At 41.4% G+C, this 57,671-nt stretch carries 47 protein-coding genes and 1 other RNA gene (1 of these 48 running past the window's edge); 26 read left to right on the top strand and 22 right to left on the bottom strand.

The window, feature by feature from the left end; all coding sequences use genetic code 11:
- On the top strand, positions 1-282 hold a 282-nt coding region (locus LV85_RS15460; RefSeq protein ID WP_146260487.1), incomplete at its 5' end, for a transposase.
- Between the two features lie 136 nt (positions 283-418).
- Here LV85_RS15460 and LV85_RS15465 read toward each other — a convergent pair.
- The 4 genes from LV85_RS15465 to LV85_RS15480 form a co-directional block, all read right to left on the bottom strand.
- The gene (locus tag LV85_RS15465) at positions 419-1,882 is read right to left on the bottom strand and encodes a RagB/SusD family nutrient uptake outer membrane protein (RefSeq protein WP_111321047.1); all 1,464 of its coding nucleotides are present in this window, start codon (positions 1,880-1,882) and stop codon (positions 419-421) included.
- A 17-nt stretch (positions 1,883-1,899) separates the two neighbouring features.
- A complete protein-coding gene (locus LV85_RS15470; protein WP_111321049.1) occupies positions 1,900-4,962 on the bottom strand; it encodes a SusC/RagA family TonB-linked outer membrane protein in 3,063 nt (1,020 codons plus the stop codon).
- A 243-nt stretch (positions 4,963-5,205) separates the two neighbouring features.
- Positions 5,206-6,054 (bottom strand): SDR family oxidoreductase, encoded by an 849-nt coding sequence (locus LV85_RS15475; RefSeq protein WP_111321051.1) that lies wholly within the window; start codon positions 6,052-6,054, stop codon positions 5,206-5,208.
- 33 nt (positions 6,055-6,087) lie between these two features.
- Positions 6,088-6,336, bottom strand: coding sequence for a DUF7218 family protein (locus LV85_RS15480; protein WP_111321053.1), 249 nt, complete (start codon positions 6,334-6,336; stop codon positions 6,088-6,090).
- Positions 6,337-6,543: 207 nt separating this feature from the next.
- Between LV85_RS15480 and mscL the strand changes: the two genes are divergently transcribed.
- A complete protein-coding gene (gene mscL, locus LV85_RS15485) occupies positions 6,544-7,005 on the top strand; it encodes a large conductance mechanosensitive channel protein MscL (RefSeq protein ID WP_111321055.1) in 462 nt (153 codons plus the stop codon).
- A 75-nt stretch (positions 7,006-7,080) separates the two neighbouring features.
- Here mscL and LV85_RS15490 read toward each other — a convergent pair whose 3' ends face one another.
- From LV85_RS15490 to lpxK, 4 genes are all read right to left on the bottom strand, one after another.
- Positions 7,081-8,325, bottom strand: a complete 1,245-nt coding sequence (locus LV85_RS15490; RefSeq protein WP_111321057.1) for an ABC transporter permease — start codon at positions 8,323-8,325, stop codon at positions 7,081-7,083.
- 107 nt (positions 8,326-8,432) lie between these two features.
- Complete coding sequence (gene miaE, locus LV85_RS15495; protein ID WP_211318420.1) at positions 8,433-9,044, bottom strand: tRNA-(ms[2]io[6]A)-hydroxylase; 612 nt, start codon at positions 9,042-9,044, stop codon at positions 8,433-8,435.
- Between the two features lie 2 nt (positions 9,045-9,046).
- On the bottom strand, positions 9,047-10,996 hold the full coding sequence (locus tag LV85_RS15500) for a putative porin (RefSeq protein ID WP_111321059.1): 1,950 nt from the start codon (positions 10,994-10,996) through the stop codon (positions 9,047-9,049).
- Positions 10,997-12,052, bottom strand: coding sequence for a tetraacyldisaccharide 4'-kinase (gene lpxK, locus LV85_RS15505; protein ID WP_111321061.1), 1,056 nt, complete (start codon positions 12,050-12,052; stop codon positions 10,997-10,999).
- 39 nt (positions 12,053-12,091) lie between these two features.
- On the opposite strand from lpxK, the gene LV85_RS15510 reads away from it, so the two are divergent.
- The 3 genes from LV85_RS15510 to LV85_RS15520 all read left to right on the top strand — a co-directional run bounded on the left by LV85_RS15510 (position 12,092) and on the right by LV85_RS15520 (position 14,503).
- Positions 12,092-13,192, top strand: a complete 1,101-nt coding sequence (locus LV85_RS15510; RefSeq protein ID WP_111321063.1) for a Nif3-like dinuclear metal center hexameric protein — start codon at positions 12,092-12,094, stop codon at positions 13,190-13,192.
- A 3-nt stretch (positions 13,193-13,195) separates the two neighbouring features.
- The gene (locus tag LV85_RS15515; RefSeq protein WP_111321065.1) at positions 13,196-13,981 is read left to right on the top strand and encodes a zinc ribbon domain-containing protein; all 786 of its coding nucleotides are present in this window, start codon (positions 13,196-13,198) and stop codon (positions 13,979-13,981) included.
- 105 nt (positions 13,982-14,086) lie between these two features.
- The gene (locus tag LV85_RS15520; RefSeq protein ID WP_111321067.1) at positions 14,087-14,503 is read left to right on the top strand and encodes a hypothetical protein; all 417 of its coding nucleotides are present in this window, start codon (positions 14,087-14,089) and stop codon (positions 14,501-14,503) included.
- On the opposite strand, the gene LV85_RS15525 is transcribed toward LV85_RS15520, so the two are convergent.
- Positions 14,487-15,110 carry a histidine phosphatase family protein gene (locus tag LV85_RS15525; protein WP_111321069.1) on the bottom strand — a complete coding sequence of 208 codons (624 nt, stop codon included), beginning with the start codon at positions 15,108-15,110 and terminating at the stop codon, positions 14,487-14,489. The two genes, LV85_RS15520 and LV85_RS15525, sit on opposite strands and share 17 nt — an antisense overlap.
- 52 nt (positions 15,111-15,162) lie before the next feature.
- Between LV85_RS15525 and LV85_RS15530 the strand changes: the two genes are divergently transcribed.
- The 3 genes from LV85_RS15530 to menD are packed head-to-tail and all read left to right on the top strand — an operon-like array spanning position 15,163 to position 18,484.
- Positions 15,163-15,585, top strand: a complete 423-nt coding sequence (locus tag LV85_RS15530) for a hotdog fold thioesterase (RefSeq protein ID WP_111321071.1) — start codon at positions 15,163-15,165, stop codon at positions 15,583-15,585.
- Positions 15,585-16,802 (top strand): chorismate-binding protein, encoded by a 1,218-nt coding sequence (locus tag LV85_RS15535; protein WP_111321073.1) that lies wholly within the window; start codon positions 15,585-15,587, stop codon positions 16,800-16,802. Before LV85_RS15530 ends, LV85_RS15535 begins: the two co-directional genes overlap by 1 nt.
- Entirely contained in the window at positions 16,799-18,484 is a 1,686-nt protein-coding gene (gene menD, locus LV85_RS15540) for a 2-succinyl-5-enolpyruvyl-6-hydroxy-3-cyclohexene-1-carboxylic-acid synthase (protein ID WP_111321075.1), read from the top strand. Before LV85_RS15535 ends, menD begins: the two co-directional genes overlap by 4 nt.
- Here the strand turns inward: menD and LV85_RS15545 are convergent.
- From LV85_RS15545 to LV85_RS15555, 3 genes are all read right to left on the bottom strand, one after another.
- Positions 18,462-19,313, bottom strand: a complete 852-nt coding sequence (locus tag LV85_RS15545; protein WP_158531192.1) for a helix-turn-helix domain-containing protein — start codon at positions 19,311-19,313, stop codon at positions 18,462-18,464. The genes menD and LV85_RS15545 overlap by 23 nt on opposite strands.
- Positions 19,314-19,496: 183 nt before the next feature.
- Positions 19,497-20,303 (bottom strand): helix-turn-helix domain-containing protein, encoded by an 807-nt coding sequence (locus tag LV85_RS15550; protein WP_158531193.1) that lies wholly within the window; start codon positions 20,301-20,303, stop codon positions 19,497-19,499.
- A 114-nt stretch (positions 20,304-20,417) separates the two neighbouring features.
- The gene (locus tag LV85_RS15555) at positions 20,418-21,296 is read right to left on the bottom strand and encodes a LysR family transcriptional regulator (RefSeq protein ID WP_111321081.1); all 879 of its coding nucleotides are present in this window, start codon (positions 21,294-21,296) and stop codon (positions 20,418-20,420) included.
- A 98-nt stretch (positions 21,297-21,394) separates the two neighbouring features.
- On the opposite strand from LV85_RS15555, the gene hutH reads away from it, so the two are divergent.
- From hutH to LV85_RS15570, 3 genes are all read left to right on the top strand, one after another.
- A complete protein-coding gene (gene hutH, locus LV85_RS15560) occupies positions 21,395-22,960 on the top strand; it encodes a histidine ammonia-lyase (protein WP_111321083.1) in 1,566 nt (521 codons plus the stop codon).
- Positions 22,961-23,077: 117 nt separating this feature from the next.
- A complete protein-coding gene (gene hutI, locus LV85_RS15565; protein ID WP_111321085.1) occupies positions 23,078-24,322 on the top strand; it encodes an imidazolonepropionase in 1,245 nt (414 codons plus the stop codon).
- Between the two features lie 75 nt (positions 24,323-24,397).
- Complete coding sequence (locus LV85_RS15570) at positions 24,398-26,398, top strand: urocanate hydratase (RefSeq protein ID WP_211318421.1); 2,001 nt, start codon at positions 24,398-24,400, stop codon at positions 26,396-26,398.
- A gap of 48 nt (positions 26,399-26,446) precedes the next feature.
- On the opposite strand, the gene LV85_RS15575 is transcribed toward LV85_RS15570, so the two are convergent.
- Complete coding sequence (locus tag LV85_RS15575) at positions 26,447-27,070, bottom strand: Uma2 family endonuclease (protein WP_111321089.1); 624 nt, start codon at positions 27,068-27,070, stop codon at positions 26,447-26,449.
- A gap of 126 nt (positions 27,071-27,196) precedes the next feature.
- On the opposite strand from LV85_RS15575, the gene hutG reads away from it, so the two are divergent.
- Both hutG and LV85_RS15585 read left to right on the top strand, forming a co-directional pair.
- On the top strand, positions 27,197-28,153 hold the full coding sequence (hutG, locus tag LV85_RS15580; protein WP_111321091.1) for a formimidoylglutamase: 957 nt from the start codon (positions 27,197-27,199) through the stop codon (positions 28,151-28,153).
- 62 nt (positions 28,154-28,215) lie between these two features.
- Positions 28,216-29,406, top strand: a complete 1,191-nt coding sequence (locus tag LV85_RS15585) for a 6-bladed beta-propeller (protein WP_111321093.1) — start codon at positions 28,216-28,218, stop codon at positions 29,404-29,406.
- A 72-nt stretch (positions 29,407-29,478) separates the two neighbouring features.
- On the opposite strand, the gene araD1 is transcribed toward LV85_RS15585, so the two are convergent.
- Together araD1 and LV85_RS15595 are read right to left on the bottom strand one after the other, a co-directional pair.
- Complete coding sequence (gene araD1, locus LV85_RS15590; protein ID WP_211318422.1) at positions 29,479-30,495, bottom strand: AraD1 family protein; 1,017 nt, start codon at positions 30,493-30,495, stop codon at positions 29,479-29,481.
- A 19-nt stretch (positions 30,496-30,514) separates the two neighbouring features.
- Complete coding sequence (locus LV85_RS15595; RefSeq protein WP_111321095.1) at positions 30,515-33,472, bottom strand: FAD-binding and (Fe-S)-binding domain-containing protein; 2,958 nt, start codon at positions 33,470-33,472, stop codon at positions 30,515-30,517.
- A gap of 277 nt (positions 33,473-33,749) precedes the next feature.
- Here LV85_RS15595 and LV85_RS15600 point away from each other — a divergent pair, with 277 nt between their 5' ends.
- From LV85_RS15600 to LV85_RS15610, 3 genes are all read left to right on the top strand, one after another.
- Positions 33,750-34,922 carry an alpha/beta hydrolase gene (locus tag LV85_RS15600; protein ID WP_111321097.1) on the top strand — a complete coding sequence of 391 codons (1,173 nt, stop codon included), beginning with the start codon at positions 33,750-33,752 and terminating at the stop codon, positions 34,920-34,922.
- An 84-nt stretch (positions 34,923-35,006) separates the two neighbouring features.
- Positions 35,007-35,777, top strand: coding sequence for a YdcF family protein (locus LV85_RS15605; protein WP_111321099.1), 771 nt, complete (start codon positions 35,007-35,009; stop codon positions 35,775-35,777).
- A gap of 137 nt (positions 35,778-35,914) precedes the next feature.
- Entirely contained in the window at positions 35,915-37,036 is a 1,122-nt protein-coding gene (locus tag LV85_RS15610; protein WP_111321101.1) for an AAA family ATPase, read from the top strand.
- A gap of 29 nt (positions 37,037-37,065) precedes the next feature.
- Here LV85_RS15610 and LV85_RS15615 read toward each other — a convergent pair whose 3' ends face one another.
- From LV85_RS15615 to LV85_RS15630, 4 genes are all read right to left on the bottom strand, one after another.
- Positions 37,066-38,367: a type II toxin-antitoxin system HipA family toxin gene (locus LV85_RS15615; RefSeq protein ID WP_111321103.1), complete on the bottom strand. Its 1,302-nt coding sequence runs from the start codon at positions 38,365-38,367 to the stop codon at positions 37,066-37,068.
- Positions 38,361-38,696 carry a helix-turn-helix domain-containing protein gene (locus tag LV85_RS15620; RefSeq protein WP_111321105.1) on the bottom strand — a complete coding sequence of 112 codons (336 nt, stop codon included), beginning with the start codon at positions 38,694-38,696 and terminating at the stop codon, positions 38,361-38,363. The genes LV85_RS15615 and LV85_RS15620 overlap by 7 nt, the downstream gene beginning before the upstream one ends.
- A 141-nt stretch (positions 38,697-38,837) precedes the next feature.
- Complete coding sequence (locus LV85_RS15625) at positions 38,838-42,713, bottom strand: DEAD/DEAH box helicase (protein ID WP_111321108.1); 3,876 nt, start codon at positions 42,711-42,713, stop codon at positions 38,838-38,840.
- Positions 42,714-43,535 carry an SDR family oxidoreductase gene (locus LV85_RS15630; protein ID WP_111321110.1) on the bottom strand — a complete coding sequence of 274 codons (822 nt, stop codon included), beginning with the start codon at positions 43,533-43,535 and terminating at the stop codon, positions 42,714-42,716. It lies immediately after the preceding gene.
- Positions 43,536-43,782: 247 nt separating this feature from the next.
- On the opposite strand from LV85_RS15630, the gene rlmD reads away from it, so the two are divergent.
- Together rlmD and LV85_RS15640 are read left to right on the top strand one after the other, a co-directional pair.
- On the top strand, positions 43,783-45,189 hold the full coding sequence (gene rlmD, locus LV85_RS15635) for a 23S rRNA (uracil(1939)-C(5))-methyltransferase RlmD (protein ID WP_111321112.1): 1,407 nt from the start codon (positions 43,783-43,785) through the stop codon (positions 45,187-45,189).
- Complete coding sequence (locus LV85_RS15640; protein ID WP_111321114.1) at positions 45,186-45,563, top strand: hypothetical protein; 378 nt, start codon at positions 45,186-45,188, stop codon at positions 45,561-45,563. The genes rlmD and LV85_RS15640 overlap by 4 nt, the downstream gene beginning before the upstream one ends.
- Positions 45,564-45,666: 103 nt before the next feature.
- Here the strand turns inward: LV85_RS15640 and LV85_RS15645 are convergent, their stop codons facing one another.
- Positions 45,667-46,959 (bottom strand): aminopeptidase P family protein, encoded by a 1,293-nt coding sequence (locus LV85_RS15645; RefSeq protein ID WP_111321116.1) that lies wholly within the window; start codon positions 46,957-46,959, stop codon positions 45,667-45,669.
- A gap of 355 nt (positions 46,960-47,314) precedes the next feature.
- On the opposite strand from LV85_RS15645, the gene LV85_RS15650 reads away from it, so the two are divergent.
- The 4 genes from LV85_RS15650 (at position 47,315) to LV85_RS15665 (ending at position 51,850) form a co-directional block, all read left to right on the top strand.
- Positions 47,315-48,544 carry a M16 family metallopeptidase gene (locus tag LV85_RS15650; RefSeq protein ID WP_111321118.1) on the top strand — a complete coding sequence of 410 codons (1,230 nt, stop codon included), beginning with the start codon at positions 47,315-47,317 and terminating at the stop codon, positions 48,542-48,544.
- Positions 48,545-48,546: 2 nt separating this feature from the next.
- The gene (locus LV85_RS15655; protein WP_111321120.1) at positions 48,547-49,191 is read left to right on the top strand and encodes an O-methyltransferase; all 645 of its coding nucleotides are present in this window, start codon (positions 48,547-48,549) and stop codon (positions 49,189-49,191) included.
- A gap of 67 nt (positions 49,192-49,258) precedes the next feature.
- Positions 49,259-50,839, top strand: coding sequence for a LysM peptidoglycan-binding domain-containing protein (locus tag LV85_RS15660; RefSeq protein WP_111321122.1), 1,581 nt, complete (start codon positions 49,259-49,261; stop codon positions 50,837-50,839).
- 24 nt (positions 50,840-50,863) lie between these two features.
- Complete coding sequence (locus LV85_RS15665; protein WP_111321124.1) at positions 50,864-51,850, top strand: DUF3078 domain-containing protein; 987 nt, start codon at positions 50,864-50,866, stop codon at positions 51,848-51,850.
- Here LV85_RS15665 and LV85_RS15670 read toward each other — a convergent pair.
- Positions 51,847-52,347 (bottom strand): hypothetical protein, encoded by a 501-nt coding sequence (locus tag LV85_RS15670; protein ID WP_111321126.1) that lies wholly within the window; start codon positions 52,345-52,347, stop codon positions 51,847-51,849. The genes LV85_RS15665 and LV85_RS15670 overlap by 4 nt on opposite strands.
- Before the next feature lie 101 nt (positions 52,348-52,448).
- Positions 52,449-53,594 (bottom strand): DNA polymerase III subunit gamma/tau, encoded by a 1,146-nt coding sequence (locus LV85_RS15675; RefSeq protein ID WP_111321128.1) that lies wholly within the window; start codon positions 53,592-53,594, stop codon positions 52,449-52,451.
- 394 nt (positions 53,595-53,988) lie between these two features.
- On the opposite strand from LV85_RS15675, the gene ssrA reads away from it, so the two are divergent.
- From ssrA to LV85_RS15695, 4 genes are all read left to right on the top strand, one after another.
- Positions 53,989-54,392: a transfer-messenger RNA gene (ssrA, locus tag LV85_RS15680) on the top strand.
- Between the two features lie 310 nt (positions 54,393-54,702).
- Entirely contained in the window at positions 54,703-55,539 is an 837-nt protein-coding gene (locus LV85_RS15685) for a LytR/AlgR family response regulator transcription factor (protein ID WP_111321130.1), read from the top strand.
- Between the two features lie 171 nt (positions 55,540-55,710).
- The gene (locus LV85_RS15690; protein ID WP_111321132.1) at positions 55,711-57,309 is read left to right on the top strand and encodes a cellulase family glycosylhydrolase; all 1,599 of its coding nucleotides are present in this window, start codon (positions 55,711-55,713) and stop codon (positions 57,307-57,309) included.
- Between the two features lie 220 nt (positions 57,310-57,529).
- Positions 57,530-57,671, top strand: the start of a protein-coding gene (locus LV85_RS15695) for a glycoside hydrolase family protein (RefSeq protein ID WP_111321134.1). The gene runs 908 nt beyond the window's last position; the window shows 142 of its 1,050 coding nt (coding positions 1-142); it begins with the start codon at positions 57,530-57,532; the stop codon falls past the right edge of the window.

Below are 57,671 nucleotides of genomic sequence, written 5' to 3' on the forward strand. Positions count from 1 at the left end.
TGGAACAGTAACTGGGAACGACTTAGCGCCTATTTTGCTTATACCAAAAGCATCCGCAAGATGATCTATACCACTAATGCAGTCGAAGGGTATCACAGGCAGGTTAGAAAGGTCACCAAAACCAAAGGCGCATTTACCAGTGATATGGCATTGTTGAAACTCGTCTATCTGGCGACAAGAAGGATCGAGAAAAAATGGAGTTCCCCTTTACACAATTGGGGCTTGACTGTCCAACAATTAGCCATTAAGTTTGAAGGAAGGCTAAAGTTGGATATAAATTAATAAATTAGTTCCCTTCCCTTGGGGTACCCCAAGGGAAGGGAAGGACAGAGTTTAGCTAACACTCCCATTCATAAAACATAACAACAAAAATGGGGCATAGTAATTTGTCCCATTATTGTTAGTAACTCAAGTAATTTTAATATCCAGGATTCTGATCACTTTGGTCCATGGCCTCATTGAAATTCAATTCTTCCAAAGGAATCGGCCATAGGTAATGCTTCTCGGAAATAGATATCCCTTTATTTTTCATCACAAATTCCTCAGCTCTTCCGGTCCTTTTCAGATCCAACCAGCGCTTGCCTTCAAACTGTGTTTCGTAGGCTTTTTCCTGAAGTATAAGATCAAGGAATTCGTCTAAAGTCAAGTCAGCCATTTGAAAATCCATTTCTGATTCTACCATAGGATCTAAGCCAAAGGCTCTTCGATGAACCTGATTGACTGCTTCCAGATTGCCCTCAGTCACCCCATCTACCCTTGCCGAAGCTTCTGCAAAAATTAAGAGCAATTCTGAATAACGATAAACAGGAATATCATTTCCTGCGCCCGAATTATCCACTGCTTGAGGCTCTGCATATTTCCCATTTACGATCGTGGAATCCCCTAAGCCAAAGTCCACAAATTGCCATAAATCCTTTCTTATGTCTCCGTCCTCCCATTCTTTATAAAATGGATTACTTGCGTCTCCGTAATGAGCATAGGCTCCACCATAATTATAAAGCCCAGTGCTAGGATGATTGAGAATCCAAGGTAGTCCACTCCCCTGGCCTGATTGTCTGGCAAATTTGAAGGAGAAAATCTCCTCGCTGGAAGTGATCAAAGTAGCTCCGAATATTTTTTCACGTATATCCACCACAGTGTCTATTTCAACTAATTGAAATACCGCTGCATCCAGTACTTCTTGAGCTTTCATTTTAGCCATTTCGTAATCTTCTAACTGCAGATAAACATCAGCCAAAAGTGTCTTAGCGGCCCATTGAGTAGGTCTTCCTGGCTCAGCTGCAGCCGTAGGAAGGTGCATTTCAGCATCTGTAAGATCAGCCAAAATTAAATCGTACACTTCTTCAGGGCTGCTTTTTGGTACATCTTTCTCATCAATGTTTTGATCAGTACGAAGTGGAACTCCAGCCCAATTTCTCACCAAGTCGAAGTAAGTAAGCGCTCTTAGGAATTTGGCTTCTGCTGTGAATTGATTTACTTCATCTTCTGTCAATTCTTCACTTAGCGGAGCTTTCTGAATGACAATATTTGCATTACGAATTCCTTGATAGAAACTGTTCCATCGAGCCGCCGCCGCATTGATATTGGTAGGATTAAACCCATCGAAATCATTGTATTGGGCGCGGCTTCCGCGTCCATATCCCCAGTCTGTATGTGCGCTGAGTACTGCAATCTGCTCCGATCTTACCATTCGCAATGGAAAATAAATCGCATTAGTCGCTGCATCGAAATCAGATACGCTTTGATAGAAGTTCTCCGATACGATTGTCTTGGGTTCTTCTTCTAGCAAATCGTTGCAGGAACTTGCAAAACCTCCTAAAGCTAGCAACCCAATTAGGAGTGATTTTGAGTTCAATATTCTATGTTTTATTAATGTTTTCATGGCTTTTGAGTTGATGTTTAAAAAGTAGCGTTGAGACCAATAGTGTAAGATTTGGGAATCGGATAACTGAAGTGATCTATTCCCAATCTATTATCACTGCCTTTACTATTCACCTCAGGATCCCACCAAGAGTAATCCGTGAAAGTCAATAAGTTCTGTCCACTTGCGTAGATCCGTAGGCTTTGGAGGAATTTCCCACTTGAGTTTTTCAGGGGGAAATTATAAGCCAAAAGCACGTTTTTCAACCGTAAATACGAGCCATCTTCTACAAATCTATCCGATACACGAGCGGAGGAATTTCTACTGATTTTTGGAAACTTAGCATCTGTATTTTGAGGAGACCAGTGATCCAGAAGTACTTCCTCCGGCATGTTCAATCCCTGCCCGTAATCCATTGTACTGGAAATTGCACTGACATTTATAATATCATTTCCATGACTACCCTGAAAGAAAAGATCAAGTTGAAAGCCTTTGAAGCTCATATTGGAATTGAATCCATAGAAAAAGTCAGGGTTTGGATTACCTATGTAGGTTTTGTCCTCCTCGGAGATTTCTCCATCATTATTTCTATCCACGTATTTAATAGCGCCTGTTTCTGTGTACCCATCTTCCTGATATCCCCAAAACTGCCCCAAAGGCTTTCCTTCTTCCATAATTGAGAAGTTATCCGAAACGGTAATCACATTTATGAAATTGGTCAAAATGGGCTGCCCATCATTTAGGCTGAGAACTTTGTTGCGATTGAAGGAGATATTTCCATCCAGACTCCAGCGGAATTCATTTGAGAATAGTTGAGCAAAAAGACTTAGCTCCACCCCCTTATTTTCTATAGAACCCACATTAGCTATCGTAGTGGTGTATCCAAAAGAACTTGGAAGCCGAACAGTGCTTAACAAATCATCGGTAGTCTTTGCATAATAATCAGCACCTACTACGATGCGATCTTGCCATAGACCTAGATCCAATCCTAAATCAAACTGCTCAGTAGTTTCCCATTTCAAATCTCCAGGAAGGGTAGATCCAGGAGCAAGGAAATTGTACAACTCATCTCCAAATATGGTGTAACCAGGAAATAGCCTATTTAGTGTGGCGTAAGGACTAATTGCCTGCGAGCCCGTTAACCCCCAGCTAGTACGGATTTTCAAGGTTGAGATTGCTTCTTGAGTCTTCATAAACTCCTCTTCTGATACCTTCCAAGCGATGGCTCCAGAAGGAAAATATCCCCACTTATTTCCTTCGCTATATCTTGATGATCCATCAGCACGGAAGGAGGCCGTAAATAGATATTTGCTATCAAACCCATAATTCACCCTTCCCAAATAGGAAAGCAGTACTGAATTCGAAAATCCTGAAGTTGGAATACCCGGCGTCTCTGCAGCTCCCAGATTATCAGTTTCATATAAGTCACTTAAGAATCCTGCTCCGCTTCCCGCCAAATACTTGGTGGTGAAATCTTGGTAAGTAAAGCCTGCCAACACATTCAAATCATGTTTCTCATTGAAAGTATCTGCATAAGTAATTGTATTCTCATTTAGTCGACTTACATACTGGCTTGTGCTCACACTTGCATTTCCATTGCTATTGATGAAATCCCGACTTCTGTAACTATCTGTTCTATCGTCCCGATTCTCTATACCACCAGATATTTTGATCGTAATCTCCGGAACAGGATTATAGCTTATCGCCGCATTGGCAAGAATCACATTTGCAGTAATTACTGTCGATTGCTCATTGATGAAGTAAAGAGGATTCACCAGATCTGGAGAAACGAAAGGGAAATCATCTGCAAGATTATTGATGGTACCATCTGCTGTATATGGATCTGAAAGTGGTGAAGCAACTAATGCGGCTCCAATCATACTTGCTCCTCTTGCTCCGCCTTCACTATCTCTTCTCGCTGTCACTAGCTTACTTAATGTGCTATTGAAATCCACCTTGAATTTATCACTGATCTTGTGATTGACATTGGATCGAATCGAATAACGGTCATAATCAGATCCTTTGATGATACCTTCTTGTTGGTACATACTTCCTCCTACCAAAAACTGTGTATTATCCCCTCCACCTGAAATGCTTAGAGAAGTGTTTTTGATGGGAGCTTGCTGAAAAATCACATCCTGCCAATCCGTTCCATCTCCAAAACCACTTACTTCCGCATCTGTGAAATAGGGCTCAAGTCCATCATTTATAGCCTGAATGTTCATCAATTCTGCATACTGACTTCCATTCATGAGATCAAGCTTTTTTCGTAGGGTCTGCATACTGTACGCTGCATCGAACTCAACTACAGTTCCTGCTCCACTTCCATTTTTGGTTGTGATCAGAACCACGCCGTTTGCACCTCTGGAACCATATATAGCGGTAGCAGAAGCATCCTTTAATATTTCTATACTTGCTATATCTGAGTTATTCAGGTTGGTAGGATTTCCTGAGTATGGAAAACCATCAATCACATACAATGGATCATTGTCCCCTTGGATTGAATTTGCACCGCGGATTCTCACAGAAACACCGCCTCCCGGCGCACCATTATTCTGAATTACTTGCACACCTGGCGCTCGTCCATTCAATGATTGAATCACATTGGATGTGGGAAAAGCATTCAATTCATCCGAATTTACCTGAGCAACTGAGCCTGTAAGATCTGCTCTTCTAGCGGTACCGTAACCTATTACTACTACTTCATCCAGTTCTTGCTCATCGGTGACCAGCTCCACATCTATTGTGGTCTGATTTCCGAGTTGTACTTCTTTTGTTTGGAAGCCCAGAAATGAAAATACCAGCACGACATCTTGTTTGTCTGCTGGTATATCGATCGTGTATTTTCCCGAATCATCGGAAATAGTTCCGGTGGTGGATCCTTTGATCTGCACAGTTGCACCTGGCAAAGGATTTCCATTACCATCTTTTATTGTTCCAGAAACGGCGGATCGCTCCTGCTCTGAAGACGGTGTAGGAATAGTATCTCTGACTGGAACAATATCCTGGAGATAGTTTGGCGGATTATTTTCAGCTAAAGTTTCAAAGGGAAATCCCAAAGAAAAGGTAGCTAGAAAAATAATGGATGAAATCTTTTTCATAGTTGGTTGGTCAAATCGAAACAATGGTGGCAAATTGTTTCATTTGATAAAACCAACTATTATTCCAGTGGGACAAGCATCTGGTAATACCCCTCCAATTGATTGAGAAAGGCGTTTTAGCTAGCGGGTTGAGATTTACTTTTGCCGGATCGAAATTGAACATGGTCACTTATCCTCATCATTCTGAGGAGTATTGACCTCAAAATGTACTTGGGAATTATACTTCTCAAACCTTCAACTAAATTACCCTCCTACTATTTCTCCCCCATTGACGTGGATAAATTGCCCTGTGATATAGGAACTATCATCGCTCGCCAAGAATACGTAGGCAGGTGCGACTTCACTTGGTTGACCAGCTCTTCCTAATGCGGTGTCCTGACCAAATTTGGTGACGTCGTCAAACGTCGCAGGAATCAATGGAGTCCAAATCGGGCCCGGAGCTACACCATTTACGCGGATTTTATCCTTAGCAAGCATTAAAGCCAGTGAGCGGGTAAAGCCCACAATGGCACCTTTGGTACTGGCGTAGTCCACCAAATGCTCACTTCCCCTATAAGTCGTTACCGAGCTAGTATTGATTATCGTATCCCCCGCTTTAAAATGTGGAATCGCCATTTTGGCAAGGTGGAAGAATGAGAAAATATTTGTCTCGAAAGTTGTCTGAAGTTGCTTTGCTGTAATTGAAGTCAACTCGTTTTTCGGGAACTGCACTGCCGCATTATTCACCAATATATTTATTCCTCCAAGTTCCTTCACGCACTGGTTTAGCGCCTTCTTACAAAAGCTCTCAGACTTAAGATCCCCTTCGATCAAAAGGCATTTCCTTCCTTCCTTTTCTACCAATTCCTTGGTGTCCTTCGCATCCTTCACCTCGCTGAGATAAATGATCGCCACATCCGCTCCTTCTCTGGCGAAGTGGACGGCCACACTTTTCCCAATTCCACTGTCTCCGCCAGAGATTAGGGCGACTTTGTTTTTCAATTTTCCGCTGCCTTTATATCCCTTTCTTATCACTTCAGGTTCAGGCTTCATTTTACTTTGTTGTCCCGGTAGAGATTGCTTTTGATCTTTAAATTCACTTGGCTTTTTCATGTTAGTAGTGTTTTAGTTGGTTTGGGATTTTGATTAGGAATTTCTTAATGCATGAATCAATTCCTTCTTAGTCATTTTGCTTCTACCCTCGATGCCTACTTCTTTGGCTTTATCGTAGAGTTCCTGCTTCGATCTGTCTTCGTAGTCCTTAGCTTTGCCACCTTTTTTACCCGAATTGGGAGTATTTGCAATTCGGGCAGCCTTGGTTTTACTCATACCTTCATTTCGTAAGGCCTCATATTTCTCATCGTTTTTGATGCTTGGCCCATGGTCCTTTGTCATGATTTCTAGGGTTTATGGTTATACAATGATGTTTTTAAAGATTTTGAAAACTGTTTTTATCAATTCTCCTTGATTATCTATTCAAGTTTTCCCCTTATTTTAAATCATAAAAAATGCCGAAATATATGAGCCTCATTGAGGAGACTCATCTGGTTTGGCAATGCAATTGACTACAGTTCACTTTAAGTCTTTCAAAAAAAGTCAGATATGAAAATTAAATTGATTCAGGAATTCAAGGAATTTGCCGTGAAAGGAAATATGATTGACATCGCGATAGGTGTGATCATAGGCGCAGCATTCAACAAAGTGGTAGACGTGCTAGTTAAAGAGGTTTTTCTACCTCCACTATCATTCCTTACCAACGGAATTAACTGGGAAAATAAGAAGATCATATTGCGAGAGGCAGTGACAGTAGAGGGGGTTTCGCATCCAGAAGAAATAGCAATTGGTTACGGTAAACTATTAGAAGCCAGTGTTGACTTTCTGATAATAGGATTCACTGTATTTCTAGTGGTAAAACTGATGAACTCCATACGGAAGAAAGCGGAGGACCCAAAAAATGAGACAGTGACCACACCCAAGAATATTGAATTACTTAGTAAAATAACTGAGCTAATGGAAAAGCAAGTAGCGCTGTTGGAGTCGAAAAACGATAAAGATTCTAACTAAAACAATCTACCTCAAAACCAAAAGAGGCCTCAAATTCATGATTTGAGGCCTCTTTTGATTGTTGCTAAACTGATATCACTCGTATCTCAAGGATTCTATAGGATCCAATCTTGAAGCTTTGAAAGCAGGAAAATATCCTGACATCAAGCCTACCACAATACAAATCACAAAGGCTATCAGCATCCACAACCAAGGAATTAAGAATCCTCCTACGCCAATTACCAGCGCAATAATATTTCCAATTGAAATCCCCAGAAGTACTCCCATGGCTCCTCCCAATATACATATCATGATTGCTTCAAGAAGGAATTGCTGTCTGATTCTAAGTGGAGTAGCTCCTAATGCCTTTCTAATCCCAATCTCTCGAGTTCGCTCAGTCACGGATACTAGCATGATATTCATCAATCCAATGGAAGCACCTAGTAAGGTGATAAAACCTATTCCGAATCCACCCATTCTAAGATATCCCGCTACCTCTTCCAAACTCTCGGCTACGGACTCACTTTTGGTCAAATCAAATGAATCTTCTTGGGCTACTCGGTCTTGGCGAATTTCTCTCATCATCCCTATTGCTTGGCCCATTTCATAATCTATCCGCTCAGGACCAGAGGCTACTCCCGTTACGTTATAATTGAAATTCCCTCTTCTATCTAGACGACTGGCATTTTCTATTGGAAGCAAAATCTGCCGATCAGCTCCCGAATCTTGCCCTACGCCGCCTTGTTCTTCAAGAATACCAACAATGGTGTAAGGACGACCTAAAACGGTAATTTTTTGATTCAAAGGATCTTCATTTGACTCAAATAGTGTTGTCCCTAATTCTTTACCGATGATACAGACATTATACCCGTTCTGAATCTCCATGCTACTGAAATTCCTCCCTGACTCCAACTTCATGGCTTTGATGTTCAAATAGTTATCATCACCACCTCGCACGCGTACGTTTGGGTTAGTCGTTTTAGAACCTCTTTTAATCTCAGCGGCTCCAGTTACAGAAACAAACACTGTTGATATACCAACACTATTGTATTTCTCTTTGAAACTCATCACTTCTCGAAAAGTAAGCTTAGGATAAGTTTTCTCGGTTTTACCATCTTGAATGGCTCGGCCTCCACTAAACCCCTTATTTCGGATATCAAATGAATTGGCCCCCAAACCGGAAAAACTATCTGCAATCTGGGCCTTGATACCGTCAATGGCAGTCAACATTCCTACCAAGGAGGAAATACCAATAGCAATGATGGCACCCGTCAAGACAGTCCTTAATAAATTCACTTTTATGGAGCGTACAGCTTCCCGTACATTTTCGATCAAATTCATATTATGTTCATATTAGAACTACTTTATAGCGTAAATACGCCTAGATATGTCAAGTATAAATAAATACGCTGTAAATGACTATTTCGACTAGATAATTTAAGATCTGCTTAATGCATTCTGTCACCTCGAACTTCAAGGCTCTCCATCACTTCAGCTTCAAATTCCAACCATTCCTGCCATCTTTCATTCACTTTTTTTGGATCTTGATATTTTCTCGCCAGCTCAATGAAAGTGACGTAATGCCCTGCCTCAGAAACCATCAGTTCATAGTAGAAATTTTTCAGTTCTGGATCCTCTAGATGAGTAGAAAGCAACTTGAACCGCTCACAACTCCTGGCTTCTATCAATGCATTCATCAGCAGTTGCTCAGTGAGTTGTTGCATTCTACTACCTCCTTTTTTCACAAAACTGATAAGCTGAATAACGTATTCATCCTTTCTAGGAAAGCCAAATTTCAACTCCCTTTTTCGGATTTGCTCCAGCACTCGCTCAAAATGCCCCCATTCCTCTGCTACGATCGGCGTAAGTGTATCTACCAAATCATCCAAGTCATTGAATCGCAGAATCAAAGAGATGCAAGAGGAAGCTGCCTTTTGCTCACAGTACGCATGATCTGTCAGCACATCGGCTAGTTGCATTTCTGCAATCCCAACCCATCTTGGATCTGTCGGCAACTTCAAATGCAGCATCTTCTGTCTGGTACTTTCCTCCCAACTCATCATCAATCGAATAAAAACCAAGTGATCCCAAGATCGATAAATGACTTGTAACCTGTGTAATCAGGTGTGACAAAATATCCTTCTTCCTTCATCAAACCACTATTTAGATGATTGTATTTCAGCAATACACGCGTTCGATTAATCCGAAAATCAAGGAACACATCGACTACTGGATAGGCATAGACATTGAAGGTGTTTTGAAGGTAAAATTGCTGGGTAGAAGGAACGTACGCTTCTGCAAAATAATCCGAGTGGTAGCGAATATCTACCCCCATTTGTACATAGACATTTTCGTTGAACATCGGACTATCAAAGTAAAATTTGGTGTTTCCGTAGAACTTTGGAATCCTAAAATTATTACTTGATTCTCCTGAGATTTGAGTAAAAATAACCTCCGTATCCCATTGAAATTTTTGACCAATGCGAACATTAGCTTTCAACCCAGGGATCAACATAAAGGCCTCGCCACTAGACTGTTCAGCAATCCTCTTTTCATTGAAATACACATAGTTATTGACGCGATTGATCGTCAAGGAAGGCCTTAATTTGATTTTTTTGAAATCTAACTTAAAAACCCCGCGAAGCTGATCCACGCCAACATTATCAAAATCATTATCCCATTGGTAGTGATTCCCATAGTACATCTGCTGCATCGCCGTCGGCTTGTAAACAGCCTTGGTATAATCCACCTCTAACCATGGAGAAATAAATAAGCCATGAAGCCTGAATGCTCCTGGAATCAGGTATTCACCATCAGCTGAAATCGACCATTTCTCTGAAATCTTCCCAATCAATTCTCCCCCTAGGTAAACCTCATTGAAATTGTTTTTTTCTCCTTCTGGATAAAAGGTACTTTTCATCCTTCCTGCCCGAAACTTTGCGTGAGCATTATAATAGAAGCCTTTGAAACTACCTTTGAAACCCAGTTCATTTCCCCACTCTTTGAAATCACTGAAATTTCGTGTGGTGTCCAATTGATCATTAAAGCGATTGCTTGGATAGAAAAGTGAATCCGAAGTGGTCAAATCAGCTTCGAAGGTTAGGTCCTTATTCTTTTGATCAAAAATATGGTAAATCTGAAGTTCATCCCGAATGCTATACTCATGGTAGAATCGATATTCCTGCCTCAAATCACGAGCCTGGGTATGACTAAGCCATACTTTTGCATCTTCGTAGGTAAAATATACCGAAGTACTATCCACGTCTGGAGGAATAATACCTCCAATTTCATTCACCTTGTGGAGCATTCTAGAAAAATTGCCTAGAAACCAATACTTACCATTTTCAGAGCGATAGTTGGTGTGTAAGGAATAGGAATTTTGCACCACCATATTATCATCCCTAGCTACTGGATTCAGCGTTTTACGCGCACGAATAGTATGGAAATCAAAGCCCACATTCCATCTTGGATTGATGTTTCGGGCAAAGGCAATGTCCAGCATATTTCGCTGCCCTCCACCGAAAAAGGCAGACATTTCTGTAAAAGGCGATTTGGTATCAAAATACTTGTTGTTTTCTGGCGCGTGGTAATAAAGATCATATGCTGAGAACCCAGATCTGGTCCCTATTACATCTGGGATTTCATAGAAAATTGGTTTGGTACCACTACCAATATCTCCCAAATCCTGGTACTTCCAGTTGCTCTTTGCGACAGGATCATAATTGTGAAAGTTATTCAACGCTGTATCCTGAGGATAAAGAATCAAGTTATTTCTCTTGATATCTTTTTCATAGAAGTACAAACTCGTTTTTGGTCCGTAAACCATCCGAGTACTATCATCCAGCAAGGACTTTCTTCCTACTGTCCCCTCTTCCTCTGTTGGATCAACTAATTCTCTATTTTGCTGCTGATTTGAGTTTTGACGGGTAGGCGGGACAGTACGCTGCGCAAAAGCAAGCTGAACACTTGCTATGCTGATGAAAAATATGAAACAGAGTAACCGTTTATTCACTTAGATATTGTCCTGTTTTAAGACCTTTTGTTGGATTAGTTCTGCCAAAGCTAACTCATCCTCTGGTGAAAAGCTTATTACTATAGGCAGCACAAAAATCGGAATTTCTTCCAGAAATCCTGTGGGAGCATTGGATTTTACTTTCACAGCATCTTTTTCGGTCGTTAGCACAACGGGATTTTTGGCAGCATGTTGCTTAACCACTGCCCTAACTTTATCAAAATCCACTGCTGCGTAATCATGATGATCTGGATAGCTCAGTACTTCGAGCAACTCATATTTTCCACGTACGTAGTTCACCAGCGGCTGATCATTTGCCAAGCCCGTCAACAGTATGATTTTAGGTGAAAAGGCCTTTGAATCAGTTAATGCAATAGGTTTTTCATAGGAAATCCTTGAGAACAACACAGGAGTACTGCTGCTGCTATAGGCCTCTACTTGTCTAATTATGCTAGTTTTTTCTGCGCTAGTCAGCTCTTCAGGGCATTTGGTGACAACGATCAGATCAGCTCTTTTGGCGCCAGTTCTGCTTTCTCTAAGTCTACCCATAGGCACAAGAAAATCAGTGTAAAACGGCCTCTGATAGGTAGTCAAAAGAATTTTCAAATCACCAGTTACATAACGATGTTGGAAGGCATCGTCCAAAATTATCAGCTCGGGAGCAGTTGACTTGGCAGCAATCTTGGCAAGAGCAGCTACTCTATCCTCTCCGACAAACACCGATATCTTATCGCCAAATTTCTTATAAATCTGAAAGGGCTCATCTCCTATTTCCGCGGGTGAAGTGCCAGGATTTGCCTCTAGAAATCCTTTGGTTTTCCTCCCATAGCCTCTGCTCAAAGTCGCCACAGTTTGCGCTGCCAAAAGCTTACGAATCAAGAATTCCACCATTGGTGTTTTGCCTGTACCACCCATACTCAAGTTCCCTACTACGATACTTGGGATCGGAGATGGTTCACTTTTCAGCCAACCCAAATCGAAAAACCAATTCCGAAGTCTAGTGACCAAATCGTATATTAAAGCAAAAGGATAAAGTAAAAAAGCGTACCAGCGCATTCCAGAATTACTATTTTTGATCAAATAAACAGAAAAAATATGGGATACAAGATTAGCGATGTGATTTCCTACCTAGAACAAATCGCGCCTCCATCCTATCAGGAGTCATACGACAACGCCACTTTGATCACTGGAGATAGAACTGCCGAAGTAAGGGGAATCGTCTGCTCGCTGGACTGCATAGAATCTACGGTTGAAGAAGCTATTGAACTGGGTGCCAATATGATTGTGGCTCATCACCCGATTGTTTTCAAAGGATTGAAAAGCCTCACCGGCAAGAATTATGTGGAGCGAACAATCATCAAAGCCATCAAAAATGACATCGCTATCTATGCCATTCACACCAATCTCGACCATGTGCCTCATGGAGTAAATCGAAGGATCTCTGATCGTTTGGGTCTGTTAGACTGCAAAATTTTACAGCCAAAAAGACAATTACTCAGCAAATTGGTATTCTATGTGCCAGAACCAGAGAAGGACAAGGTACTCCAGGCAGTATATGCTGCAGGAGCTGGCAAAATTGGTGAATATGCAGATTGCTCTTTTCAAGTAAAAGGCATGGGCACCTTTACACCTTCTGCAAAAGCAAATCCGACAATCGGAGAATCGGGAAAAGCTCAAGAAGAGCAAGAGATACGAGTGGAGGTTCTAGTATCCAACCATGTCCTACCAAAAGTTCTGCAAGAAATGAGAGCAGCTCATTCCTACGAAGAAGTAGCTTATTATGTGCAGAGTCTTGAAAATGAAAACCAAGAAGTAGGAGCTGGAATGATAGGAATGCTAGCCCAAGAAATGGAAGGAGAGGGATTTCTAGATTATCTCAAAGCCAAAATGAACTTGCAGGTAATTAAACATACTCAAGTACTATCTCGAAAAATCAAAAAAGTAGCCGTATGTGGCGGCGCAGGAATATTCTTACTCGGAGACGCTAAGCGAGCCGGAGCAGACGTATTTGTGACCGCTGACGTCAAATACCATGAGTTTTTCGATGCTGACGGAAGCCTAATTCTCTGTGACATCGGACACTATGAGAGCGAAATTTTCACAAAAGAATTACTCTGGGAGTTATTGTCACAAAATTTTCCTAATATTGCACTCTATTTGACAAAAGTAGTTACAAATCCCACATCCTACCGATAGTACATGGAAAGTACAGTAGCACAGAAACTCGAAGCTATTCACAACCTTCAACTTTTAGATTCAAAACTAGACGCCATCATCAAGGTTCGCGGAGCTCTTCCAGAAGAGGTTCAGGACTTAGAAGATGAAATTGCTGGATATGAGACCCGTTTGGAGAAATTTCAAAGTGAAATAGATTCTTTCGACAACGAAATAAAGGCGCTTAAAGAAAGCATCAAGGACTCTGAAAAACTGATCAAAAAGTACCAGGAGCAGCAGATGAATGTTCGCAATAACCGCGAATATGATGCTATCACCAAGGAACTTGAACTTCAGGATTTAGAGATTCAAGTTGCCAAGAAAAAGATCACTGAAGCTGGTTATAGAATTGACACCAAAAAGGTGGACTTGGAAGAGCTTAGCGCAGTGAGAAAAGATCGCCAAAAAGATTTGGATCAGAAAAACAGCGAATTGACTTCGATAGTATCTGAAAGCGAATCTGAAGAAGCGAAACTGAACAATGATCGTGTAAAATCTATCAAAAAAGTTGACGCTAGACTTTTAAAATCATACACCAAAATCAGAGCTAATGCCAAGAATGGTCTAGCAGTGGTATTGGTTAAAAGAGGTGCTTGCGGTGGATGTTTCAACACAGTACCACCACAAAGACAGGCTGACATTCGTGAGAAGAAAAAACTAATCGTGTGTGAGCATTGCGGAAGAATCCTTGCAGGTGTAGTAGATGAAGTCATCGAAGAGCCAGCACCAAAAAAGAAAAGAGCAACAAAAGCAAAACCAAAAGCGAAGTAAGCTTTTCGTTTCTATAATACTGAAGCCCTGAGATTTATTTCTCAGGGCTTTATTTTTTAGGTAATAATTTGCTTGCTACCTATTAAAATCTCTATATTGAGAGCTATGAAAAGTATTGGAATTCTTACGCTCACCCTATTTCTCTCTCTCTCAGTATTTGCTAAAGAGACTGAATCCAAAACTTTTTTGGTCTTATTTAAATCAAAGGAATTAAAATCTCTGAACACTTCATTAAAGGATATTCAGTCGCAATTTTCTTCTGCTTTCAAAACCAAGAGTTATTCTGGAAATTCAGAACTTGCCATGATTATTAGCATTCCAGAATGCGAATTTGACGCATGCTTTCTAGGACAGTTCCTCGTTTCATTGGATCAAGGTGAGGATGTGAAGCTTCAGGAAATTGCCTTCAGGCTTATTGACATGACAGCCAATAAAGAGTCCTTGGAAAATTACTTATCCGCTTTTGAGGACAGCCAGCAAAAAAAGAAAAATGACAAGCGAAATTCTATTGCAGCGCCTTAAGGTGCTCCGTGTCATTTCTTCTCTCTAATTCAAAAGTCCCATCTTCCTTCTCATTGAGTAAATACAGGCAAAGATTTTTGTGCTCAAACATATCCATGTGACACAAATCCTGCTTCATAATCAAACTCAAAAAGATACGCATCGCACGCCCGTGCATGCACACCAAAATAGTCTCTCCAGGTCCAGCAATAATCTCATCAATTCCACGCTGCATACGCTTAGCAACGATATTTGGACTTTCACCACCTGCAATACAATAGTCTAGATTACCCTGCTTCCACTGCTCTAGCATGTGCTGGTAATACTTACTTTCTTCGGGCGACATAGGAAGACCTTCATAATCACCCCAAGAAATCTCATTCAGATCTGTGGTGGAAACCGCAGGGATACCCAAGTCCAAAAATGATTGAATAGACTGCTTAGTGCGCTGTAGCCCTGTGTAATATGCCTGATCAAAGGGAATGCTTTTGTAAGCCTCAAAAAATGCCGCAGCCTGCTTTCTTCCATTCTCATTGATCGGAGCGTCTATTCCGCTTCCTTGAACTACGCCTTTGAGGTTAAAATCTGTTTGTCCGTGCCTTACTAGGTAAATTTTTTTTCGATTCAAGATTCTCTATTTTTGTCTGCACCGCAAAGAAAACTCATTTACTTCACTTTTCATGGTATTCTCTCATAAGCCTTCACTGGATCAGCTTAATCAAACTAGTAAAAACACCTTGACCGATCATTTGGGGATTATCTTTACAGAAATTGGAAATGATCATATCAGTGCTACCATGCCAGTGGATGAGCGAACAATTCAGCCCATGGGCTTGTTGCACGGAGGAGCGAATGTAGTGCTAGCGGAGACGCTAGGATCTGTAGCAGCTTCCCTGACCATAGATCTGCGCAAACAAATTTGTGTAGGACTTGAAATCAATGCCAATCACCTAAAAGGTGTTAAATCAGGTCTTGTGACTGGCACGGCGTCTTCTATCCACCTAGGGAAAAGCACACAAGTCTGGGAAATAAAAATCAAAAATGAACAGGGGCAACTCTGCTGCATCAGCAGAATCACAATGGCTATTTTAGATAAAAAATAATGCAAACCAAGGTAGCAACGAATCTTACCAAGACAGAAATTCTTCAACTCCTACTTCAGTTGGGATTGACCTCTGCTGGATCCTTCGCCATCTGGCGAAAACCAAACTCTAATACTGTAGAAATAGTCTTAAACGAAACGGCCAACCCAGTTAAGGTTGATTTGTCGATTGAAAATCTAGAACCTGGTTTTATCGTGCATCCTTTCGCAGATCAGGTGGATAAAAAAGCCTATTTCATTAAGGCTAGCAAATACTTTTCTTTTGAGCTTGACAAACCTCTTGCGAGTGATGAACTTCCAGAATGGGCTAAGATTCAATTGAGCAATCAGCAAAGACTTTCTCCACAGGAGATCCGAGAATTGCTGCTGAATCAAACACTAAGCAGTAAAACTCAATCCTCCAAGCTGAGTGAAGACAGATCGCATTTTATCCAATTAGTCAAAGAGGGAGTAAAAGCTGTTCAACAAAATCACGTAGAAAAAGTAGTTCCAGCTCGCACGAAGACTATTTCCATTCCTTCTAATTTCAACTTGAGTTGTACCCTCTTGTCCTTGATGGATGCTTATCCCAATTCTTTTATCAACTTTTTCCATTTGCCACAAGTAGGAACTTGGATCGGGGCTTCCCCAGAAATTTTGATCGAAACAAAAGGTGATATTTTCACCACTATGTCTCTTGCTGGCACGCAAAAAGCTACAGGGGATAACCCACTCAAGTCAGTAGCTTGGACTCAGAAAGAAATAGAAGAGCAAGCTTTAGTTAGCCGGTATATTGTTTCCTGCTTCAAAAAAATACGTCTTCGCGAGTATGAGGAACACGGTCCGAAAACAGTGATTGCTGGAAATCTCTTGCATCTACGTTCTGATTTCCGAATCAATATGCAGGAAACAGGATTTCCTGAACTTGGATCTATTATGCTTGGTCTCCTCCACCCCACATCTGCGGTTTGTGGAATGCCAAGACTTGAGGCACATAACTTCCTGCAAGAATTTGAAGGCTTTGACCGCTCATTTTTCTCAGGATTTCTAGGGCCTGTGAATATTCAGGGAAGCACCTCCATCTATGTCAATTTGAGAACAGCAAGTCTTCAGGACAAGGAAGCAACACTTTACGCTGGAGCAGGCGTGACGGAGGACTCTGATCCAGACAAGGAATGGGAAGAAACTGAGCTCAAGTGTGAAATCATCGGTAAGTTCATCCAAAACCCAAGCGCTTGATACTTCAATCAGTTGTTGATTTAGTGGCGATTTGCGCCAAAAAGGGCATACAAAATGCCATACTCTCTCCTGGCTCTCGCTGTGCACCTCTGACGCTGGCCTTTGTCAGGCATACCCAAGTTCATACTCGCACTATCTCTGACGAGCGTTCAGCCGCTTTCATAGCTCTAGGCATGGCTCAGCAATTGGAAGAGCCTGTAGCTTTGGTTTGCACCTCAGGTTCGGCGGCTTTGAATTACTATCCTGCAGTTGCTGAGGCATTTTTCCAGCAAATACCCTTGTTGATTTTGACTGCAGATCGTCCAGCAGAGTGGATTGATCAATACGACGGACAGACGATTTTCCAGCCAGATGTGTATGGAAAACACGTAAAAGGGAGCTTTGAACTGCCTGATACGGGAAACAATCCGGATCAGCTTTGGCATTCTTCTCGGATCGTGAATGAAGCAATTAATCTTGCCAAGCAATTTCCAGCAGGGCCGGTTCATATCAACATTCCACTTCGCGAACCTTTCTATCCAGGGAAAGATGAAAAAATAGAGTTTCCAGAAAAACCAAGAGTTTTCAATCAGGAGCACACTTATGTTCAGCTTTCTGAGGACAGCTTAAAAAGGCTCAGTCTGCGACTTCAATCTTTCAGCAAGATTCTGATTATTGCAGGTCAGCAAAAACCAGACAAAGAGATTCAATCAATTGTAGACCAGCTTTCGAAGGAGAAAAAAGTCGTAATTATCACTGACACGATTAGCAATCTACAGTCCGATCAGACCATTTCACTGCACGATCACTGGCTAGGAAATCCAGAGCTCAGTCAAGAATTAGAACCTGAACTGATTATTTCTTTTGGTAAATCGATTATATCAAAATCCTTGAAACTTTTCCTACGTAAGACTCAAGCCTCACACTGGCATGTGCAAGAAGATGGGAAAGCAAAGGACACCTTTCAGAGACTTTCTAGAACGATACCAAGTCACCCAGTTTTCTTTTTGAACTGGCTAGCTACCGAGCTCAAAGCTCAAAACCAAGACTATCAGAATAGCTGGAAAGCACTGGAACAAAATACAAAGTCAGCACTTTCAGAACTGTTGGAAAAGACTGAATTTGGTGAATATCCAGCCTTAGCATTTTGTCTAAGCAAAACTCCTCCACTTTCCAAAATTCACGTAGCTAATAGCATGGCCGTTCGTTATTTGAATTTATTGGGAAAAAGAAAACAAGAAATAATCTGTAACCGTGGCACAAGCGGAATCGATGGATCCAATTCCACCGCTGTAGGATGCACTTTTACAACCAAGGAAGTGGTTACTCTGATTACAGGAGATATGGCTTTCTTCTACGATCGCAATGCTTTTTGGCATAATTACGCTATTCCTAATCTTCGGATAATCTTGCTAAACAACCATGCAGGAGGAATATTCAGACTAATTGATGGACCAAAAAATCAACCCGAGCTAGAGGAATATTTCGAGACTAAGCAAAAACTCACAGCCCAGCATTTGGCAACTGAGTATGGATTTTTCTATTCTAAAGTCATCAATCAGCATGAGTTGGAATTGGCTTTGGAAGATTTTTACTCCCCTAGTCTTCATCCCAAAATCTTGGAAATCGAAACTTCAAGTCCAGATAATGCTGAGATTTTGAAGTCGGTGAAAGAAAAAATTAAGCTGTCACTTGAGAACTGAAAGTGGAATCGGGAGAAGAAGTTCTCTCGATTTTAGTTATGCCCCAAAATAAAAAACCGAGTTGGCTAAGCTTAAATAAGGTGAATGGAACCGAGACAAAATAAGCTCCTATCACAGACATGATTAGAACTCCAGACAAAACCCCCAATACTCCAATGATCTGAGTGTAATTTGACCAAACATTTTTATAGGATAGAAAACCTATGCCTATAAGCACGAAAAAGGAGCCAAAAACAATTGATCTAATAATATAAAAACCCAATATCACTAAATTGAGCTCGGTACCTAAAGCAAGCTCGACTGAACCGAAAATTGCATTAATGATCAACATCACCCAAAGTGTTCTTCGCAAGATTCTATTTGGGAAAATATGAGTCATTTTGATCATCCCAGCCAAAAACAATGTCGATAAAAGAGCTACCCCGGCTTTAACCCACCAAAAAGTTGAGACATTAACTTCATCTACTTTCATTGGGTTTACATCCAGACCACTTTCAAAAAATAGTAAAATCAAATTGATAACTCCTGCGGCTAAAGCGAGGTAAAGCAATATCAAATTTGGAACAGCTTTCTTTACAATGGAATTAACTTCCGAAGACTTTTCTTCCTCAATTTTTTCTTGATGCTCTGCTTTACCTGCCTCTACCCAGTCTATTTCCAAAGCCTCAAATATAGCTTTAACGGTGTGATTTCTTGGAGACACCTCCCCTGCTTCTAGGCGCTGTATGGTACGCACATTTAGATTGCACATTTCTACTAATTGCTCCTGAGTAAGTCCTTTTAATTTCCTCAATTCGGAGATCTTTTTACCAAGTTCTGGTTGCTTCATTTTAATAATCGTTTGATTAACCATGGCAATATCTTGGATTGAAATTAGACTTAGGACGAAATAGGCTCAGTTTTTACACGTCATTTGCCCGACAAATGAATCGCCTCTAAAGTTATAAAACCTAAGCCATTTCTGTAGTGGATATTTTATGCCTAAAAAGACCCTTAGGCATAAAAGAAAAAATCAAGACTGCAATTCAGCAGTAAAAGTGGAATCGGGAGAAGATCTTCTCCCGATTTTATTTATACCCCATACTAAAAATATGATCAAGCCTAATTCAAACATCGTCAGTGGAACAAGGCCTATCCCGGCTCCAATTACTGAAAACATGAGTATCCCAGATACTACTCCCAGTGCACCAATCACCTGAGTAATATTTGACCATAGATTTTTATAGGTTAAGAGTCCCAGCCCCATCAAACCATAAAACAGTCCAAATGAACTCACTTTCACATAATAGTAATCTTCAATAGCGAATCTGGAAGTCCCCAAAGCGATCAAATCAATGCTGTACCAAAGTGCATTTGCAGCTAGCATTGCATAGAGTGCTAATCGAAATGTTCTATTCGGAAAGATGTAACTCAGTTTGATTAGTCCTATTAAGAATAGGGAAAAGGTAAGAAATACCCCCATTTTAATAGAAATAAAACTAGCGGTATTGACTTCCATTCCAGCTAGCCACTCTACTTCCATACTGATTTCGAAATACGAAAGCATGAAATAAATCAAGCCGCTCGTCAATCCAGCATATAGCCAAAATGGTTTTTCGTTTCCTCTCTTGATAGAAACATCATTCTCCGATTGATTCCACTCAATCCCCAAAGCTTCAAATAATGCTTTAACCGTATAACTTCTCGGAGTCACCTCCCCCGCTTCGATGCGCTGAATGGTCCGCACATTCAGGTTGCATAGTTCGACCAACTCTTCCTGAGTCAATCCTTTTGCCTTTCTCATTTCAGAGATTCGCTTGCCTAGTTCTGGTTGTTTCATTTCAAATAGTTTTTGATTTACCATGGCAATTTCTCGTATTGGATTGTGACTTAAGGCGAAATAGGCTCGGTTTTGACCCGACATTTGCCCGACATTTGGCTTTAGAGCTCTAATTTAACCATTTGCTGATATCAAAGGCAAAACTTCCTTCAAAGCCGGATTTCGGTTTTCGCCTTTCCAAATGGCTGAAAGCTCCGTGAACTGAGAAATATTGGGGATCTCCATAAATCGCACATTCAACTCATATCCGTGCTTTAACGAAGTCGGAACAATCGCTACTCCCATCCCATTCTCCACCAATTTGAAGATCGTCAAGGCATGAACGGACTTGTGCCTGATTTTAGGAGAAAAGCCTGCATCTCTACAAATCCCGATGATCTGTTCGTAATAGAGATTGCTGTAATCAGAGGAAAAAAGGACAAAAGATTCGTTCTTAAACTGGTTAACGGACTTAAAATCTCTTTCCTGAAGCGGATGATTTCTGGGTACTACTAAGGAGAAACTATCCCGTAAAACAACCTTCATTTCGAGATCACTTGGCACGGAAGCCAAGCGAACAAAACCCAAATCCAACTTGTCCTTTTCGATCATCTCCACTTGAACAGAATTACTCAACTCCTCCAAACTGGTGCTGATTAAAGGCTGATCCGCATTCAACTTGGCAAGTAAATCCGGTAAGACCTGATTGGATGCCGAACCCAAGAAACCTATCCTAAGCTCCCCGATTTTGCCTGATGCGATTAATTTCAACTGGCTCCTGGTAAGATCCAAGTGATTCAAAACGAAGTCAACTTCATTCTTGAAAAAGGCTCCAGCCGCAGTCAGTTCCACATGCTTTTGATCACGCTCAAAAAGTTTAACCTCCAGCATTTCCTCCAATTGTTTGATTTGCCTACTCAACCCCGGCTGGGAAATAAACAGGCGTTCTGCTGCTTTTCGGAAGTTCAACTCCTCTGCCACAGCTTTGAAATAACTCAAATGTCTTAATTCCATGATGCCTCAAAGGTATCAGTTATTGACAATATTGATATCAAAACTTATCAATAATGATAGGTATATTTGTAAGGATCCTGAATCTAAACCCGATAAAGATGAACACATTCCAATACGGCCAAGACCAACTAACAGTAGGAACGGCATTGCAACTAGCTAGAAAAGAGATCAAAGGAGAATTGAGCTCTGAAACTCGTGATAAAGTTCAAGCATCTGCGCTTGCTGTGGCAAACATTGCCAAAGGTGAAAAAGCTGTCTATGGAATTAACACGGGTTTCGGCCCACTTTGCACCAGCAAAATCTCTGCGGCTGACACCCAAACCCTACAGGAAAATCTCCTAAAAAGTCATGCAGTTGGCCTGGGAGAACCTATTCCTGTCGAAATTTCCAAACTGATGCTCGTCTTAAAACTTCAAGCATTGGCTCAGGGATTTTCGGGAATTAAGCTAGAAACATTGGAGCGAATGCTATGGATGCTAGAGAATGACGTTATTCCTGTCGTTCCTATTCAAGGTTCTGTGGGAGCTTCAGGTGATTTAGCTCCACTTTCACATTTGTTCCTTCCCTTATTGGGATTGGGAAAAGTGCATTTTGCTGGAGAAATCACCACGTCTAGAAAAGCACTGAAACATTTCAATTTAGAGGCTCTTCATTTAGGCCCTAAAGAAGGTTTAGCGCTGATCAATGGCACTCAGTTTATGGCAGCTTACGGAGTGATGGTTGTAGATCGCTTGCATAATTTGCTTGTCCACGCAGACATCACTGGAGCGATGATGATCGAAGGATTGATGGGCTCGATCAAACCATTTTCTCCCGAATTGCATCAATTGAGGCCATTTGCAGGGAATAAACACGTAGCTCAGACTATTCTTAACCTGCTTCATGAATCCGAAATCGTCAATTCTCATTTGAATTGTGCACGAGTTCAGGACCCCTATTCTTTACGCTGTATGCCACAGGTTCACGGCGCTTCGCGAAATGCCTGGTTGCACCTGAAGGATGCCATCGAAACAGAAATAAATTCGGTAACTGATAATCCAGTTGTGTTCAGTGAAGATCACACTATTTCTGGAGGCAGCTTCCACGGACAGCCTATTGCTTTGCCATTGGATTATGCTTGTCTTGCAGCTTCGGAATTGGGAAATATTTCAGATCGAAGAATCTATCTTTCCCTAGAGGGTGATACTCCAGGAGTGCCAAAATTACTATTGAAGGAAACTGGCTTGAACTCCGGATTGATGATTCCCCAATACACGACAGCGGCTCTTGCCTCTGAGAATAAGGGGCTTTGCTTCCCTGCTTCTGCTGATAGCATTCCAACATCCCTTGGTCAGGAAGATCATGTGAGTATGGGTTCGATCGGAGCAAGAAAGGCCTTGCAAGTCATTGGGAATGTGGAGAAAATCCTCGGAATTGAGCTATTTTATGCGGCACAAGCGATGGATTTCCATTCTCCTTTGAAATCCGGAAAGGTAATGACTGCCATTCATGCCCATGTAAGAAAGAGCATCACGCCTGTAATCAATGATCGAGTGATGACTGAGGATATGGAAGCAGCGATTGAGATGATTCAAAGTGGTGAATTGATAGAGATCGCAAATCAAGTAGCAAAGGAGGAAAACTTACCTTTTGAAACTGAGTGGAGCAAATTATTCGCTTGTTAAAAAAATTAAGGTCAAAAATAACCACCAACCTCAATTAAAATAATCAGTGTTTTCATCTGCGCCCTTATCAGCGTCAATCTGCGAGAATAACGAAAAACTGTTTGAAACATAAACCTCATGAAAAAACTAATCGGACCAATCACTCAACTGCTTACACTCGACAAGCTTTCCTTAAAAGGAGCTTTGCAGGATGAGCAATTAGAAATTCTTGAGAATGCAGGAATTCTAATTGAAGGAGATAAGATTCTTGAAGTTGGGGATTACGCTGAATTGCTGGCAAAAGCAGAATCCTTGAATATCGAAATAATTGAGCTAAAAGGAGATTTTGTAGCAATTCCAGGATGGATAGATTGTCACACGCATATTTGTTTTGGAGGAAGCCGAGCACAGGATTTTGCGATGCGAAATGCTGGAAAATCCTATTTGGAAATAGCCGGAGCAGGAGGAGGAATTTGGGACACAGTTACTCAAACGCGTAATCTCAATGAGACAAAACTTGCAGAAAGAACTCTTTCAAATGCAAATCGCCATTTAAGCGATGGTGTGACCACAATTGAAGTAAAAAGTGGCTACGGTCTTAATGTAGTCGAAGAACTCAAAATGCTCCGTGCGATCAAAGCCGCAAATACTCAGACTAAAGCTGATCTGATCCCTACCTGCCTTGCGGCTCATATGAAACCTAGAGATTTCGAAGGTTCCAAGGAAGAGTATCTACAGGAAATCAGCGAAAATCTTTTTCCAATTCTTAAGTCAGAAAATCTAGCCAATCGAGTCGATTCCTTTATTGAACAAAGCGCTTTTTCTCCAGATGAGATTGAAAGCTATTATCAAAAAGCAAGCGAGTTAGACTTCGACTTGACTGTGCATGCCGATCAATTCACAACTGGAGGATCCGCAGTAGCAGTGAAATTTTCCGCCAAATCAGCAGATCACCTAGAAGTTTCTTCTGACACTGAAATAGCCCTTCTAGCCAATTCTGACACGGTAGCCGTTGCACTTCCTGGAGCTTCGATTGGCTTAGGTTGTGCTTTTACGCCTGCTAGAAAAATCCTTGATCAAGGAGGTTCTCTGGCAATTGGAAGCGATTGGAATCCGGGTTCTGCTCCTATGGGAGACTTAGTCGCTCAAGCTTCAATTTTGGCAACCTTCGAAAAACTCAGTACAGCTGAGGTGTTATCCGCATTGACTTTCCGAGCCGCGGCAGCTCTAGGATTAGCAGATCGAGGGAAGTTGAAAGCAGGATTATTAGCTGATTTCAACCTTTATTCTATAGCTGATTTTAGAGAGATCCTTTATCATCAAGGGAAATTGAAACCTGAGCAGGTCTGGAAGCAGGGGGAATTAGTAAGTGGTAAATGGTAAGTAGTAAATGAAACATCAGGAAAACAAGAGGTTCCAATTGATTTCGTAATTCGTAACTCCCAAATCGTAAATCCCATGACTTTTCAAGACCAAATCCAACAGGGTATCCCTTCTCAACTTCCTTCCAAAAGAACTAGAAGTACAACATTGAGCCATGCTCCAAAGCGCAAGGATATATTAAGTACTGAGGAGAAAAAACTGGCTCTTATGAATGCTCTACGTTATTTCCCCAAGGAATGGCATGCGGAGTTAGCAGTTGAATTTTTAGCCGAACTGAAGGAATTTGGCAGAATCTACATGTACCGATTTATGCCGGATCATGCTATGTACGCAAGAGGCATTGAGGAATATCCTTCAAAATGTCAGCAGGCAGCAGCTATCATGTTGATGATTCAAAACAACCTGGATCCTGCAGTTGCTCAGCATCCCGAAGAGTTGATCACTTATGGTGGAAACGGCGCAGTTTTTCAGAACTGGGCACAATACCTTTTGGTGATGAAGTATTTGTCTGAAATGACAGAAAATCAAACGCTTCACATTTATTCTGGTCATCCGATGGGGCTTTTTCCATCTTCCCCAGAAGCACCACATGTGGTCGTCACCAACGGCATGATGATTCCAAATTATTCCAAACCAGATGACTGGGAGAAGTTCAACGCACTTGGAGTGACGCAATATGGACAGATGACCGCTGGGTCGTTTATGTATATCGGCCCACAAGGTATTGTTCATGGCACGACTATCACGGTGATGAATGCCTTTCGCATGAAATTGAAGGCCGGAGAAAAACCAGCAGGGAAGATATTTTTGACTGCAGGCCTAGGTGGAATGAGCGGTGCCCAACCAAAAGCTGGGAATATTGCTGGTTGCATTACGATCTGTGCAGAAGTAAATCCAGCTGCAGCTAGAAAAAGACATGAGCAAGGATGGGTGGATGAATTGATCGAAAACTTGGATGAATTAGTCTTCCGCACTCAACTTGCAAAAAGAAATAAAGAAATAGTCTCAATCGCCTACATCGGAAATATCGTGGATGTTTGGGAGCGTTTTGACAGAGAAAATATTTTCATAGAATTAGGCTCAGACCAAACTTCACTTCACAATCCTTGGGCTGGTGGCTATTATCCAGTTGGGATTTCTTTTGAAGAATCCAATCAGCTGATGGCTGAGAATCCAGAAGAATTTAAAGCAAAAGTGCAGGAAACTCTTCGTCGTCATGCGGCATCCATCAATAAGCATGTGGCGAAAGGCACTTACTTTTTCGATTATGGAAATGCCTTTTTGCTAGAAGCATCACGAGCTGGAGCTGAGGTAATGGCGGAGAACGGAATTGATTTTAAATATCCTTCTTATGTTCAGGATATTCTTGGGCCGATGTGCTTTGACTATGGTTTCGGACCATTCCGCTGGGTTTGTACTTCTGGAAAAGCTGAGGATTTGAGAAAATCAGATCAAATAGCTGCGCGTGTTTTGAAAGAAATCATGCAGGATTCCCCTGTTTCCATCCAACAGCAAATGCAGGATAATATCACTTGGATCGAAGAGGCAGAAAAGAACAAACTGGTAGTCGGCTCTCAAGCACGCATTCTCTATGCAGATGCCGAGGGTCGCGCGAAGATTGCTCAGGCATTCAACGATGCTATTTCTAATGGAGAAATCTCTGCTCCTATCGTCCTTGGTCGAGATCATCATGACGTTAGCGGCACGGATTCACCTTTCCGAGAGACGAGCAATATTTACGATGGTAGCAAGTTCACTGCTGACATGGCCATCCACAATGTGATTGGCGATAGTTTCCGAGGAGCAACCTGGGTTTCCATACACAATGGTGGTGGTGTAGGCTGGGGAGAAGTGATGAATGGGGGTTTTGGAATGCTACTTGACGGAAGCGAAGAAGCGGAAAGAAAGCTGAAATCCATGCTTTTCTACGATGTGAATAATGGAATTGCCAGACGTGCTTGGGCTAGGAATTCAGGTTCTTTGGAAGCTATTCAGCGGGAAATGGATCGTAGTCCAGGTCTGAAAGTGACTATTCCTAATTTGGTAGATGAGGTACTGTTGAAAGACATGTTGTAATAAGCAGCTTTTCCAAAAATTCAAACTTTGGGAAAACTGGGAGCTCAATCAATCCTGCGAAAAAACTTCCTCCAAATCAAACGCAAAACCTGGTAGAACAGTAGACGTAATCACATCTCCAGAGGTAAAAAGTCTAGAAGGCACGAATTTCCCTTCAACCAAGGTGTAAATCAAAACGGTGCAATCTGTTGGATGAACCACCCAATATTCTCTCACTCCATATTCCTGGTAGAGCTCATACTTGTTTTGAATTTCTACACGGCTATTTCCTGGGGAAAGTACCTCTACCACCAAGTCTGGCGCACCAAAGCACCCTTTATCGTCCAATTTTGAGAGATCGAAAATCACAGAAATATCGGGCTGAACTACGGAGTCTATTTTTGAATAAGCTGGATCTCTTGAAAACCTTACATCAAAAGGAGCTGAATAGACTTTGCAGGGATGCTTTTTTAGAAATTGTCCTAAAGCTAAATAAATATTCCCTGACACCTCTTGATGTCTGCGATTTGGAGCAACAGCTTTAGCAAATATTTTTCCTTTGATTAATTCCACAATTTCTTCAAAGTCCCATTTCAGGTAATCCGCATAGGTATATCCTGCAAATGAATCATTTGGCTCCTCAAAAGCATCCAAATTGATATTCTCTTTCTGTGGAATTCTATATCTTTTCATAAACATAAGGACCCGATTCTGAACCACTCCTTTTGAATTTTATCTAAAAACAGAATACATTGTTTCTGATATTTAGAATATCAAAGTGTAATTTTTAAGTTAATACAATATAACTGAAAACTCAATATGCTCCATCAAAACCCAAATCCTTCCCTTTGGTCAGGCAGAAAATCTGAAACCATTGAATACTGGCATCAGGCGACTATTTCTATCAAGAACCTCAAGTTGGACGATAGTCTAGACATTCCCAAAGTAGGCATACTTGGATATGCAGGCGAAGAAGGTGTCAAAAGAAACCAAGGCAGGCTGGGTACTGCAGAAGCTCCAAATGCTATTCGAAAGAATCTTGGAACACTTGCTTTTCATCTTCCAGAAAAGAGTAGAATATTTGATTACGGAGACGTATATACTGAAAATTCAGATATGGAATCCAGCCACGATCTAATTTCAGAGACTGTTTTCAATTTGCTGGATACAAACCACTTTCCAATTCTCCTCGGAGGAGGACACGATCTTGCGTTGGCGCATGGGAGAGGAATATTTAAGTACTTGGCAGCGAAAAACCAGAAACTGGGCATTATCAACATGGATGCACATTTTGACCTGCGCCCCACTCTAGACGGCAAAGGACATTCTGGTTCTCCTTTTTTCCAGTTGGCAGAAGAAAACAAAGACTCCTTCCAATATTTATGCTTGGGTGTGCAACGATCCGTCAATCCAAAATCTCTCTTTGAAACGGCAGAAAAAGTCGGTGCAAAATGGATGGTAATGGAAGATTTCAGAATGAATAACTGGGAAGTAATCCAGGAGAAAATCCTGTGGTTTTTGGATTCTGTGGACAAAATCTACCTCAGTGTCGATATGGACGGTTTTTCATCAGCTTTTGCTCCAGGCGTATCAGCACCATCACCAATGGGTTTCAGACCAGAGTTTGCATTTAAAGTATTTGAATTGCTTGCCTCATCCAAAAAGCTTATTTCCATGGATGTGGTTGAACTCAATCCTGCATTTGATCACGATCAGGCTACCGCAAGATTAGCTGCAAGATGTGCTGAATATGTGGCGAGGAAAGTATTGAAGTAGAATTCATTTATTGTTAAATATTCAAAGCTTTGAATCTAATTTTTAAACCAAACCTTCCATCAATGAATTGCTATAAAAAAGTCACTTGGGCAATTTCTGCTTTTTTTATCTTAAGCTTTAGCTGTACATCTCCTGTTGAAAAAATTGAAGGGATTCCTCGGATAGAAATCTCTGAAGACAACATTTCTGCTTTCGATGAAGCAGTTACTTCGATCAGTTTTATTCCACTTAAAAACCAACTAGAGACACCTGTAAATCTCAACTGTGGTCTTTGGGATCTATTTGCAACAGATGAGTATCTGATCTATGTCACCAAGTGCAACCCAAACTTCGTTGCCCACTTTTTTGATTTGGAGGGTAATTACTTGATGACTTTTGACAAGCAGGGTGAAGGTCCTGAGGAATACCAATTCATACAAGGAATAAATGTTGATCAAGACACACTTAGCTTTAGTGCTGGAGCTGGTGACATCAAGCAATACCTTATTCCCAGCTTTGAATTTGCTGGATCTCTTTCCCTTGGAAAACCTATGTTTGTTGCCTCCATAGCGGAAATATCAAAAAACAATTGGCTATTCTCTTCTATGTTTGAAGGAGATCTGGACGCAAACGGGAAATTCAATCTGTACAAAAAAATCGATGTTTCAACCGGCGAGACAGTTGATCTTCCTATAAAAGCTAACCAGCTTACCAATGAAATAAGTGAAGGTGAAATAGAGAAAATCGGGGATATATTCCTGCTCAATCATGCATTCGCAGACACCTTATTTCTTTATGATGGGATTGAAACCAAACCCTATACCACGTTGGATTTCGGGGCGCGACATCCTAGCCAAGAAGACCTGAATATGAAAGGAGAAGGCTTTGAAGCAGCAATTGCAAACCAGCCATTTGTCATTAACATGGGCAAAATATGGCAAACTGATTCAATCTCTCACCTGAAAACCTTTGCCTTAGCCAAAAACCCCGAACTCGATCTCGGGAATATGCGCACTTTTCCAATCCATGAAGTTTTTATAAATCACCGGACGAATAAAGCTATCGCATTCCCCTCAGTGGTCGGTTGGACCAATGGCAAAGGAGATGCAATCGACGGTTGGTTTTATGAAGTCTTGCAAGTAGATGACTGGATTAATGCCTTAGAGAAAGGACTATTTGGCTCCCATGGAGACAAGCTAGAAGAGCTCCTGTCTGGACTTGAAAACTTTGAAGACCCTATTGTGATCAAATATAAGGTCACAATAAAGGACTAGAAGCCTAATTTCTTTCAATCAGCTGATTTTACCGGATCAGAGAAAAGGCTAACAGATTTGATTTGTAATCTCTTATATATCCGATTTCACGCGGAGGAATTGCTCTCCGCCCTCTTCAATGGCAATTGTATTCACCAAAGCCCGTCCCATTCCATCCCACTGAACTTTCATCTGATCACCAGCTTGTAAACTGATGCCAGAACCAAAACTGAAAGCACCTGTTCCAAAAAAATGAACATGTCCTTGCAGTGCTTGGCGGTGATCTGGATATTTAAAATGATGATATTCCAAGTTGGCCAAGCTATGAGCCATGTTTTTTTCGCCAGTCTTTATATCGCATGACCACAATAGTTCTTCTTCGCGGCTGACAGTTACTGTTCCATTTACATCAGCAAAATTATCTGTAAGTACAAGCTCTGGTCCGATCGAACAATTGCGTAATTTGGATGGCGCGAGATAGAGGTAATTCTTCTTTTCCATCACATGATCAGAAAATTCATTTCCGGTAGTAAAACCTATCCGGATCGGCTCTCCTGCTCTGTTCACTATATAAACACCCGCTATCTCAGCCTCTTCGCCTCCATCATTTCCAAAGGCAGGAATAGTCAATTTCTCCCCATGCCCTTTTAGTATTGCACCTGTACCCTTATAAAACCATTCCGGCTGTATGCCAATCTCCCCATCTGCAGACTTCCCTCCTTCTACTCCCCACTGGTACACTATCATGCTGTCAGTCATCACATCTCCCATCTCAGCCTGATGCATTACCTGCCTATTCATCGCACTACTGTGATGTGTAAGCCCTGTGCCTGACACGATACAATGAGATGCTATCTCAGGATTGTCGAATGATGGCAGTAACTTCCAATCTGATATTCCTTTATAAATAGACTCATAGTCCAATTGATCAGTCGAAAGTTGTTGTTCTATAAGTGAATGAATAGATTTTCCAGAATCAAGTGCTTTTAAAGCCAATTGATAAATCGAAGTGGACTCATTCAATAAGGTAAGAAAGGGCTCAGAAACCATGGCCACTTTCCGCCCATGTTCTGGATGAATAATCTGTACTAATCGGGTGCTAGGTTCCACTATTTTTTTTGGTAAAAGGTTACAATCTTTCCTGCGGAATCAGTGCCTCCCACAAGATCTCCACAGGATGCTTGGCTTTCCTACCTGTTCCGTCGGCTATCTGATGACGGCACGAAGTGCCTGGTGCAGCGATGAGCGTTTCTGCTTCCGCCTTCCTGACCGCTGGAAACAATACTAACTCGCCCACTTGCTGGGAAACCTCATAATGCTCTGCTTCATAGCCAAAACTTCCTGCCATTCCGCAGCAGCCGCTAGGGATAGTTTCCACGGAATAATTTACTGGCAATGAAAGTAACTTATGTGTCCAAGTCACTGAAGAAAGTGATTTCTGATGGCAATGTCCATGTAATTTGATTTTTTGAGTATTGGTAGTAAAAGCCTCAGCTTTAATATTACCAGCTGCGATTTCCTGAGCCAAAAACTCATCAATTAGCTTCACATGAAATTTCAATTTCTTGGCTGCTTCCGTCAGTTCTTTCTTTACAATGCGTGGATACTCATCTCGGAAACTCAAAATAGCCGAAGGTTCCAAACCGATCAAAGGAGTATTCCCATCAATCAGTTTTTCGAAAACTTTCACATTTGCTTCAGCATGTTTCTTCGCTTTTGGCAACAAGCCTTTAGAGAGTGCTGAGCGACCACTTTCCTCATGATCCACGACTTTCACATCGTAGCCTAGTTTTTTGAGTAGGGAAATTGCCTTAATTCCAATCTCAGTATCGTTGTGATTGGTAAACTCATCCACAAAGAAATAAACAGATTTAATCTGCTTTGCTGCTACTGGAAGCGCTTCATAATTCTTCTTATACCATTTGCGCAAACTGACTTTACTAATCTCAGGCAGATTTCTTTTTGGGGCTACTCCCAAAATAGACTTCATCAATCCACCGGTCAATTTATTTCCCAACATAAAATTAGCCAAGCCACCAGTTCTTGAACCCAGCTCATTCAACTCATTGATATAGGCAAAAGCTCTTGATCTCAATGGAATTCCATTTGCTTTTTGGTATTGGTAAAGAAATTCGGCCTTGAGACTAGCCATGTCCACATTGGAGGGACATTCGGAAGTACAGCCTTTGCAGGAAAGACATAGATCCAATGCTTCCTTTATCTCTGGATGGTTGAAGGCATTTTCCTTGTCACTCATCGTCAGAAACTCCCGTAGCGTATTTGCACGTCCACGAGTAGTGTCACGCTCGTTGCGAGTAGCCATGTAGCTTGGACACATCGTCCCTCCAGATTCAGGCAGCTTTCTACAGTCACCTGATCCATTGCATTTCTCTGCCTGTCGCAAAACCCCTCCCACATGCGAAAAGTCTAAAAGGGTGTCATATTCCCGAGTTTTTACATCTGGAGCATAGCGAAGTGAGGTATTCATCGCCGGCGCGTCTACAATTTTACCAGGGTTGAAAATATTCTGTGGATCCCAAGTTGCTTTGATTCTTCGGAAAAGCTGATAATTCTTGTCCCCAACCATCAGCGGAATAAAGGCTGCCCGTACTCTTCCGTCTCCATGTTCACCACTTAGAGATCCCTGATATTTCTTCACCAACTCAGCAGAAGCCTTTGAAATATCATAAAACTCTGCTACATCTTTGGACTTTTTCAAATCCAAAATAGGACGCAAATGTATCTCACCAGCTCCAGCATGGGCATAGTGGACAGGCTTTTGATTGAAACCAGCCATCATTTCATCCACTTCATCGATGTAATTGGCAAGATCCTCTATATCCACAGCTGTATCTTCTATGCAAGCAACTGCCTTGGGATCGCCGGGAATATTAGCCAACAAACCCAAGCCCGCAGAACGCAGAGACCAAGCAGCAGAGACCATCGCTGGCTCAATGATCGGATAGGCATAGCCAAGTCCTGTTTTTATCAGGTCATCCACCAAAGCTTTACCCTTTGCCATAGCCTCTTCAAGCGTCTGACCACGAAACTCCACCATCAGAATCGCCTCAGGATCTCCCTCCACGAAATAACGATTTTTGCTGTACTCAATGCTCTCTTTGGTACAGTCCAAAATAATCTTATCCATCAATTCCACTGCTGTAGCAGGATGTTTCATCGCTGTCTGCGCAGCAACCATACTCTGGTGGATAGTCTCAAAATGTGCCGCAACTACGATCTCTATCGGATCTGGAAGTGGATCTAAGCTAATGGTGATTTCTGTTGAGAAAGCTAAAGTACCTTCCGATCCAGTCAGTAATTTCCCAAAATTGAATTTTTGATCGCCTTCAAAAACCTCAGCAGTTAGCAATTCATCTACCGCATAACCCGTATTTCTTCGAGTAATTGACTTTTTCGGAAATTGTGCGTGAATCTCTTCACGGGCTTCCTCTTGAGATAGCTCGGACCAAATCTGCTGGTATAGTTTCCCTTCTAAGGAATCTAACTGACATTTCGCTTCAAAATCAGATTTGGATAGCTCATCAAAAAAAACGGTATTCCCATCACTCAGCAGGGTTTTCAAGCGTATGACCTTGTCACGCGTATTGCCATAAACGATGGAAGTTGTACCGCAAGAGTTATTTCCCACCATTCCGCCGATCATGGCACGATTGGCGGTGGAAGTGATCGGGCTGAAGAAAAGCCCATGGGGTTTCAAGAATCGATTAAGTTCATCTCGTACCACTCCCGGCTGCACTTTCACCCAGCGTTCCTCCTTATTGAATTCTAGAATTTTAGTAAAGTGCTTAGCTACATCCACTACGATTCCATTGCCCACACATTGTCCGGCTAATGATGTTCCTGCGGTACGAGGAATCAGGGATGTGCCATTTTTAGAAGCAAAAAGTATCAACTTCTGGATGTCCGACTCCGTCTTTGGAAAAGCAACTGCCAGCGGCATCTCGCGATAGACGGAAGCGTCGGTGGCATAAAGTGTCTTAGTAAGTGTATCCAATTGCAAGGTTCCTTCCAGTTGACCGGAAAGTTCTTCAAGCAAAGGCAATAGGTTAGGTTGGTTTGAACTCATGGTCAAAAATAGCTTTTCTGTTCAAATGTTTCATGGGATTTCTGAAGCTTTCAACAGCTTTTACTAAGAGTCTTAACCGCCAGACAGAAACAGTAAAGAATTTTAAACCAAAATACCCTATCCATTTACAGTTGAAATACAGAAATAGAAGAGGTTTCAGCTAGTCAAACACCTTTTTATAATGCTTCAAAAGCAGAAATTCACTATACTAGCTATCAAGCAATTGTCTTTGATCCTGTTGAATTCTCCTTAGCATTCCTTACTAACCAAGTTCCCCATGAAGACCTTATTTCGATATAGCCAAGTAATTTTCCTATTGCTGCTTTCATTTTCTGTATCTGCACAGGAATCCATGTTATGTCAGGGAGCCTATTGGGAGGAGGATGAAGCCAATTCCTACTTGAAAAAATGGGCTAACGAGTGGACTAGCCAAAAAGATTGGGAAGCTAGGGCTGATGTGATCCGAAAAGGAATTATCGATGGGATGAAATTAGAACAAATGCCGGAGAGGACTACTGAATTCAATCCTATCATCCACAGCACCAGAGAAATGGATGGCTATATTATTGAAAACATCGCCATCGAGAGCTTTCGAGGCTTTTTTATCACTGGCAACCTATACCGCCCACTTGATCCCGGGCCTTTCCATAAAAGTCCCGCCATCCTCAGCCCTCATGGCCATGGAAAAGACAAACGCTACCAAGATGTAGTTCAGTACAGAGCTGCTGCACTGGCACGAATGGGTGCGGTGGTTTTTGTCTACGATATGCTTGGGTATGCGGATTCTCAGCAGACCAGCCACACCATTCCCATTGCCTTGACGCTTCAAACTTATAATTCAATCAGGGTCCTTGATTATTTGACCTCACGAGAAGATGTAGACCCTACTCAAATCGGTGTGACAGGAGGCTCAGGAGGAGGCACCCAAACTATTTTAATTACTGCATTAGATCCTAGAATCACGGTTTCTGTTCCTGCTGTAATGGTCTCAGCCTACTTCTTTGGAGGCTGTGTATGTGAAAGTGGCATGCCTATCCATAAAAGTGCCCAGCATCAAACCAATAATGTGGAAATAGCAGCCTTGGCAGCTCCAAGACCTATGTTGCTAATTTCAGATGGCGGGGATTGGACTAAAAATACGCCTAGGATTGAATTCCCCTACATACAAAAAGTATATGCCGCGTATGGTGCAGAAAGCAAGGCCGACAATGTGCATCTACCCAATGAAAGACATGATTATAACTACAACAAGAGAACAGCAGCCTATAATTTCTTCGGGCATTATCTTGATATAAACCCTGGAAAGGTGCCCTATAATGATGGCTATGACGAAAGTTTTGTCACCATACTTTCAGTAGAGGAATTGAAGGTTTTCAATACTTCTCACCCTATTCCTGCCCATGCACTTCAGGGAGATGAAGCAGTAATGCGTTACTTGAAATTGGATTGAGAAAGGTGTTGGAATGGAAATGGACCTTGAATTTGATAATTGAACATTCCCTCCTTTCTTTGTCACAAATACCTAAGGAATTTCATGTTTTTCTACCTCTCCCAATTTTTAAGTTTTCTAGCACTTCCGCTGACCATTACTATCGTTTTGATCGTTTCAGGTGCTTTTTACATCAAAAGAAAATGGGGCAGGAGATGTCTTTGGACAGGCATATTTTTGTTGTGGTTTTTTTCCAATCAGTTTATCGCAAATCAGGCGATGATGGCTTGGGAACCTGAGTTCAAGACTTTTTCAGAGATCAAAAATCACGAAATTGGCATTGTACTTACTGGTGTGACAAATTTGAGTAAGACTGCTTATGATCGAACATTCTTCAACAAAGGAGCAGATCGGATCACTCATGCTTTGCAGCTGTATCGTGAGGGAAAAATCAAGAAAATCTTGATCACTGGCGGGCAAGGGCTAAACCCTGTAAATCCACAATCAGAAGCCGAAGTTTTGCAGCGATTCTTGCTGATGACTGGAGTTCCAGCCGAAGATGTAATGATAGAAGATCAGTCAAAAAACACCTATGAAAATGCCCTTTTCACCAAAGCTTTTTTAGCTGAAAAAGGAATTGATGTAAATCAGGAATTTATACTGATCACCTCCGCTTTTCACATGAAAAGATCCCAAGGCTGCTTTGATAAAGTTGGTTTACAGACTCTCCCTTTCCCCACAGACTATTATAGCCAAGACAGCAAATACGATATTCCAATTCTATTTTTCCCTGATCCCTACTCCATCTTTATCTGGCACAAACTGGTAAAGGAATGGATTGGAATAGTTGTCTACTCTGCCGTTGGGTATATGTAAGTATGTGGTCACTTTCACTCAGGTTTTAATATCCCGTTCTTAAAAATAATGACGGATTGATAATTCAGGATTTTATTACGTACTTTACGTAACGTTATTTACGTAACGAAAAGCGCGTAATTATAAATCCAAGAATTATGAAAGAGCCCTTCAATCCATTCGTAATCAATACCTATCAAGGGAAAGACTATTTCTGTGACAGAGAAAATGATCTAGATATGCTCATTTCTCATATAGAAAATGATAGAAATGTAGTGCTTTATGCCTGGAGAAGACTAGGGAAATCAGCTCTTATCCATCGTCTTTTTGAAGAATTAGAAACTTCCAAAGGTTGTGAAACAATCTACATAGACTTACTTGCTACTCAAAACATAGACGAAGCAATACAATCAATTGCTTCAGCTATCTATGAAAAATACGGCAGAACCACCTCTGGCATCAGCGCAAGTATTCAAAAACTTCTCGCTTCTATTGGAGCAACAATTAATTTCAGCGCACTTTCTAGCTTACCGGAAATAACACTTGGAATAAATAAATCAGAGCAACCAAGCCAATCACTCAAAGCTCTGGGAGAATTTCTTCTTTCTAGAAAAAAGCGAATAGTGATTGCCATCGACGAGTTTCAGCAGATCTCAGACTATGAAGGCAACAAGGCGGAAGCTGTATTTCGAACTTGGGTTCAGCAAATTCCAGAAGTACGTTTTATCTTCAGCGGTAGTCATCGAACGCTGATGGAAGCTATGTTTACAGAGAAAAACCGGCCTTTTTATCAAAGCTCACAGTTGGAATCGCTTCAGCCAATAGCACTGGAAGCATACACAAATTTTATTATCCAGCATTTTCAAACCGCAAAAAAGACAATCGAACCTGATTCAATAGAGAGAATTTATAGTTGGAGTCGCGGGCAAACTTATACCGTACAGCTAGTCTGCAATCATCTTTTTGCCAATTACAAAAAAGTGAGCAATTCGGATGTGGATGTGGTGTTCGATCAGATTTTGAAGCAGCAACAGGCTGTTTTTGCAAATTTCCAAAAGATGCTTACACGTGCTCAATGGAATGTATTTCGAGCGATTGCTAAAGAAGAACCCTTGCAAAACCCACTTAGCAAAAACTTTATCCAAAAGCATAATCTGGGAGCAGCTAGCACAGTGAGTACAGCTTTGAAGGCCTTAGAAAAATTAGAATTGGTCATCAAAGACGAAGGGAATTACCTTGTACATGAAGTTCAGTTAGCGAGATGGATGGCGAGTTTATAGTCTTTTACAATACGAGTTTCCCAGTCAACTCATATCAATAATGTGCTTTGAATCGAATCTCTTAAACCACTCTCAACATTCACTTCATCCGCAAATTCACCCCATCTACTTACTGCCCATTTCACCTGAGCGATCTTTTCCTCAGGCTTTTTGATATTCATCTGTCGGGCAACTTCCAAAAAATCAGCTTCGACGATTACTTCTCTTTTACCATTTACAGTCAAGGACTGAGCACTGACCCAGAGACTTCCTGGGCGATAAGCATAGCAAATATCATAAGCCGGAGAAAGTGTCCATTTCCCGTTTTTATCCATCAGGAATGCAAAGTTCTTGGTATGATCGTCACAATTCCTTGCCAACACATTAAACACCATTCGAATGAACATCTGCTCAGCTTCAGGATAAGAAAGTCGAAGCATCCTCATGGTCTCAAAAACTTGCTCATAACTATAGAAACCAACCTGATTGAAGTCAAAATGGCGGATCCCACATAAACTCTGCATATGGATTTTTTGACCATTATCCTCTCGGTCAAATCGCTTGGTCATAAAATGAGCGCGGCCATTTTCCTCAAACAATCTACACTCAGTCATCTCGATACCGGCTGCTACAGCCATGAGATAATAGGCCATTTCCACTCTTCCAAAACCTACAGTAGTACCAAATTGAGAATCATGTACTCCATCAAATTTGATGATCCAATAGGAGAAGCCAGTTGGAGCCTTCACCTGGCCACTTTTCACCGCACCCGTTTTAGGATTGAAAGCAATTACAGCCTTGGCACGGGCACCACCTACCGAAGTACCGATCTTGAGAATATCAGAAAGAGCTGACTGCTCCTCCCCTGTCAAGTTGGAATGGAAATCTGATCTGGAATTGAGAATTTTCCCAGCGATATTTACTAGGCTATCAATTTCGATTAAACTGGCTTTGATCGACTCATCACGAAGAGATGGTTTGATTTCCAAAGCTCCTACCCCTCGCTTTCCAATAAAACAAAGCTGCTCCACAGGATTGAGACTATCCGCCCCTCTGCCGTTTTGAATCAGCCAGGCATTAATCAATTGGTTTCCGTATTTGTCAGGTAGCATATCTGCCAGCAAACCTGGCAATCCTTTGAATGTGTCGAAAACATCACCTCGGGACTTTCGTATTTCAGGGAATTTGTAAACTCTATTGCCCTGAGTTAATGGCATTTTAATAGGAGAAATATCCAGACCCGAGCTAAGGAAATTTTGATTGAATTCAAAACTGCCCATTTGCTCAGACTCATCCCAGAGTATCGCCCCTGCAAGCTTATCCCATATCCAGATTTCTGCTGCTACTACCATTCTGAAGGAGGATCTTCAGCTACCGTACTAGTATTACGAATACGCTGGCGCTCATGCTTCTTTTGAAGCTTAATATAGCTCATCGGACTAATTACAGGCTTTACTTCAAACGACTCCAGCCATTGTAATTGATTCAGGACTCGGAGCACCTGAATCAAGGTGATCAAATTCACCTTTTCACCGCGTTCAAGCAGACTCAAGGTAGATCTACTCACCCCCGCCTCAGTAGCCAACTGCTCCTGAGACTTGTTTTGAGCCATGCGATGATGCTTCACAAATTCTCCCAGCTTTTGCAGAATTGCTAAATCACTTATTTGATTGTAATCCATGACTTAAATATCATTCATTAACCATAAATATACGTCTTAATGAATGAATTATAATACAAAATATCTAAAATATTAATGAATGATAAATCAGTCATTAACTTAAAAATAATTACTTAACGAATGATTTATCATTCAAAAATACTAGTTATTATTTACAAATAGCTCTCTACTCCATTTCCATACAAAACTCCAGCCTTTCTGCTCCAGCAAAATAGGATGATAAGCTAAAGCAGCTTTTGCACTTGGTGCATTAAAAAATCGCTGGTCGTCCGTAAGCACTGCCTTCTTAACACCATTTGATTCATTCCAAATCAAGTCCATCACAGCTGAAGGGATTTCTGGAGAATACGAATTACTGCTAGCCTGTAGCCTATTCTTCAAACTCCAATCAATCTCATAACCTTTCATTTTAGCCTCCACGGCTGGAGCTAAAGAACCTTTGCTTTGTTCTTGAACAAAAGTCAAAAACTCTCTGAGCAATGCCAATCCAGAGTTTATAAGTTGACTAGGACGAAAATCTGAGGGATCAATACTTGATATCACATGCATCATCTTACTAGCTCGGGTGATAGCCACATTCAGTCTATTTTCAGCTCCTGACTTGCCTAGCAAACCAAAATTCGTCACCAACTTCCCTTCTGGATTTGGCGCATAACCCAAAGACAAAATCACTTGATCAAACTCGTCTCCTTGCACATTTTCAATGTTACGAACCTTGATTCCAGCATCTTGAAAACCAGCATTCCAGAGCTTTTCGCGAATCAATTCCATCTGAAAATAATTCCCTGTCACAATCCCAATCGTATCTGCTGCTGCGGAATTCAGGATAGATGCCACTTTCAAAACAACGGCATCAGCTTCCATATTATTCACCTGATTAGCCCAGATACCTTCGACCTTTTCCAATGAGAAAGCAGGTTTGTCCGCCATAGACGTTGCATAATCTGGCAAAGTCTCCAATTGCCCTTCATAAAAATGAATATTGGAGAAATGGATCAAAGCTGGATCTGCAGAGCGATAATGGCCTTTCAGTTGATGTTTTTCAAAGAAATTTCCAGCCAATTCTAGCAAGGATTCTGCCTCGTATTCTAGTCCTTCCTCACCTGACTCCCATTTCACTTGATAGAAATCTGACGGCCTCAGCTGCTTCGAATCTCCAGCAACGACAACCTGCTTTCCACGAATCATTGCCGGCAATCCTCTCTCAACTTGGCATTGTGAAGCCTCATCAAAAATCACCAAATCGAATTCTTGACCTAATGGAAATAAGGCAGAAACAGTCTCAGGGCTCGCAAACCAACAAGGCAACAAGCGAAAAACTTCCACACCCATCTCTTCCACCAATTTACGAATCGGCCAACGTTGCCGCTTCTTACTGACCTGATGAAGCAAATCCCGATAAGTCAACCGATTCCCTAAACGGTTAAATTCCAAATCAGCAGTGACTTGTTCACGAAGCCTAAGCAAAGCAATATGTCTCGAGATTTTTCTTTTTTCAAGAATGGCTTCCTTTAGTTCATCCAACTCATGCTCCATTTTCAAACTACCAGCTTCTGCCAAAACAGGGTTTTGAGCCTCCAAACTAGCTATCCAAGCCAAATACCAGGAGTTCCAAAATGCAGCTTGTTGATCAGAAAGATCCAATTCTGGATATTCAGTTTCCAGCTTTTTGGCAAGTGAAAGAGTAATCGAATCCTGACTTTCCAAGAAGCGATCAAAGGCAACCAACTCAGAAAAAGTTTGATTCAACTGAAGTTCAAATGAGCTTTCAGGAATTCCACTTTTGAAGACTTCCAAAATTTGGGCATTGCTCAAATAGGCCTTCCACTTAATAGCATTAAGCTGAAGTGATGTTGACAAGAGATTTAGCTGGTCGAGCTGAACCTTAAATTCGCTGGCATTCCAATTCGCTATCGATTGAATATCACTTTGATTCTTCCATAACTCTACCCAATTCAGAATTGGATCAAGCATATCAAGTTGACTCCTTAAACCTTCTAAGGAGAGCTCAGCATGCTCCAAACCTTCAATTTTGGGAAGCTCGCCAAACTCATGATTTAATGATTTGAGCGTTTCAAACTCGGTAAGAATACTGGAAATCGACGCTGCATTAAACTTCAGATTGGCTGTACTCAGAATTTCAAAGGTCAGAGGATACTTACTTTTACTCAAATTCACCTGAATCTTCCCTAACCATGAATTTGCTTTTGGGCTCAGAGAACCTAGCTCTACTTCCAGGATTGACAGGTTTTCTGGATTGCTCTCAATTCCTAGCTGCAAATGCAGAAGTTTTTCAATCGACACCAAAAGCCACCTCTGAACTTTGTGGATTTTCGATAAAAACCTTGAATCAAAAACTGCGGAAATAGCCAATTCAGACTTCTCCAATTGCTTCAATGATGAAGTCATATTCTCCAACTCATCTGCAAAATTGCTCTTCGTCAAAATCAGCTGAGCTAAATCATCCAGATTCTCAATCGTTGAATTTGACCTGAAAGCCAAAAGCTCTTTCAAACTCTGGATGATTCTAGGGAAAACAGCTGGCTCGAAATGAGCAAAAGAATTACGATTTTCCCAAAATGTATCTTTGAACTGAGACTTATAAGAATGGTAAATTTTAAAAGACTTTTCAAAATTTTGGGCTTTCTGAAAATCTAGCTTAATCAAATCAGAGTGCTCAAGGAACGGCTTTTGCAGATCAGCATTCAGGTACATTGCCTTGACAGGAACTCCTGCTGACCCAGAGTCAAAAAGAGCAGTTCTAAAGGTTTCCAATTTCTCTGAAATTCTGGATATCGTCTTGGAATACTGTGAGATCTCTCGCTCCAATTGAATGGAATCAATTCCTCTATTCTGTTCTAGATATGCCTCAATCCCCTCGACTTGAGCTTTAATTTTTTGAAAAAGGACTTTTTGATCTGCACGAAAATCATGCACCAAGCCCAAGAAATCACCAAAACCAGACTTCTCCAATCGCTCAAACACCACGTCTAGTGCTGCTCGCTTTTGAGAAACTACCAAGACTTTTTTACCTCTGGAGCAATAGTCTGAAACTAGGTTAGCGATCAACTGGGATTTACCTGTACCCGGCGGTCCTTCTACCACTAGGCTCTTACCTTGTCTAACTTTGTGCAACACATTTTCCTGAGAGGCGTCCAATGGGAAAACAGGAAAAAGTTGTTCTTCTCTTGGAACAGGCTGATTGTCATTCCTTGTAAAATGTTGAGTGAACAATTCCTCCAAACTCAAGTCCCCAAATTCATTTTCCAGATTTTCGTAATCTGAAAACAGAAAACTGCCTTTTTGAGCGAATTGACCCAAAAGTGCATAGCTTTTCAAGATCAACTTTCCATCTTGAAAACTAACAGCATCCACGTTCAATTGAGAAATTGGAAACTGAGCTAGCTGATCTTCAAAAAGCGATGATCTTAGCTGAATCGAGAAGTGATCATTGAGTAGCGTAGAAAATCCAGTCCGGAACTCAGTCGCATCTATCGCTAATTCCTGCAAAGCATGATTCAATGCATCTGCATCCAATGCTTCCCCATATCCACGGGAATGAGCCAAAAGAAAAGCAGGATTCCATTGCCAATCATCGGTTTTTGAGAGAATCCATTGCCCTTTTTCAAGTTGTAATTTCACACCTAATAGCAATAAGGGAGCTCGGAGGATCTGCCCGTTCAGTAGCTTACCTTCTACAAATGGCCATCCTAAAAACAGAGATTGCTCGCCTGTCTCTTCTCTGGTCATTTGGTCACGAAATGAAAGTCTAGCAAATGTCTTGGAAAGTGTATTTACAATCCCAATCCTAGGGTCGGATTCTGGTATTAATGAAATTGGTTTCTTAGAAGAAATAGCCTTTCGGATGATTTCAAAGCTATTTTCTCCATTCAAAAAATCTAGTTCTTTCAGATCTACAATTCCGAATCCTTCCGTTTTGGGTAAATAAAGCGACCTGTTTTTGGAAGAAAGGTCTACGAGGCGGTTTCGGTAAGTCTGAAAGATCGATTCAGGCATTTAATGGAAAGGTGAGTCTTTTTCCTTTTTCAATTGATTATAAACAATATGATCCAACCTTCCTGGCATCCATTTATTAAGAAACTTCAATAACTTTCCTTGGGTAGTAAGCGTCAAATCACGCTTTCTTTTTAGCGTTGCTTTCAAAATTTCTTCTGCTACTTCTTCCGAACTCATCATTTTGGATTCGTCTCTAGGAGAATCACCTTGAGCAGAACCATGAGCTGTGAGCGCATTTTTACGAATATTGGAAGCGGTAAATCCTGGACATGCGACCAACACATGAACTCCCTTTTTCATCACTTCAGTGCGAAGAGATTCGAAAAAACCATTCATAGCGTATTTACTTGCTGTGTAGGCAGTTCGAGCAGGTGTACCACGAAATCCATTGACGGAAGAAATCCCGATCACCGTGCCTTTATTCTCAAGGATTGATGGCAAGCAAACTTTGGTGGCATAAACAGCTCCCCAGAAATTGGTGTCCATTACTTTATGAAACACCTCGAAATCAAGATTTTCAAATAATGCTCTCATGGTTATTCCTGCATTATTAATCAGGATGTCGATTTTCCCAAATTCAGCCAAAACAATCTCTGCCATCCGCTCATTGTCAGCGATCACTCCAGCATCAGCCGAAATCGCCAATACAACTATCCCCTCAGCTTCCAATTTCGATTTGACAGCATTCAGTTTATCCTGATTTCTACCCGTGATAACGATTTTAGCGCCTGCTTTACCAAATGCAAGGGCACAGGATGCTCCTATACCTGAGGACGCCCCAGTGATGATTACAACTTTATCTTTTAGGCTATTTTGTTTCATTGATGATTCAAAGATACTCAATTTGTGTTTTCTAAATTTTGAGTTCGAAAAAGCTCCTGCATTGATTTATTTCAATATTTCGGCCATAATTTAAAGTTTTCTGTCGAACCTTTTTTTAACCAAAAAATCAATTTTAAAGTTTTAAAACGGAAAAGATTTTAAATGAGAGACTAAAACACAAAGGATATAAATCATCTGTCAGATTTGGAATTCATTATTAAAGGCAAATTTCCTTAATTTTGCGCCCATGTCGCGAAAAATGAAAAACAAAGTGATTACCAATCTACTCATCGAGCGCATAGCTTCGGAGGGAAAATGCTTGGGACATCATGAGGAAAAAGTGGTTTTTGTAACGGGTGTGGCGCCTGGAGATGTGGTAGATGTAAGAATCACCAAGGGAAAAAGCTCTTTCATGGAAGGAGAACCAGTCAACTTCCACGAGTATTCCAAAGAGAGAATCGATCCTTTTTGCTCGCATTTTGGCACATGCGGAGGCTGCAAATGGCAGCACATCAATTATGACCTGCAGAAAACTTACAAGCGTCAGCAGGTTTTGGATCAGTTTCAGCGTATCGCCAAAGTAGAAATTCCTGAGGTAATGCCGACTTTAGGTTCCGAAAAAACACGCTATTATAGAAATAAGCTTGATTTCACCTTTTCCAACAAGAAATGGCTGACCATAGAGCAGATCCAATCAGGAGAGGATTTTGACAGAAATGCGCTGGGATTTCACATCCCAAAGATGTTTGACAAAATCGTCGATGTGGAACACTGTTACCTACAGGGAAATATCTCGAATGACGTCAGGAATGAATTGAGAACTTTTGCGCTAGCGAATAGCCTTACCTTCTATGACATTAGAGGCCAAGTTGGACTACTTCGCAATCTCATCATCCGAACGACCAGCACGGAGCAATCTATGGTGATCGTGCAATTCGGAGAAGACGATCCAGAAGGAATTCAGAAAGTCATGGAATTTTTAAATGAGAAATTCCCTCAAATCACTTCTTTGCTTTATGTGATCAATACCAAAGGAAATGAGACTTTCCATGATTTGGAATTGGTTACTTTCGCTGGAGAGGCATTTATCGAGGAAGAAATGGAAGGATTGAAATTCCGGATCGGGCCGAAATCTTTCTACCAGACAAACTCAGAACAAGCATACGAATTATATAAAGTTGCTCGTGAATTCGCGGATTTGCAGGGTGACGAGGTCGTTTATGACCTTTATACGGGAACAGGCACAATTGCCAATTTCGTAGCGAAGCAAGCCAAGCAAGTCATCGGCATCGAATACGTGCCAGCGGCCATCGAAGATGCGAAGTCCAATTCCCAGATCAACGGGATCGACAATACGCTCTTCTACGCGGGCGATATGAAAGAGATGCTAAACGATGAGTTCATCGCTAATCATGCAGCGCCAGATGTGATTATCACCGATCCTCCACGTGCAGGAATGGATGAGAAAGTCGTGCAAATGCTCTTGAGACTGAACGCTCCCAAGATCGTTTACGTATCCTGTAACCCTGCCACTCAGGCTAGGGACGTAGCTCTTTTAGCTGAAAAATATAAGGTGGAAAAAATACAGCCGGTGGACATGTTCCCACAGACGTATCATGTAGAAAATGTCGTACTCTTATCTCTAAAATCATGATATCAGATTTCAACGATCCAGAATTAAGCGGAAAATATCTAGGCACAATCAGCTCTGATTTTATAAAAATATCAGATACGCTCAAGGAAGCTTCTTATCAGATTAGAACTCGGAAATTCTCTGATTATCCGATTTTTCCTATCTCCAAAGAGATGCAGCCTATTGGTAAAATCTTTGTTGGCAAAGACGAAAAAGACTTGGACTGGAATTACTTTATGACCTATGTGGATGAGTTTGTCCAACGCAAATTGATCGCGGAAGAATCCCTAGAGGATTTCCAAAAAGCCTATAAAGACCCAGATGAATTCTGTTGTCTTTTCGTGATGGATGGGGCTTTTACGAGCTTCGTATACCTCCCATATCCAAACGATTAAAACTTCAATCCAAGCCATAAAAAAAGGTTTACCTATAGATTAGGTAAACCTTTTTTAATTACTGTAAATGAAATATTTATAGATAATTAATTAAAGAAATTAATCAACTATTCATCAGCTCTTCAATTTCTTCAGCTTCCACTGGGATATTCCTCATCAAATCAAAATAACCTTTTCCTTCTTGAATCACGATGTTGTTTTCTAATCGGATCCCTAGCCCTTCTTCTTGGATATAAATCCCTGGCTCTACGGTGAACACCATTCCCGGCTTGATCAGCTCGTGCATAGTTCCTACATCATGTACGTCCAACCCCATATGATGCGAAGTTCCATGCATAAAATACTTTTTATATGCAGGCCAGTTTGGATCCTGATTCTTGATATCAGTTTGATCGATAAGCTTCAAACCAACCAATTCACTTTGCATGATCAGCCCAACTTCCTTATGGTAATCTTGGATATTGGCACCTATTCTTAAGATGTGCGCAGCTTCTTTTTGCACCCTCAAAACGGCATCATAAACGGCACGTTGTCTCTCAGTAAATCTACCACTCACGGGAATGGTCCGAGTCATGTCCGAATTGTAATTTCCATATTCCGCTCCCACATCCATCAACAGCATTTCGCCAGCAAGACATTCTTTGTGATTCTCCACATAATGCAATACACAAGCAGATGCTCCAGAAGCAATGATTGGCTCATAGGCGAATCCCTTACTGCGATTCCTTACAAACTCATGCAAGTATTCCGCTTCGATCTCATACTCGGTTACTCCAGGTTTTACGAATGACAAAATTCTTCTAAAGCCCTTTTCTGTAATATCACAGGCTTTCTGAATCTGATCGATTTCTTCCTTTTCTTTTACTCCCCTCAGTTCATGCATGATCGGTGCAGCACGTCGGTAGTTGTGCAGCGGGAACCTCTCTTTGCAGTGTTTGATGAACCTCGAGTCTTGTGTCTCTACCACTACGCCTGCACGCAGGTGCTCATTGGTGTTGAGGTATACATTACAGCAAAGTGCCATCACCGTATTAAAAATCTGATCAAAATTGGCAAGCCACTGAATATTTTTAATGCCTGAAGTAGCTTCGGCTTCCTCTTTTGTATACTTGTGTCCTTCCCAAATTGCTATTTGCTCGTTGGTTTCGCGCAGAAAAAGCACTTCACGCATGTTGGGATTTGGACAATCCGGAGCCAATAATAAGATAGATTCCTCTTGGTCTATGCCGCAGAGGTAGAACAAATCATTATTCTGACGAAAACGCATCGTCCCGTCAGCATTGGTGGGCATGATATCATTAGAATTAAAAATGGCCACACTGCTTTCAGCAAGTTTGTAGCAAAATTTCTCACGATTCTTGATGTAAAGTGAACTAGCAAGTGGTTGATATTTCATCTGTTATTATTTAATTTTTTAGGTTACGTGCCCGCCGGGCTGAAGCTAGTCGGTCGGGGGATCACGCAATTAGTCTAACCGCTCAATGGGGCAAACCCTAAGTCATGCGTGATTTCAACTGGATATACTTATTTTCTAATGTTCATTCCCCTGATAAATTTCGGAGCTATGGGGTTAAATCTCGCGTTGTAAATAATTACCACTTTGTGAGCAATTATTATAGGCTCGATTTCATAGATTATTCCTCATTCTGAAATGGAAAGTTACTAATTCTACTCTGAAAAGTTGCTTAGAAATTCTACAGGAACCAATTTCCTGCTTTACTTTGTATATTACCGAAAGGGTAAGATAAAGCATGGAATTAAACATCAAAGAACTTAGTAACGGCATTCGGATTGTCCATCAGGAAGTTACCCACACCAGACTAGTTCACTGCGGATTTATATTAGACATAGGCAGTAGAGACGAGACCAAAGAGCAGGAAGGACTGGCTCATTTTTGGGAGCACATGGCCTTCAAAGGCACCAAAAAGCGCAAAACCTTCCATATACTCAATCGACTAGAATCACTGGGAGGCGAACTCAACGCCTATACCACCAAAGAAAAAGTATGCTTCTATGCCTCCACTTTGAAGGAGCATTATGGCAAAGCTGCTGAGTTACTTTTCGACATTACCTTCAACAGCACTTTCCCTGAAAAGCAGATCGAAAAAGAGCGACAGGTCATTTTAGAGGAAATGGCCATGTATCGTGATTCTCCCGATGATGCTATTCAAGATGAATTGGACGAAATGGTTTTTGAAAACCATGCCTTGGGAAGGAACATCTTGGGAACTGAGCAAACCGTAGGTGGCTTTACGCAGCAGGATTTCTTTGATTATATTTCTACCAGGCTGGATACTTCGAGGCTGATATTTTCAGTAGTAGGAAATATTTCATTCCAAAAAGTACTGCGTGGAATCGAAGGCCCCTTGTCTCAGATTCAGCCCAAAAGAAGCCTGTATGTCAGAAGCGGTTTCAACAGCTATGTCCCCAAAATAAAAACTCAAGAACGAGATATCAGCCAGTCCCTTTGTGCGATCGGCAGACCAGCATTTTCTCTATATGACCCTAATCGCTTCAAGCTTTACCTGCTCAATAATATCCTCGGTGGACCAAGCATGAACAGTAGGTTGAACCTTATGCTTCGCGAAAAACATGGCTATGTCTATAGCATAGAGTCCAGTTATCAGCCATTTTCGGATATTGGTTTTTTTGGGATTTACTTTGGTACCGAAGGAAAAACCCTCAAAAAAGCACAATCTCTAGTGCTCAAAGAAATGAGTAAAATGGCCAACACCAAGCTCGGCACTGTACAGCTTCATATGGCCAAAGAACAAGCAATCGGTCAAATGGCTATGGCAGAAGAGAATTACGCAGCACTAATGCTTGTGTACGGCAAAAGTCTGCTAGATCATGGCAAAGTAGATCCTTTGGAAAATATATTTAATCAGATCAGAAATACTACAGCAGAAGAACTACAGGAAATTGCGCAGGATATTTTCAATCCAGACATGCTCACTTTCCTTACTTACACCCCTCAATAATCATGGATTTCATTGACCCAGCACTTTCAGCTTATTGCGAAGCACACAGCAGCGAAGAGGACACTTTGCTTCTAAAAATCACCCGAGAGACTCAAGCCAAAGTCATGATGCCACGCATGATTTCGGGACATCTTCAGGGAAGAATGCTGGAGATTTTCACGAAAATGCAAAACCCTGCAACAATCTTGGAAATAGGAACATACACCGGATATTCTGGCATCTGTATGGCTCGGGGATTAAAAGAGGAAGGGAAACTGATTACACTTGACATCAATGATGAGTTGGAAACGATGGTAAGAGGTTTTTTTGAAGAAAGTGGGATGGCTGACAAAATCGATTACCGATTGGGAAATGCCCTGGAAATCATCCCTAGCCTTGCCGGCCCCTTCGACATGGTTTTCATCGATGCTGACAAAATCAACTATGGAAAGTATTATGATCTAATCATCGATAAGATGAGTGCTGGCGGAATTATTCTCGCAGACAATGTGCTTTGGTCAGGGAAAGTTTTGGTGGAAAAAGGACAGAAAATCGATAAGGATACCCAAGCTCTGCTAGACTTCAATGCCATGATTCAAAACGATCCAAGGGTAGAAAATGCCCTACTCCCTATCCGAGATGGCGTCATGATGGCAAGAAAAATCTAAGCAAAAATAAAAGGGGAATCATTTTTGCTAAAATGAGGCTGCAACGAACGATGAAAGCCTTTTTCGAATGAAAATTACTAGTAAAACTTACCTCCTTTTCATCTTAACACTTTTTCTAAGCCAAAATCTACTGGCCCAAATCCCACAGGTTCCAGCAGAATTGGAGTTTGCTGAACTTATCGTGCGAATCAATCCGCAGGCGCGGCGAGAAATCCAATTAGATGTGGATGCGCAGTATCGTAACCCATCGTATTTCAAAGTAAAACAAGATAGGGTCAATCTATACATGCCTATCATTGAGCGTGAACTTAGAAATGCTGGCGTTCCTGAAGACCTAAAGTACCTGGTGATTCAAGAAAGTGGTTTGATTGGGGATGCGGTATCCACTTCAAATGCTGTTGGCTTCTGGCAATTCAAACAAGGTACCGCTGAGGAAGTTTTTCTGCGGGTAGATAATCAAATTGATGAGCGAAAAAACATTGTTTCTTCTACCAAGGGAGCTGCTCTTTACCTTCAAAAACACAATAACACTTTCGATAATTGGATGTGCGCTCTGGTATCCTACCAGATGGGTTTGGGTGGAGCCAAAGCTTACTTTGGAACACAGTACAACGGAAAGCGAGTCGTGGATGTAGATCGAAATACCCATTGGTACTTTAAGAAATTCCTAGCACATAAAATAGCCTTTGAAAATTCAAGCATGATGCTTGTCAGTAATGCTCAGTATATGGCTGAAGAGCGTGTTCAAGGACCTACTACGCTTTCAGCTTTGTCCAAAAAATATGGGGTAAGTGAAAAACATTTGGAAGAGTATAACCTCTGGACTAGAAATGGAAAAATCCCTGGAGATAGGGCCTACACGGTAGTCTATGTCAAAAATGGATCAATTCCTACCCAGCAAGCTGTCCTCAAGAAAGCCGAGCCTAAAAACACCACATCGACCACAAGCAGCACCTCTCCAGCATACAAACAGGCTAATTCATTTCCTCGAATTGCAGGAAACACAACGAACGCTGCACTACCAGATCAGATCACTGTAAATAATCTAGATGGGGTGCAAGCTGCTCAAACAACCACTCAAAGCACTTTTTCTGAACGTGTGGGTGTCAAGGAGAATAAATTGAGACGACTTAATGATTTGGACAAAGGAGAGCGCATCGAAGCTGGAGAATATTATTATACTGAGAAAAAGAAGGCAAGTGCCGAAGTAGCCACCCATGTGGTAATGCCAGGGGAAACACTCTGGAGCATTTCTCAGAAATACGGAATGAAACTTTCTGCTTTAAAATCTAAAAACCGTATCAGAAAAGACAGGGATTTAAAAGCTGGAATGGTTCTTAATCTACAGGATCACAGAAAGCGTGGAGAAGATATTCCGGTAGTGAAAGTAAACAGCCCTACACCTACAAGAGAGGTAATTGCAAGCTCCTCTCCAGCTCCCTCTGCTAACCAAGCTGCAAGAAATACAGTAACACAAACTAATAGTTCTTCCAATTCAAAAACTGTACATACCGTAGCAAGTGGAGAAACGCTATTTGCAATTAGTAAAAAATATGGCGTGAGCGTCAATGAATTAAAAACCTGGAACAATATCGGAAATCAAAATATCATATCCATTGGGCAGAAATTGGTTATCTTTCGCCCCTGATCTGCAATCCCCTAAGCTTTTTAAATGTCAAAGTATCTCCTAATTTTTGGATTATTTCTACTATGCCTCAGCCAGACTCTTCAGGCTCAGGATAGGCAGTATATTCCTGACACTGTAATGATTAACGGTGACACCTTGTTGATGCTAGGAGATTCCTTATTGATAGAAGAGCCTGTGAAAGAAATTTTCTGGAAAACAGGCGGAAATTATAACCTAAATATTCAACAGGTCACCTTATCCAATTGGGCTGCGGGTGGAGCGAGCACATTTGCTTTAAATTCTGGCTTGACGCTTTTCGCCAATTACAAAAAAGACAATAAGGTCTGGGACACCCAACTAACGGTCAGCATGGGTTTCAACAGGCAGGATGACCGGACCTATAAAACCAGAAAAACCAACGACAATTTCACTTTTGTGAGTAATTATGGACGGGAACTATCAGAGTTCTTCTTCCTCTCTACTCAATTAGACGCAAGAACACAGCTTCTCGCTGGTTACAAATATAGCACTGCTAACGATGTAGTAAATCGAACTAAAATCTCGGACCTGCTCTCCCCTGGCTATGTGCAGTCCTCCACAGGTCTAAACTACCGTAAAACCTATAAAGACAAGAGCAAGATTTCGGTCATCCTTTCTCCTTTCACAGGTAGATTTACCATTGTTCTGGATGATTCGCTTAGTCGTGCAGGCGCTTTCGGTGTTACCCCCGGAGAAAATGTACGAGCCGAAGCAGGGGTATCTCTTGCTGCTTCAGTAAACGATATTAAACTTATGAAAAATGTCACCTGGGCGTCAAACATCAACCTCTTCTCTAATTATGAGGTGTTTGGAAACATGGTGGTTAACTTCAAATCTGTGATCAGAATGCAAGTGAATAAGTTTATATCTACTCGAATAGAAACAGTCCTGATCTATGATGAGGATGTATATATAAAGCAGGATGACGGCACTTCCAAACAGGCGGTGCAGCTACAGAACCTCATCAACTTTGGGATATCTCTGGACTTTTAGTAATCGGTCTCCAAGCCAAACCTCCGCTGAAACTCTCCTAAAGCAGCATGCTTTTCTTTTAAAAATTTGAATTTATCAGAGCTTGTGTACAGTTTGTTGCGCTCAGATTCGAGTTCCTCCTTTTGCTCCAACTCTACCGAAAAGTGATTTACATTGCCGATTTCACGCACAATTCTAATTAACTCCGGCTTCATCTTCAATGCAAGTTCTTCTTGCACATGACCCATTACCTCTAAAAAAACTATTCCATTTTTCATTTTGATGGACTGCCCAAGAATGGCTACTTCCATACTTTTCCCAAGGTTTTGAAAGTGCTCTTTAACCTGATCAAAGATATCATCCAATAGCTCTTGGGTAAGATCTCTTCCCGCTACTTTCACTTCTACCACTTCCTCAGACTTCTTGCTTTCGGCATTCTGAAGTTCATCTTTAGCCTTTTGATCAGCCAATTGCTTGGTGTGTCCTAGGTTTTTGGGAATAGCAACTGTCTTCTGCAAAGCGCTGGGCTTGGCAGTACCAGAAGAAGAAGTAGGAAGAGGAATTGGTTCTTTAGCCTGCTGCGGAATTGGCTCTTTAGTATTCTCAGGAACTGAGGCTGTCAGGCTTTTTTTTTTGCCTCCTCGGCAGCCACCATTGACAATCGAAATGCCTGTGGGAGCTTAGCCATTTTCATCAATGCCAATTCCACATGCAAACGCTGATTCTTTGAGGTTTTGTAGTGGATATCGCATTGATTTGCGACGTTCAAGGCAGAAAGCAAAAATGAGGCAGAAGCAGCTTCAGTCTGTTGCAAATAGCGCTCTTTAGCCGATTCAGATACTTCTATCAGCTGAACAGTAGCAGGATCTTTGGCTACCAAAAGATCTCTAAAATGCTCACAAAGACCTACTATGAAATTATGTCCATCGAATCCCTTTTTCAAAATCTCATCAAAAATCAATAAGACCTCGGAAAGATTTTCGGAAACTAAGGCATCTACTACTTTAAAATAATAATCGTAATCAAGGATATGCAGATTACCGATGGTTTCCTGATAGGTCACCTTTTTCCCTGCGGAATAAGTCACGATCAAATCAAACATCGATAAAGCATCACGCAGCGCACCATCAGCTTTGGTAGCGATCAATCGAAGTGCTTCCTCTTCATAATCTACCTTTTCCTTCTCAGCAATCTCCTTGAGGTGAACAGCAATGTCTTTGATCTGAATTCTATTGAAATCAAAAATCTGACAACGAGAAAGGATGGTAGGGATGATTTTGTGTTTCTCAGTAGTCGCCAAAATAAAGATGGCATACTTAGGAGGCTCTTCCAGAGTTTTCAAAAAAGCATTAAATGCTTGATTGGAAAGCATGTGAACCTCATCAATGATATAGACTTTGTACTGCCCTTTTTGAGGAGCGTATCGTACTTGCTCTACTAGATTTCGGATATCATCCACCGAGTTGTTCGAAGCAGCATCGAGTTCGTAGATATTGAAGGAACTGTTGTTTTGGAAAGACACGCAGGACTCGCATTTACCGCAAGCCTCGAAATCGGCCTGAAGATCCTCACAGTTGATCGTCTTCGCAAGAATACGGGCACAGGTAGTTTTACCCACTCCACGTGGACCACAAAACAAAAAAGCCTGCGCTAAGTGATTGTTTTTTATGGCATTCTGAAGCGTGGTGGTGATATGCTGCTGCCCTACTACGCTCTTGAAATCTGCCGGTCTGTATTTTCTTGCCGAAACGACGAAATTTTCCATCACCGCAAGATATAAAAAACTCTATACTCAGGAAGCCCAGCCACAGGCTATTTCAGACAATTTTCGCTAATTACCTGAATTATAGGGAATGAATTTTAAGGTGAATGGCTGAGAAAATCTCAGAACTCTGATTTTGTTTGATTATGGCTATGATATTAAAAGTCTCCCGCGGATTTGCGCTGATAAAACCCGTCGATTTACGCAGATTTCTCAGCAACTGAAATACCCCAACAAACTCAGATCTACCAGCTAATGAAATCAACGCTAGTTTTCTACGCGCATCTACGGGAAAAATAACTTCTCAGCAAACTATAATCCCAGTAAGTAATTTAATGTAGGAAAGAAAAAACTGACGGAACCAAAATTGTGTTACTTTTGTCATCCTAATTCAAATGGGGCTGACCGGTTTTGACAGTAAGTGTAAAGATCGGGCTCGCATGCAGGCTGGAGTATGTACGGCCTTAAAAGATTCATACGCACTATAAATGGCGAAGATTCTTACGCTATGGCTGCCTAATCTAACCTTTACAGGATAGAAAGCTTAAAGGGTTGAGTTGCGAGAGTAATTCCCCAGCCACATCCCTCCGCCCCCCGTCCTTTCGGGGTGGATTCCGGGGTGTCGACTTGATTGGACTGCTGCTTGTGATGCTATTATGCAAGCTTAAGACTCAGTAGCTAAGTCGGAACTAGGTGTGTCACCCAGCATATTCCGATCGAAAAACCAACAGGTGACTAAGCATGTAGAAGGTACGTTGTTTCCTTATCTGGACGCGAGTTCGAATCTCGCCAGCTCCACAGTTTTAGTAAAAAAGCCCTGTAAGACATATTTTACAGGGTTTTGTTTTTTATCAATTTTTCTTGGCGGATATTCTGTGAAAAATGTTGTGGCTGAATATTCATTTCAGTACCGGATTTATTTCCAACAAATGACGAAGTTGTCATCCTGCTGACTAGTTAAGCGACCCTCGTCTCACTGACTGGCACTGAATTGTCACTGAGGTAGGGGAAATCACCACTAAAAAGCCATAACTTTAGAGCGTTTAAGGCTACTGTTTACTTACCAAGAACAATCAACAAACCTGAGGTATCAAATCCCATTCACCTAGTAATGAGTATCCAGCTTACAATCAAAAACATCCTCCATTCACCGGTTCAATTACTTCAGGCTACTTGGGAGAAACTGGTTTTGATTGGCTTTTGCGTTGTATTTTCTATCTTTTTTATAAACATTTATACGCCTTTCGGGATAAATTCCTGGAAATCTGACCAAGGAATTCTTCAATTTATTCGGCTATCAGGCTTTGGCATTATCGGTGGTATATTCTTAAGTATTTCACAATTTGTCCTCAAACCCATTTCACTTAAAAACCGAAATACTTTAGGCTGGTTTACAGCTTGGACTATGGCTGAGGTTTTAGGATTGGCTTTAGTTTTTATGCTTTTTTATAGAAATACGGACAACAGTTTGATCCCTGAATACTTCCTAAGTGTGAAGTACACTTTTCTTGGGTTGCTTTTTCCTTACTCCTTTGCGCTATGTTTCACCTGGATTTATAAGAAAAGCAAAGAGGAAAAACCTCAAGTAAAAACGGAACTACCTGTTCATCATTTGGTAGGTTTCGTCGATGAATATGGAAACAAGAAATTCTCCCTAAAGTCTTCGAATGTCCTGTTTATAGAAGCTGCGGACAATTACTCCACTATTCATTATTTGGACAATGGATCTGTGAAAAAAGAGATGATTCGGAATTCTCTGAAATCACTGTCTGAGCAATTGGCGGATTTACCCATCAAACGCTGCCACAGATCTTATCTAGTCAATGTAGAAAAGATAAAAATCGCCAAAAAATCAGCGGGCAAGCTCTCCCTACACCTAGAAAACACCGAGTCAGTCATCCCTGTATCCCGCAATTTCGCCCCAGACTTTGATTACCTTTTGGCTTAACACGGTTATTCACCCCTATAAACATCAGTAGACCACATTTTTTAATCTGCGGAGCCATCAGTGCCTATTTTTGACCCATTCACAGTTTCGAATGTCAGTACTGAACTAGGTAAACTACCTACTTCCTGAGTGCCCAACACCCTACCTCAACCCCTATTTAATTTACCAAAAATGAGAAAACTCCTCTCCATGCGCTTACACTTTTACAGCCTAATTCTCTTAGTAGGAACATACCTACTAGCTCTTACTGGATGTACTTCTAATAATGCTTCCGCTCCACCTATTTGGCCTAGCAGCGTAACAATTAATGATGGCCAATTTGTAGACAATCTTGGCCGACAGGTTATTCTCAACGGAATCAACGTCGTGAGCAAATCAAAAAAGGATAATTATATCTTTCAATCTGGGCCAGAGTTTTATCAGAACCTAGCTGGTTGGGGATTCAATAGTATTCGTTTGATTCTTATTTGGGATGGACTGGAGCCTGAGCCAGGAAAATATGATGAGGAATATCTCAAAGAAATTGATCAAAGAATCAAATGGGCTGGAGAAAATGGGCTCTTTGTGGTGCTCGACATGCATCAGGATCTGTATAGCGCTAAGTATTCAGATGGGGCGCCGGCATGGGCAACTTTGGATGAAGGGGCTACTCACCTGACAGGAGAAGTTTGGAGCGATTCCTATTTGATCAGCCCTGCCGTGCACACTGCTTTTGATAATTTTTGGGCAAATAATCCTGCTGCCGATGGGATTGGTCTGCAAGATCACTATGCTCAGCTATGGAAGCTACTCGCTCAGCGCTATAAGGATAATAAGACCGTAATTGGTTTCGACCTGATGAATGAGCCTTTTCCGGGAAGTGTTGCGCAGCAAGCCATGCCTATGTTGATCGGTGCCTATGGGAATTTCGTCTACGAACAAACAGGCGAGATCTTAGATGAAATGGAGCTTGCGACAATTTGGTCGGGCACTGAGCAAAGAATGGAAGCTATCCAACAGCTCAACACCGAAGAAAAATATGCTTCCGTAATTGATGCGCTAGAGCCTTTGGTAGCAGATTTCGAAAAAAATCAATTACAGCCTTTCTACCAAAAAGTAGCACTTGCGATCCGTGAAATAGACCAAGAGCACATTCTGTTTTTGGAGCATTCCTACTTCAGTAATATGGGAATTAAAAGCAGTATAGAAAGGACTAATCTTGCGGACGGCACGCCTGATGCTTTGGTCGCTTATGCTCCACATGGCTATGATTTAGTGACAGACACGGATTATGCTGCCGAGGCTTCTAACCACCGCGTCAGCCTTATTTACAAAAGAATAAAGGAAACCGGTGAGCGATTGAAAATGCCTATTTGGCTGGGTGAATGGGGTGCTTTTTATTCAGCTAATGAAGCTATTACCCCAGTGGCCCAGCATGCGATTAGCCAAATAGAAACAAATCTAATGTCTCATGCTTACTGGTCTTATGCTAATGGAACAGAGGATCTACCCTATTTCAAAGAGGCGATTTTGCGAACCTATCCTGCAAGCATTAATGGTGTTATTGAGAATTATCAGAATGATTTCGACAACAAAACTTTCCAAATGGATTGGACTGAAAGCGATCAATCAACTGCTCCAACACTGATCTACTCTCCAAACGCAAAAAATCTAGCTCCGAATGATACCTATGAAATCCAACTGATTGCTGGTTCGGATGCAGGATGGATAATCATACCGGCTACTGGCACGAATGACAAAAGAGCCATAAGCCTCACATTCGGAAACTGATCAGGTAAGACAGTTTCACCGCAAATTCACACAAATTATAAATCAAGGATACCAAAACGGTATCCTTGATTATTCTTTTAAAACCACTTTGTCAGGTAACATTCCCAGAGCAGGGAGATTCGGATTCAACCTGTGATATTAATTGCTTTGATCGCTGGTTACACCAATTGCATTTTCAGGAAGTTTTTTGTCTATTAGGAGCCTTCATCCAAAAACCCCCATGACCAAAAACCTTTTCAATCTATTAATTGGCCTTTTACTTCTAGTCTTTTTCCCAACCAAACTTTCAGCGCAGCAAAAGCAATTTGCAGATCAATGGGAATATGTGGGCATAGCGGTGGAAGAGCCGGGTTATACCATTT

This window comes from Algoriphagus chordae, assembly GCF_003254055.1.
Taxonomy (GTDB): domain Bacteria; phylum Bacteroidota; class Bacteroidia; order Cytophagales; family Cyclobacteriaceae; genus Algoriphagus; species Algoriphagus chordae.

Coding starts and splice junctions, on each gene's coding strand:
- miaE (WP_211318420.1), bottom strand. CDS start 9,044: ATGAGTTGGGAGGAAAGTACCAGACAGAAGATGCTGCATTTGAAGTTG.
- LV85_RS15615 (WP_111321103.1), bottom strand. CDS start 38,367: ATGGTAGTAGCAGCAGAAATCTGGATATGGGATAAGCTTGCAGGGGCG.
- LV85_RS15645 (WP_111321116.1), bottom strand. CDS start 46,959: ATGAAATATCAACCACTTGCTAGTTCACTTTACATCAAGAATCGTGAG.
- hutH (WP_111321083.1), top strand. CDS start 21,395: ATGAACACATTCCAATACGGCCAAGACCAACTAACAGTAGGAACGGCA.
- LV85_RS15620 (WP_111321105.1), bottom strand. CDS start 38,696: ATGGATTACAATCAAATAAGTGATTTAGCAATTCTGCAAAAGCTGGGA.
- LV85_RS15630 (WP_111321110.1), bottom strand. CDS start 43,535: ATGAAACAAAATAGCCTAAAAGATAAAGTTGTAATCATCACTGGGGCG.
- LV85_RS15520 (WP_111321067.1), top strand. CDS start 14,087: ATGAAAAGTATTGGAATTCTTACGCTCACCCTATTTCTCTCTCTCTCA.
- LV85_RS15550 (WP_158531193.1), bottom strand. CDS start 20,303: ATGAAACAACCAGAACTAGGCAAGCGAATCTCTGAAATGAGAAAGGCA.
- LV85_RS15675 (WP_111321128.1), bottom strand. CDS start 53,594: ATGGAAAATTTCGTCGTTTCGGCAAGAAAATACAGACCGGCAGATTTC.
- LV85_RS15510 (WP_111321063.1), top strand. CDS start 12,092: ATGGGATACAAGATTAGCGATGTGATTTCCTACCTAGAACAAATCGCG.
- LV85_RS15470 (WP_111321049.1), bottom strand. CDS start 4,962: ATGAAAAAGATTTCATCCATTATTTTTCTAGCTACCTTTTCTTTGGGA.
- hutG (WP_111321091.1), top strand. CDS start 27,197: ATGCTCCATCAAAACCCAAATCCTTCCCTTTGGTCAGGCAGAAAATCT.
- LV85_RS15475 (WP_111321051.1), bottom strand. CDS start 6,054: ATGAAAAAGCCAAGTGAATTTAAAGATCAAAAGCAATCTCTACCGGGA.
- LV85_RS15585 (WP_111321093.1), top strand. CDS start 28,216: ATGAATTGCTATAAAAAAGTCACTTGGGCAATTTCTGCTTTTTTTATC.
- LV85_RS15665 (WP_111321124.1), top strand. CDS start 50,864: ATGTCAAAGTATCTCCTAATTTTTGGATTATTTCTACTATGCCTCAGC.
- LV85_RS15640 (WP_111321114.1), top strand. CDS start 45,186: ATGATATCAGATTTCAACGATCCAGAATTAAGCGGAAAATATCTAGGC.
- LV85_RS15555 (WP_111321081.1), bottom strand. CDS start 21,296: ATGGAATTAAGACATTTGAGTTATTTCAAAGCTGTGGCAGAGGAGTTG.
- LV85_RS15690 (WP_111321132.1), top strand. CDS start 55,711: ATGAGAAAACTCCTCTCCATGCGCTTACACTTTTACAGCCTAATTCTC.
- LV85_RS15610 (WP_111321101.1), top strand. CDS start 35,915: ATGAAAGAGCCCTTCAATCCATTCGTAATCAATACCTATCAAGGGAAA.
- LV85_RS15530 (WP_111321071.1), top strand. CDS start 15,163: ATGGTATTCTCTCATAAGCCTTCACTGGATCAGCTTAATCAAACTAGT.
- LV85_RS15650 (WP_111321118.1), top strand. CDS start 47,315: ATGGAATTAAACATCAAAGAACTTAGTAACGGCATTCGGATTGTCCAT.
- LV85_RS15575 (WP_111321089.1), bottom strand. CDS start 27,070: ATGAAAAGATATAGAATTCCACAGAAAGAGAATATCAATTTGGATGCT.
- LV85_RS15490 (WP_111321057.1), bottom strand. CDS start 8,325: ATGAATTTGATCGAAAATGTACGGGAAGCTGTACGCTCCATAAAAGTG.
- mscL (WP_111321055.1), top strand. CDS start 6,544: ATGAAAATTAAATTGATTCAGGAATTCAAGGAATTTGCCGTGAAAGGA.
- LV85_RS15595 (WP_111321095.1), bottom strand. CDS start 33,472: ATGAGTTCAAACCAACCTAACCTATTGCCTTTGCTTGAAGAACTTTCC.
- LV85_RS15465 (WP_111321047.1), bottom strand. CDS start 1,882: ATGAAAACATTAATAAAACATAGAATATTGAACTCAAAATCACTCCTA.
- LV85_RS15570 (WP_211318421.1), top strand. CDS start 24,398: ATGACTTTTCAAGACCAAATCCAACAGGGTATCCCTTCTCAACTTCCT.
- LV85_RS15480 (WP_111321053.1), bottom strand. CDS start 6,336: ATGACAAAGGACCATGGGCCAAGCATCAAAAACGATGAGAAATATGAG.
- LV85_RS15535 (WP_111321073.1), top strand. CDS start 15,585: ATGCAAACCAAGGTAGCAACGAATCTTACCAAGACAGAAATTCTTCAA.
- LV85_RS15655 (WP_111321120.1), top strand. CDS start 48,547: ATGGATTTCATTGACCCAGCACTTTCAGCTTATTGCGAAGCACACAGC.
- hutI (WP_111321085.1), top strand. CDS start 23,078: ATGAAAAAACTAATCGGACCAATCACTCAACTGCTTACACTCGACAAG.
- LV85_RS15600 (WP_111321097.1), top strand. CDS start 33,750: ATGAAGACCTTATTTCGATATAGCCAAGTAATTTTCCTATTGCTGCTT.
- LV85_RS15625 (WP_111321108.1), bottom strand. CDS start 42,713: ATGCCTGAATCGATCTTTCAGACTTACCGAAACCGCCTCGTAGACCTT.
- LV85_RS15605 (WP_111321099.1), top strand. CDS start 35,007: ATGTTTTTCTACCTCTCCCAATTTTTAAGTTTTCTAGCACTTCCGCTG.
- LV85_RS15685 (WP_111321130.1), top strand. CDS start 54,703: ATGAGTATCCAGCTTACAATCAAAAACATCCTCCATTCACCGGTTCAA.
- rlmD (WP_111321112.1), top strand. CDS start 43,783: ATGTCGCGAAAAATGAAAAACAAAGTGATTACCAATCTACTCATCGAG.
- lpxK (WP_111321061.1), bottom strand. CDS start 12,052: ATGCGCTGGTACGCTTTTTTACTTTATCCTTTTGCTTTAATATACGAT.
- LV85_RS15545 (WP_158531192.1), bottom strand. CDS start 19,313: ATGAAGCAACCAGAACTTGGTAAAAAGATCTCCGAATTGAGGAAATTA.
- LV85_RS15515 (WP_111321065.1), top strand. CDS start 13,196: ATGGAAAGTACAGTAGCACAGAAACTCGAAGCTATTCACAACCTTCAA.
- LV85_RS15660 (WP_111321122.1), top strand. CDS start 49,259: ATGAAAATTACTAGTAAAACTTACCTCCTTTTCATCTTAACACTTTTT.